General features: G+C 46.2%; 50 protein-coding genes and 1 pseudogene. 26 read left to right on the plus strand and 25 right to left on the minus strand.

All coding sequences use genetic code 11. From position 1 onward, the window contains the following. Positions 1 to 174 precede the first annotated feature (174 nt). Positions 175 to 1,173, minus strand: coding sequence for a beta-ketoacyl-ACP synthase III (locus RIE73_RS13880; RefSeq protein WP_446401732.1), 999 nt, complete (start codon positions 1,171 to 1,173; stop codon positions 175 to 177). Between the two features lie 56 nt (positions 1,174 to 1,229). Beyond that, on the minus strand, positions 1,230 to 2,330 hold the full coding sequence (gene plsX, locus RIE73_RS13885) for a phosphate acyltransferase PlsX (protein WP_446401733.1): 1,101 nt from the start codon (positions 2,328 to 2,330) through the stop codon (positions 1,230 to 1,232). Positions 2,331 to 2,646: 316 nt separating this feature from the next. Here plsX and RIE73_RS13890 point away from each other — a divergent pair, with 316 nt between their 5' ends. The 5 genes from RIE73_RS13890 to RIE73_RS13910 all read left to right on the plus strand — a co-directional run bounded on the left by RIE73_RS13890 (position 2,647) and on the right by RIE73_RS13910 (position 6,974). Continuing rightward, positions 2,647 to 3,966, plus strand: a complete 1,320-nt coding sequence (locus tag RIE73_RS13890) for a D-alanyl-D-alanine carboxypeptidase (RefSeq protein WP_446401734.1) — start codon at positions 2,647 to 2,649, stop codon at positions 3,964 to 3,966. Positions 3,967 to 4,215: 249 nt separating this feature from the next. Beyond that, entirely contained in the window at positions 4,216 to 4,509 is a 294-nt protein-coding gene (locus RIE73_RS13895; RefSeq protein ID WP_446401735.1) for a DUF433 domain-containing protein, read from the plus strand. Then, on the plus strand, positions 4,506 to 4,850 hold the full coding sequence (locus RIE73_RS13900) for a DUF5615 family PIN-like protein (protein ID WP_446401736.1): 345 nt from the start codon (positions 4,506 to 4,508) through the stop codon (positions 4,848 to 4,850). Before RIE73_RS13895 ends, RIE73_RS13900 begins: the two co-directional genes overlap by 4 nt. A 314-nt stretch (positions 4,851 to 5,164) precedes the next feature. After that, positions 5,165 to 5,953: an HAD family hydrolase gene (locus tag RIE73_RS13905; protein WP_446401737.1), complete on the plus strand. Its 789-nt coding sequence runs from the start codon at positions 5,165 to 5,167 to the stop codon at positions 5,951 to 5,953. A 139-nt stretch (positions 5,954 to 6,092) separates the two neighbouring features. Next, positions 6,093 to 6,974 carry a methyltransferase domain-containing protein gene (locus RIE73_RS13910; protein WP_446401738.1) on the plus strand — a complete coding sequence of 294 codons (882 nt, stop codon included), beginning with the start codon at positions 6,093 to 6,095 and terminating at the stop codon, positions 6,972 to 6,974. A gap of 351 nt (positions 6,975 to 7,325) precedes the next feature. Here RIE73_RS13910 and RIE73_RS13915 read toward each other — a convergent pair whose 3' ends face one another. Further along, positions 7,326 to 8,399, minus strand: coding sequence for a radical SAM/SPASM domain-containing protein (locus RIE73_RS13915; RefSeq protein WP_446401739.1), 1,074 nt, complete (start codon positions 8,397 to 8,399; stop codon positions 7,326 to 7,328). Positions 8,400 to 8,834: 435 nt separating this feature from the next. On the opposite strand from RIE73_RS13915, the gene RIE73_RS13920 reads away from it, so the two are divergent. From RIE73_RS13920 to RIE73_RS13930, 3 genes are all read left to right on the plus strand, one after another. Then, complete coding sequence (locus RIE73_RS13920; RefSeq protein WP_446401740.1) at positions 8,835 to 10,028, plus strand: DNA double-strand break repair nuclease NurA; 1,194 nt, start codon at positions 8,835 to 8,837, stop codon at positions 10,026 to 10,028. Between the two features lie 249 nt (positions 10,029 to 10,277). Next, positions 10,278 to 10,889 (plus strand): hypothetical protein, encoded by a 612-nt coding sequence (locus RIE73_RS13925; RefSeq protein WP_446401741.1) that lies wholly within the window; start codon positions 10,278 to 10,280, stop codon positions 10,887 to 10,889. A gap of 54 nt (positions 10,890 to 10,943) precedes the next feature. Then, positions 10,944 to 11,492: a Uma2 family endonuclease gene (locus tag RIE73_RS13930; protein ID WP_446401742.1), complete on the plus strand. Its 549-nt coding sequence runs from the start codon at positions 10,944 to 10,946 to the stop codon at positions 11,490 to 11,492. Positions 11,493 to 11,739: 247 nt separating this feature from the next. On the opposite strand, the gene RIE73_RS13935 is transcribed toward RIE73_RS13930, so the two are convergent. The 7 genes from RIE73_RS13935 to RIE73_RS13965 all read right to left on the minus strand — a co-directional run bounded on the left by RIE73_RS13935 (position 11,740) and on the right by RIE73_RS13965 (position 20,791). Further along, entirely contained in the window at positions 11,740 to 12,246 is a 507-nt protein-coding gene (locus tag RIE73_RS13935; RefSeq protein WP_446401743.1) for a hypothetical protein, read from the minus strand. A 137-nt stretch (positions 12,247 to 12,383) separates the two neighbouring features. Beyond that, positions 12,384 to 13,994 (minus strand): NAD(P)H-quinone oxidoreductase subunit 4, encoded by a 1,611-nt coding sequence (locus RIE73_RS13940; protein ID WP_446401744.1) that lies wholly within the window; start codon positions 13,992 to 13,994, stop codon positions 12,384 to 12,386. A gap of 380 nt (positions 13,995 to 14,374) precedes the next feature. Continuing rightward, complete coding sequence (locus RIE73_RS13945; protein ID WP_446401745.1) at positions 14,375 to 15,157, minus strand: PEP-CTERM sorting domain-containing protein; 783 nt, start codon at positions 15,155 to 15,157, stop codon at positions 14,375 to 14,377. A 250-nt stretch (positions 15,158 to 15,407) separates the two neighbouring features. Further along, positions 15,408 to 16,670 carry an alpha/beta hydrolase fold domain-containing protein gene (locus RIE73_RS13950; protein WP_446401746.1) on the minus strand — a complete coding sequence of 421 codons (1,263 nt, stop codon included), beginning with the start codon at positions 16,668 to 16,670 and terminating at the stop codon, positions 15,408 to 15,410. Positions 16,671 to 16,765: 95 nt separating this feature from the next. After that, complete coding sequence (locus RIE73_RS13955) at positions 16,766 to 19,432, minus strand: EAL domain-containing protein (protein ID WP_446401747.1); 2,667 nt, start codon at positions 19,430 to 19,432, stop codon at positions 16,766 to 16,768. A 649-nt stretch (positions 19,433 to 20,081) separates the two neighbouring features. Continuing rightward, positions 20,082 to 20,459, minus strand: a complete 378-nt coding sequence (locus tag RIE73_RS13960) for a hypothetical protein (protein ID WP_446401748.1) — start codon at positions 20,457 to 20,459, stop codon at positions 20,082 to 20,084. Between the two features lie 80 nt (positions 20,460 to 20,539). Continuing rightward, the gene (locus RIE73_RS13965; protein ID WP_446401749.1) at positions 20,540 to 20,791 is read right to left on the minus strand and encodes a hypothetical protein; all 252 of its coding nucleotides are present in this window, start codon (positions 20,789 to 20,791) and stop codon (positions 20,540 to 20,542) included. A 118-nt stretch (positions 20,792 to 20,909) separates the two neighbouring features. Between RIE73_RS13965 and RIE73_RS13970 the strand changes: the two genes are divergently transcribed. Further along, positions 20,910 to 21,149 (plus strand): helix-turn-helix domain-containing protein, encoded by a 240-nt coding sequence (locus tag RIE73_RS13970; protein ID WP_446401750.1) that lies wholly within the window; start codon positions 20,910 to 20,912, stop codon positions 21,147 to 21,149. A gap of 140 nt (positions 21,150 to 21,289) precedes the next feature. After that, positions 21,290 to 21,526, plus strand: coding sequence for a helix-turn-helix domain-containing protein (locus RIE73_RS13975; protein ID WP_446401751.1), 237 nt, complete (start codon positions 21,290 to 21,292; stop codon positions 21,524 to 21,526). A gap of 20 nt (positions 21,527 to 21,546) precedes the next feature. Here RIE73_RS13975 and RIE73_RS13980 read toward each other — a convergent pair whose 3' ends face one another. The 4 genes from RIE73_RS13980 to RIE73_RS13995 form a co-directional block, all read right to left on the minus strand. After that, on the minus strand, positions 21,547 to 21,774 hold the full coding sequence (locus RIE73_RS13980) for a hypothetical protein (protein WP_446401752.1): 228 nt from the start codon (positions 21,772 to 21,774) through the stop codon (positions 21,547 to 21,549). Then, entirely contained in the window at positions 21,768 to 22,061 is a 294-nt protein-coding gene (locus RIE73_RS13985; RefSeq protein WP_446401753.1) for an antitoxin family protein, read from the minus strand. Before RIE73_RS13985 ends, RIE73_RS13980 begins: the two co-directional genes overlap by 7 nt. A gap of 374 nt (positions 22,062 to 22,435) precedes the next feature. Continuing rightward, entirely contained in the window at positions 22,436 to 23,512 is a 1,077-nt protein-coding gene (locus RIE73_RS13990; RefSeq protein ID WP_446401754.1) for a DNA-methyltransferase, read from the minus strand. Between the two features lie 170 nt (positions 23,513 to 23,682). After that, positions 23,683 to 24,864, minus strand: coding sequence for an RtcB family protein (locus tag RIE73_RS13995; protein ID WP_446401755.1), 1,182 nt, complete (start codon positions 24,862 to 24,864; stop codon positions 23,683 to 23,685). 148 nt (positions 24,865 to 25,012) lie between these two features. Between RIE73_RS13995 and RIE73_RS14000 the strand changes: the two genes are divergently transcribed. Then, positions 25,013 to 27,049, plus strand: coding sequence for an FAD-dependent oxidoreductase (locus tag RIE73_RS14000; RefSeq protein WP_446401756.1), 2,037 nt, complete (start codon positions 25,013 to 25,015; stop codon positions 27,047 to 27,049). Between the two features lie 195 nt (positions 27,050 to 27,244). Here the strand turns inward: RIE73_RS14000 and acs are convergent, their stop codons facing one another. Then, positions 27,245 to 29,215 (minus strand): acetate--CoA ligase, encoded by a 1,971-nt coding sequence (gene acs / locus RIE73_RS14005; RefSeq protein ID WP_446401757.1) that lies wholly within the window; start codon positions 29,213 to 29,215, stop codon positions 27,245 to 27,247. Positions 29,216 to 29,755: 540 nt separating this feature from the next. On the opposite strand from acs, the gene RIE73_RS14010 reads away from it, so the two are divergent. Further along, positions 29,756 to 30,202, plus strand: a complete 447-nt coding sequence (locus RIE73_RS14010) for a hypothetical protein (RefSeq protein WP_446401758.1) — start codon at positions 29,756 to 29,758, stop codon at positions 30,200 to 30,202. A 63-nt stretch (positions 30,203 to 30,265) separates the two neighbouring features. Here RIE73_RS14010 and RIE73_RS14015 read toward each other — a convergent pair whose 3' ends face one another. The 3 genes from RIE73_RS14015 to RIE73_RS14025 form a co-directional block, all read right to left on the minus strand. Continuing rightward, a complete protein-coding gene (locus RIE73_RS14015; protein ID WP_446401759.1) occupies positions 30,266 to 30,508 on the minus strand; it encodes a hypothetical protein in 243 nt (80 codons plus the stop codon). Positions 30,509 to 30,745: 237 nt separating this feature from the next. After that, positions 30,746 to 31,054: a DUF3181 family protein gene (locus RIE73_RS14020; RefSeq protein WP_446401760.1), complete on the minus strand. Its 309-nt coding sequence runs from the start codon at positions 31,052 to 31,054 to the stop codon at positions 30,746 to 30,748. 35 nt (positions 31,055 to 31,089) lie between these two features. Continuing rightward, positions 31,090 to 31,368, minus strand: coding sequence for a 2TM domain-containing protein (locus RIE73_RS14025; RefSeq protein WP_446340850.1), 279 nt, complete (start codon positions 31,366 to 31,368; stop codon positions 31,090 to 31,092). Positions 31,369 to 31,812: 444 nt separating this feature from the next. Here RIE73_RS14025 and RIE73_RS14030 point away from each other — a divergent pair, with 444 nt between their 5' ends. The 11 genes from RIE73_RS14030 (at position 31,813) to RIE73_RS14080 (ending at position 48,050) form a co-directional block, all read left to right on the plus strand. Then, the gene (locus RIE73_RS14030; protein WP_446401761.1) at positions 31,813 to 32,883 is read left to right on the plus strand and encodes a hypothetical protein; all 1,071 of its coding nucleotides are present in this window, start codon (positions 31,813 to 31,815) and stop codon (positions 32,881 to 32,883) included. A gap of 144 nt (positions 32,884 to 33,027) precedes the next feature. After that, the gene (locus tag RIE73_RS14035) at positions 33,028 to 38,694 is read left to right on the plus strand and encodes a tetratricopeptide repeat protein (protein ID WP_446401762.1); all 5,667 of its coding nucleotides are present in this window, start codon (positions 33,028 to 33,030) and stop codon (positions 38,692 to 38,694) included. A 19-nt stretch (positions 38,695 to 38,713) separates the two neighbouring features. Next, positions 38,714 to 38,854 (plus strand): hypothetical protein, encoded by a 141-nt coding sequence (locus tag RIE73_RS14040; protein WP_446401763.1) that lies wholly within the window; start codon positions 38,714 to 38,716, stop codon positions 38,852 to 38,854. Further along, entirely contained in the window at positions 38,826 to 39,005 is a 180-nt protein-coding gene (locus RIE73_RS14045; protein ID WP_446401764.1) for a hypothetical protein, read from the plus strand. Before RIE73_RS14040 ends, RIE73_RS14045 begins: the two co-directional genes overlap by 29 nt. 303 nt (positions 39,006 to 39,308) lie before the next feature. Further along, positions 39,309 to 40,373, plus strand: coding sequence for a class 1 fructose-bisphosphatase (gene fbp / locus RIE73_RS14050; protein ID WP_446401765.1), 1,065 nt, complete (start codon positions 39,309 to 39,311; stop codon positions 40,371 to 40,373). A gap of 102 nt (positions 40,374 to 40,475) precedes the next feature. Next, entirely contained in the window at positions 40,476 to 41,633 is a 1,158-nt protein-coding gene (tal, locus tag RIE73_RS14055) for a transaldolase (protein WP_446401766.1), read from the plus strand. A 306-nt stretch (positions 41,634 to 41,939) separates the two neighbouring features. Continuing rightward, positions 41,940 to 43,469 carry a glucose-6-phosphate dehydrogenase gene (gene zwf / locus RIE73_RS14060; protein WP_446401767.1) on the plus strand — a complete coding sequence of 510 codons (1,530 nt, stop codon included), beginning with the start codon at positions 41,940 to 41,942 and terminating at the stop codon, positions 43,467 to 43,469. Between the two features lie 239 nt (positions 43,470 to 43,708). Next, a complete protein-coding gene (gene opcA, locus RIE73_RS14065; RefSeq protein ID WP_446401779.1) occupies positions 43,709 to 45,079 on the plus strand; it encodes a glucose-6-phosphate dehydrogenase assembly protein OpcA in 1,371 nt (456 codons plus the stop codon). Positions 45,080 to 45,093: 14 nt separating this feature from the next. After that, the gene (locus tag RIE73_RS14070) at positions 45,094 to 45,348 is read left to right on the plus strand and encodes a hypothetical protein (RefSeq protein ID WP_446401768.1); all 255 of its coding nucleotides are present in this window, start codon (positions 45,094 to 45,096) and stop codon (positions 45,346 to 45,348) included. Between the two features lie 276 nt (positions 45,349 to 45,624). Next, entirely contained in the window at positions 45,625 to 46,995 is a 1,371-nt protein-coding gene (locus tag RIE73_RS14075) for a cobyrinate a,c-diamide synthase (RefSeq protein ID WP_446401769.1), read from the plus strand. A 422-nt stretch (positions 46,996 to 47,417) separates the two neighbouring features. Further along, entirely contained in the window at positions 47,418 to 48,050 is a 633-nt protein-coding gene (locus tag RIE73_RS14080) for a hypothetical protein (protein WP_446401770.1), read from the plus strand. 24 nt (positions 48,051 to 48,074) lie between these two features. Here RIE73_RS14080 and RIE73_RS14085 read toward each other — a convergent pair whose 3' ends face one another. Together RIE73_RS14085 and RIE73_RS14090 are read right to left on the minus strand one after the other, a co-directional pair. After that, the gene (locus RIE73_RS14085; protein ID WP_446401771.1) at positions 48,075 to 49,595 is read right to left on the minus strand and encodes a phytoene desaturase family protein; all 1,521 of its coding nucleotides are present in this window, start codon (positions 49,593 to 49,595) and stop codon (positions 48,075 to 48,077) included. Between the two features lie 12 nt (positions 49,596 to 49,607). Next, the gene (locus tag RIE73_RS14090) at positions 49,608 to 49,802 is read right to left on the minus strand and encodes a hypothetical protein (RefSeq protein WP_446401772.1); all 195 of its coding nucleotides are present in this window, start codon (positions 49,800 to 49,802) and stop codon (positions 49,608 to 49,610) included. 57 nt (positions 49,803 to 49,859) lie between these two features. On the opposite strand from RIE73_RS14090, the gene RIE73_RS14095 reads away from it, so the two are divergent. After that, on the plus strand, positions 49,860 to 50,372 hold the full coding sequence (locus RIE73_RS14095; RefSeq protein ID WP_446401773.1) for a DUF1993 domain-containing protein: 513 nt from the start codon (positions 49,860 to 49,862) through the stop codon (positions 50,370 to 50,372). 600 nt (positions 50,373 to 50,972) lie between these two features. Here RIE73_RS14095 and RIE73_RS14100 read toward each other — a convergent pair. The 3 genes from RIE73_RS14100 to RIE73_RS14110 all read right to left on the minus strand — a co-directional run bounded on the left by RIE73_RS14100 (position 50,973) and on the right by RIE73_RS14110 (position 54,076). After that, positions 50,973 to 52,196: a nucleoside hydrolase gene (locus tag RIE73_RS14100; protein WP_446401774.1), complete on the minus strand. Its 1,224-nt coding sequence runs from the start codon at positions 52,194 to 52,196 to the stop codon at positions 50,973 to 50,975. A 108-nt stretch (positions 52,197 to 52,304) separates the two neighbouring features. Continuing rightward, on the minus strand, positions 52,305 to 52,955 hold the full coding sequence (gene hisIE, locus RIE73_RS14105; RefSeq protein WP_446401775.1) for a bifunctional phosphoribosyl-AMP cyclohydrolase/phosphoribosyl-ATP diphosphatase HisIE: 651 nt from the start codon (positions 52,953 to 52,955) through the stop codon (positions 52,305 to 52,307). A gap of 227 nt (positions 52,956 to 53,182) precedes the next feature. Continuing rightward, positions 53,183 to 54,076, minus strand: coding sequence for a Uma2 family endonuclease (locus RIE73_RS14110; RefSeq protein WP_446401776.1), 894 nt, complete (start codon positions 54,074 to 54,076; stop codon positions 53,183 to 53,185). 214 nt (positions 54,077 to 54,290) lie between these two features. Between RIE73_RS14110 and RIE73_RS14115 the strand changes: the two genes are divergently transcribed. Together RIE73_RS14115 and RIE73_RS14120 are read left to right on the plus strand one after the other, a co-directional pair. After that, positions 54,291 to 54,530, plus strand: a complete 240-nt coding sequence (locus RIE73_RS14115) for a hypothetical protein (protein WP_446370238.1) — start codon at positions 54,291 to 54,293, stop codon at positions 54,528 to 54,530. Continuing rightward, positions 54,527 to 54,772 (plus strand): annotated as a pseudogene (locus RIE73_RS14120) (HNH endonuclease); the annotation flags it as partial. The gene RIE73_RS14115 and the pseudogene RIE73_RS14120, both read left to right, overlap by 4 nt. Before the next feature lie 80 nt (positions 54,773 to 54,852). Here RIE73_RS14120 and RIE73_RS14125 read toward each other — a convergent pair. Together RIE73_RS14125 and cobQ are read right to left on the minus strand one after the other, a co-directional pair. Further along, complete coding sequence (locus tag RIE73_RS14125) at positions 54,853 to 55,092, minus strand: 2Fe-2S iron-sulfur cluster-binding protein (protein WP_446401777.1); 240 nt, start codon at positions 55,090 to 55,092, stop codon at positions 54,853 to 54,855. A 19-nt stretch (positions 55,093 to 55,111) separates the two neighbouring features. Continuing rightward, positions 55,112 to 56,608, minus strand: a complete 1,497-nt coding sequence (gene cobQ, locus RIE73_RS14130; protein ID WP_446401778.1) for a cobyric acid synthase CobQ — start codon at positions 56,606 to 56,608, stop codon at positions 55,112 to 55,114. Positions 56,609 to 56,792: the final 184 nt, after the last annotated feature.

A 56,792-nucleotide genomic window follows, 5' to 3' on the forward strand; every position in this document is an offset into this window, starting at 1 on the left:
ACGGAAAATCGGGCGTTTCGGCTTTTAGAAGCGAGTTTGACCGAACCTAATTTTGTACGGTTTTTCCCCCTTGTCTTCTTTCCATCCTTGTCCTCCTTGTCTTGTCCCAACCATAAAATAAAAAACCTACACCTGTAAGCTACCCCACCCCAAGACTTATTCAGCAACCCCTACTTATCGTCCCCATTCAAAAATAGCCGCCCCCCAGGTTAATCCTGCACCAAAACCGGAACTGGCAATAATATCACCGGGTTGAATTTTTCCCGATCGCACGGCTTCATCGAGAATTAAGGGAATCGAAGCCGCAGACGTATTCCCATACTGACTCAAATTACTCAACACCTTATGGCTGGGAATCTTCAACCGTTGAGCCACGGCATCCAGAATCCGTTGATTGGCTTGGTGAAGTAGCAGCCAGTCTACATCCTCGGCGGTCAGATTTGCCTGGAATAGCGCCTTCTCAATCACTTCTGGCACCTTTTGCACGGCAAATCGATAGACTTCTTTACCGTTCATGGTAATGGCGGCAAAATTCCCTTGACCGACTTCGATGTCCTTGACAAGTTGCTGGGTTTGTGGTTTATAAGCCAACTGTAAACATTTATTCTGACTGCCATCACTGCGAATCTGGAATCCCAACAAGCGATCGCGTGAATCTGCCTGTAACATCACAGCCCCCGCACCATCCCCAAATAACACACAGGTGCCGCGATCGGACCAATCCAGCCAGCGCGACAACATATCCGCGCCAATTAATAAAATATTCTGATAAACGCCAGTCCGAATAAACTGGGCAGCCGTTACTAAACCAAACACAAAACCCGAACACGCCGCCGTGATGTCAAACGCTACAGCATTCGATGCGCCGAGTAACGCCTGAATTTGACTCGCTGTACCAAACAGATCATCCGGTGTAGACGTAGCCAGGATAATGAGCTGTACCTGATCCGGCGCAACTCCCGCCATCTCCATCGCCCGTTTTGCCGCCTCAGCCGCTAACCCACTCAAACTGGCTTGAGCATCCGCTAGACACCGTTGACGAATGCCTGTGCGGGTAGTAATCCACTCATCCGATGTCTCAACCATCTGGCTGAGTTGATGGTTATCCAAAACACCATCGGGTGTCGCCGAACCACTCCCGGTAATCGCAATCCCTGTGCCTAGTTGAGTCAAAATGATTCTCCATCAAAGAAACCGCCAATTCACTCTCCGCCCCAGATCGCACCACGCTAACCTTTTGTATCCTCTGAAGGCTGCACCTCAGATGGCTGATTAGTTCCATCTAACGGTTCACTCCCCCCACTCCGGGTTGCCGATTGTTTCGCCGCTTTGATCTCAGTAGACTGAATACGCTCCAGTACCTGATTATCAATCGCTTCTTTTGCCAAGCGAATCGCATTAAAAATAGACGGTGCTTGGGAACTACCATGACTAATAATACAGACTCCAGCCACCCCCAAGAGCAACCCACCGCCATGTTCAGCATGATCGATACGCTGCTTAATCCGCTTCAGATTCGGCTTGAGAATCGCCGTTCCCAGTTGACCATGTAAGCCTTGGGGCAATTCCTCCCGCAGAATTTGTAAGACGATTTCTCCCACCGCTTCGGCAAACTTGAGTAAGATGTTGCCGACAAAGCCATCACAGACAATTACATCAAACTGACCGGAGAGTACATCTCTGCCTTCAGCATTACCCAGAAAGGCTACTCTGGGATTCTGCTGTAGCAGTTGATGAGTCCGAATCGCTAAATCATTCCCCTTACAGTCTTCTTCCCCGATATTGAGCAATCCGACTTTGGGTTCTGGTATTCCCAGCACATACTGGCTATATACCGTCCCCATCACCGCAAATTGCTCCAGATATTTGGGGCGACAATCGACATTTGCCCCCACATCTAGAATAATCACTGGCTTTCCAGCAATCAGGGTGGGGAACATAGCGCCAATCGCTGGGCGATCAATGCCCTTGAGCCGTCCCAAACGCAGTAATGCTGCTGCCATAGCTGCGCCAGAATGACCCGCCGACACCACAGCTTGTGCCTGCTTGGTTTTCACTAAATCCATCGCCACGTTGATTGACGCCTTGGGTTTGCGTTTAATCGCCACCAAGGGTTCCTCTTCCATGGAAACTACGTCTTCCGCCGGGACTATTTCTAGCTGGCGCGGACTGCTGTGTTCTTTCAGGGACGCTTCAATAGCTTGAGGATCGCCAACCAATATAACCTCTACGCCCAACTCTTCTTGGGCTCGGATAGCTCCAGCCACAATTTCTGAGGGAGCGTGATCCCCTCCCATCGCGTCGATTGCGATCCGTTCGCGAGATGCCATTGCTCAAAGAGATAGAAACCTTAAAGATTTTAACAGAAGCCGTTGCTTGAGTAATCCTGTTTTAGCGTATTTGGCGATATAGCACTACGAGGTACGGAAAGGACATAAGTTAATCCTCACAGGGAACGGGGAACAGGGAACAGGGAACAGGGAACACTCAAGAATCTCCTCTCCTTACCAAGGTAGCTGCTATAAGCCCCACACTCCACACCCCACGCCCTCTCAAGAGTGCTGATTTCCCAGAAAAACCCTTGAAGAAACCTTTTCATCGGTGTCATCCGCTTCGTACAATAAAGCACCGTGGAGGAGAAACGGAATGTTACAACGAATTGGTTCTGGATTAATTGCTTCATCGATCGCGGCGTTATTGGTCAAGATTGTGGGAATGCAGGCGGCTACCGTGGATTTAGATCAGGTTGAGACTATCCAACCCTTGCCATGGCAAGAAACATCCTTATTTACTCTACCCAAGCCTGATCCGAGCGCCGAAGCCACGATTAATCAATATCTTCAAGACCTAAGAAATCAGGGTTCACTCGCCGACAATCAAGGCATCTGGATACAATCCGGGCTGAATGTGCTGGCTGAACATCAGGGTAAAATACCCCGCCCTGCGGCTTCATTGACTAAAATTGCTACCACATTAGTGACGTTAAGTCAATGGAAACCTGATTATAAGTTTGAAACCCAAGTGGGTGCTACAGGGGATATCCGCGATGGTGTATTAGAGGGAGATTTAGTGATTAAGGGCGGTGGTGATCCCCTGTTTGTCTGGGAAGAAGCGATCGCCCTAGGGAACAGTCTCAACCAACTTGGCATTCGCCGCGTCAATGGCAATTTAGTCATTGCGGGCAAGTTCAATATGAACTACGAAGAAAACCCGACGCGATCGGGTGAATTGCTCAAGACAGGATTAAATGGCAAAACCTGGTCTCGTTCCGTGATCCGTCACCATGGCAGAATGTCTCCGGGAACCCCCAAACCTGAACTGGTGATTAGCGGTCAAGTCAAAACGGTAAAAATTCCGCCTGATGATACCAGGATACTATTACGTCACCAATCCCTACCCTTGGCGGAAATCCTTAGAGAAATGAATATTTACAGTAACAATGGCATGGCTGAGATTTTAGCCGATGCCGTTGGTGGGGCTGAAATTGTTGCCAAAGAAGCCGCCAAGTTAGCCAATGTACCTCAAGCGGAAATTAAACTGATTAATGGATCAGGATTAGGAACAGAAAACCAAATCTCTCCCCGTGCGGCTACCGCGATGCTAATCGCCCTGGAAAAATTATTAACCCCTCATAACTTAGGTGTAATTGATGTATTCCCCTTAGCTGGGCGCGATAGACACGGGACAATCTATGCTCGCAATCTGCCAGAGGGAACCGCGATGAAAACCGGAACCCTACGCCAGGTGAGTGCTTTAGCTGGGGTCATGCCAACCAGTGAGCGCGATCGGGTTTGGTTTGCGATTATTAATGGGGGCAATAACGTCTGGGAATTTCGCCAACAGCAAGACCAACTATTGGACAAGCTTACCCAAAACTGGGGCAATCAACCCAGTCTCAACCCTAAAACCGCTCTCTCCCGTTCCCAACTGGGTGATCCCAAGCGCAATAAAGTTGTTGCCAATTAAGATCAATGGCACTGAAAATTTGCCCTGTTGGAGCGCAAACACCCTTGATCAGTAGTTGGACACAATAAAAACTAACGGTGGAGTTCGTCATTTATTTATGTCCGTTGTCCCTGAAGGGGTGACAGACTATATCTTCGCTTCAGTAATTCTGGATGGATTAGTGCGATTCGAGCAAGATTTGAGGTAGAGTCTGGGTAGAACAATATTGCTCTACAATGAAAACGAGTTATCCCTTATGGGCTTTTATTGATGACCACTACAGCCGTTTCCAGATATGTCACTCGCAATCCAGAGATCTTAAGCGGTGAACCCATTATCACTGGGACTCGCATATCGGTACGAGTCATCGTCGGCTTATGGCGATTGGGGACTCCTCCTGAAGAAATTCCGACACAGTATCCTCAGCTTACCCTGGCTCAAGTTTTTGATGCCCTGAGTTTTTATTTGGATAACCAGGCTGAAATCAATGAGTATATTGAGCAAAACCACGTCCCTGATGACTTGATTCATCCCGCAGTGCGCCAAGCGTTGAAAGCGGAATGAAAATCTTTGCGTCACTCTACACTGATGAGGATATTGCTAATTTAGTTGCCACTCTTCTACGAGCTAGAGGTCTGGATGTCCTCACAACGATTGAGGCTGAGATGACAGGTTACTCTGATCAGGAACAATTAGCTTATGCTGCTTCAGAGGAGCGATGTCTATTGACCCATAATCGAGTGGATTATGAAAGATTGCACCTGAGCTACATCAAAACAGGACAACAGCATTCGGGTATCATTGTAACACCTCAAAATAATGCTTATGAGATTGCTCAACGAGTTGGTATCATTCTCAATACTCTGACAGCCGATGAGGTTTTTAACCAGATTTTGTATGTGTAGTTTCTTTCTTTTATTCAGCTTTTAAGTAACTTTGTCTGCCTTTATATTGAAGTGATTGATAAAATCAGTTAGTTCATTTATAATGTTAATTCCGTGTCTTTTACTAGGGATGTTATTATTACTAAGTAGGTTGGTGGAAATAAACTCAAGTATATTAAGTTATGTAAACAGACCTCAAACCCTTACAAATGACATAAGACAAATGACAAATGACGATCTCAGCCGTTAACTTTTATTGTCCCTACCTACTTATTATATCTGTTCCGACCTATTGAGGACTGCTATAGATCATTATTCATCATTGAGATAACTTTATGTCAACTAATGCACCCACCATTCTCGCCCTAGACTTTGATGGCGTTATCTGTGATGGACTTCTGGAATATTTCCAAACCGCTTGGCGTACTTATTGCAAAATTTGGCAACCTAAAAACACAACACCTCCGCCAGACTTAGCCGAAAAATTTTACCGCTTGCGCCCTGTGATTGAATCCGGGTGGGAAATGCCTGTTTTACTACGAGCGTTACTTTTAGGTGTTTCAGAAACCCAGATTTTGCAAGATTGGTCAACCGTTTTGCACCAATGTATTGACTCTGAAAACTTGCAGCCAAGCGACTTGGGTCAACAAGTCGATAAAATTCGCGATGAATGGATTACTAATGATTTAGAAGGCTGGTTAGCACTGCACCGCTTTTATCCTGGGGTAATTGAGCGCCTACGGCAAATATTAGACACACCAACGCAGATCTTTATTGTTACCACGAAAGAAGGACGTTTTGCCAAGCAGTTATTACAACAACAAGGTATCGAATTATCGGAGGATAGAATTATTGGCAAAGAAATTAAACGTCCCAAACACCAAACTCTACGAAAACTGATCAATGAATTTACAGGGAATTTTGGCAGTCTCTGGTTTGTAGAAGATCGGTTAAATACCCTACTATCAGTGGAACAGCAATCAGACTTAGCTCAGGTGAGACTTTATTTAGCAGATTGGGGCTATAATACAGCCGCGCACCGAGACGAGGTTCGTAATCATTTAAAAATTCAGTTATTGTCTCTGTCCGAGTTTAGTCAGGATTTCTCGGCTTGGTCTAACTAGAGTTCAGATCATGGGTTCCTGAAATTAATGTCTTGCAACCTCTTATTTAAAGCTAAACTTTAGCTTAAGAACGTCACGTCTAGTGCAAATTTATGTATCATGGACATAAAAGATTGAGCTAAGTAAGGAGCGATGAGGTATGCAATATGTTAGATGCAATCTCTGCGGTAGCGATGACTACACTATTTTATTTGAACCTGGTGTAGCTCAAATCAGTCAAATTGTTAAGTGTAACTGTTGTAATTTGATGTATGCTAACCCTAGGGCAAAAGATGCGGATCATGTAGGGATCGAGACGTGGAATCCAGATTGGGTTCTATCTAATCCAGATCGACAAAAGTTAGAAAAAGAATCACTTCAGGTTAAAGATTATGAATCAACCCAAAAATTCCTGAATGAATATTATCCCAAAAAAGGCAAACTACTTGAGATAGGCAGTAGTTTTGGTTACTTATTAAACTTTTTTAAAAAAGATGAATGGCAGGTAATGGGAGTTGAACCTAACTTAGGTCAATGTAAATATGCCGAATCTCATTTTGGCATAAAAGCTATTCCTAGCACCTTAGAAAAAGCAGAAATTAGCGATAATTCAATCGATGTAGTATTAATGATGCATGTTATAGAGCATGTACCTGATCCGTATATGACGTTTAAAGAAGTTTATCGCATCTTGAAGCCAGGTGGTATCTTTGTTGTAGAAACGCCCAGATACGACACGTTAGTGTTCAAATTGTTGGGCAAAAGAGAAAGAAGCCTAAGTTGCAATGGACATATTTACTTTTTTACTAGCCAGACTCTAGAAAAAATGGCAACTCAAGCTGGCTTTACAATGCTGAAGTTAGACTCTGTTGGTCGTTCACTAACCCTAGACAGGCTTTTTTATAATTTTGGTGTTATGAGTAAGAATAAACTAATCAAAGATAAACTCAATGATTTTTCCAAAAAATTTAATCTAAATCAAGTAAGAATCTCCATTAACGCTAGGGATATGCAACGGGCGTATTTGATGAAACCTGCGTAAAAGTTTTATGCAAACTTGTAATTCTAATAAGATGTGCTTAAGTAGTCGGGTAAGGATTTGACGCTTGTTGACATTTCTTAGTACAGCGGACAGATTCAGATTTTATGTCCAGGTGCTTACAGCGCTTTTCAACTAAGTGAGGTACACAAACAGATCCCGGACTTCTTCAAGAAGTCCGGGATCTTGCTTAGATGACTGTACCTCATTAACCTGAAATCTGCTGTATCATCCCAAGTACGGGACATCTCTGTCGAACCTTTTATGTGAAACCCAAATGAAATCCCTCAATCCCTCGACCGGAGAGCATAGTCCAGTTCTATTCTCTAGGCGAGGGATAATCGGAATTTTGGATCAATTCCGCAGTAGCTTCATTCCCATCAAAACTTTATCCTTAAGCGTCTTTTGCGATACACAGGTAATCAAACAAAGTTGACCGCAGTCCAACGTCTGCTGGCGAACCTCTTTAGCTTTGTCCCCATACCAGATTTCTTTAGCACTCTGGTGTTTAACATTACCAATCACCGGATAATCATTACAGAGTTTCACATTCCCATCCGTTTCAATCCAGAAATTGCGAAGTCCAACTCGACAGGGGCGAACGGATTCGGGAGCTTTGTCTTCACGGAAGTGAGGTAAGAAAAGCCGCAGAACATCATCACCTGTCATAATCGGCGCACCGTTTTGCTTCATTTCAATCAAGCGCTCAATTACCTGAACAAACTCGTCATAGTCTTCGGCTTTCAGCCACAGTTCATTATAGGTTTCGGGTGTCCAAAGATTAACGGGCTGGAAATTAACAGCAGTCGCGCCAATTTGTTGCGCCCATTCTACCAGTTCAGGCATTAAGCGGAAATTAAGGCGATTTAATGTCGGTTTGACAATAATCGGGAAGGTTATCCCTTGTTTGTCCTGTTCCTGACGTAAATACTTAATGCCGTTAGAAAGCTTAGCAAATAAACCCGGATAACCCCGCAGGTAATCATGAAGTTCTGCATTGGGCGCATCTACTGACATATTTACATTAAAGGGACGCGATGCTACAGTTTTGGCAGCATTTTCCTGGGTCATGCACGAACCATTTGTGGTCACACCGCAGTGAATTCCATTGCTATTGGCAAACGCCAGTAGGTCGAGAAATCCTTTTTTGATATAAGGTTCACCGCCACTAAAGTTGATGGAATACGCACCCACAAAGTCTTTTATACTGAGGAGGGTGCTTTTCCATTCTTCAATCGTCATTTCCTCTTTGTTTTCAGGGAGTCGCCAATACTCACACTGACGACATTTCGCATTACAATGTTCATTGATAATCCCATAAAACGTAACTGGCTTTGTCCAATCTAATCCAGTTTGAATCCGCAGGGATTCGGCTACGGCATTTTCAGCATGTTTGACACCGAGTTTTGAAAGGGTTACAACATCCATAACGCACCTCATCGGTACTATTTGTTAATAAGCTTTATGCCAAGGGCATCCAAGTTCCTTTTTCTTTAAATATCCTTAAGCCGCGAGAAAAGCCTTTTGAGTTTATTCTCAAGACAGCTTAGAGCAAAATTAAGTCCCAGTTATCCAGCTTTCCTCATCTGGGTTACACAATACTCTCATGAATGCTAATTGGATTGTTTTGACTCTAGAACGTCTATCGCCATAAATTCAAGTTTTTTTTATTTAACTTAATATTTGGCGATTTAAGCTTATGCTGCATGTCTGAAGGAAATTGCCAACTGTAAAAATGGTTACAATGACTCACCAAAAAATTGGAAGTTTGTTTCGTTTAAGCAATAGTTCTAATTATTATTACTAAAATCTTAAATAAAGATAAGATAATTATACATATCCGGCATCGGGTACTATAGTTAAATGCTCGATCTCACCAAACTCGCGAAACAAATCCCTGGAATTAGCCAGCATCTGAAAGGGGAGGCGCTAGCCAGTCGCCACCGCTGGGAACTGGCGCAAAAGCTGATGCTGGAGACCAAAACCCGACAGGATGAGTTAATTCAATCCCACCAGCAATGGCGCGATCGCATAACCTTTACGGCGGCGGTTCCTGTCGAACCCCTGGATACTCACCGTGATCTGGACTCCCCTCCCGAAAGCCACACGATTTTCGCCACTGATGGGTCTCAAATTTCCCCCTCCCATCACGAAATCGCCTATTGTTATCTAATTAACGTCGGTCGGGTGATGCTGCACTATGGACAAAGTTTACACCCACTCTTGGATAGCCTACCCGAAGTCTTTTACCGACCCGAAGATTTGTACATATCCCGCCAATGGGGGATTCGTACCGAAGAATGGATGGGGTATCGTCGCACTGTGTCTGAGGTGTCGATATTGGCAGACATGGCGTGTCGCTGGGTCAATCCACCGGGTTCTCACTTTGGTATTCCCAATCTAGCGATGGTAGATGGATCACTGATTTACTGGTTTCTGGAGTCCTTACCCACAGAAGCCCGCGATCGCATCCTACCCCCGATTCTCGCCGCTTGGGATCAGTTGCGATCAGTAAATGTACCCCTGATGGGCTATTTGAGTGCGTCTCGCAGCAGTGAAGCCCTACATTTTCTCCGCTTACAAGCCTGTGCGTATGACACCCCCAACTGTCTCAGCCATTGCGCCTCTGTTACCGATAAATTGCCTTGTCAGGTTGTTGAACCCTTACGTGATACGATGCTCTGGTCGAGTTTACTGCAACCCGGACAACGTAGTCCCTTATTTCGCAGTTCGGTACGAATTTTGGATCTCTATGATCATCACCGGATTTACTTCTGCTATGTTCACGTTGGTACAGAAATTGCCCGCGTCGAGGTTCCAGAATGGGTAGCACAGGATACAAGGTTATTCAATCAAGCCCTTAGTTTAATGTTGGCACAAGTTTACAAAGGCTATGGCTATCCCATTGCTATAGGAGAAGCCCATAATCAGGCTGTGGTTCGAGGTGGCGATCGCGCCCGTTTTTTTACCTTATTGGAACAGCAGATGATTCGCGCTGGGTTACAAAATGTGGGAATATCCTACAAAGAAGCCCGCAAGCGTGGCAGTATTTCTTAAAAAGGGAGGGAGAGAATAGTTTTGACCCTTCACGTTGCTCAAGGAAACCTGGCGCGTGTGTAGGGGCGGGTTTCACTATTATCTTTTGAAATGGTGCGTTACGCTACCCTACCCTTCGGGAACGCTGCGCGAACGGGAACGCTTCGCGAACGCTCTCCTCACCCTACACCCGCCCCGATCAAATGTTAAGAGCGAGAATAATTCTACAAATGACAAATGACCAATAACAATTAAAGGAACGATCAAACTATGGTTAGCTTAGTCCGCATGCTGTCTACCCAAGACACAATTCTTAAACAAGAACCCATTCAATCCAGTCTACTGCCAAGCTATAAACTACAGCCGATTCCGGCTAGCACATTATTAGTTCTACAATCCTACGCGCCCCCAGATATAACCCGACATATTCGGATCAGTTTCCAGGATATTGGCTTTCAGGGCAGAAGTTTAAACTGGTATGCGTTTATTGATCATGTTCAAATCACCAAAGAACCCCTGAGACCAACAGAAACGGTGGCACAGATGCTCTCGAAGCAAATCGAAAAAGATGTTGTAAAAATGATGGTTTACCGAAAAACGTTGCCACCTGAAGGGGGGTTACTCAAAATTGTCTTTAATGTGGATACCGTAATTAAACGTGCCCCGGTTCAATCGATGTATTTAAGTCCCAATGCCCTGCAACCGATTCCCGCCGGGACTGAACTGGTGCTATTAACCGATAAGCCTGATGCTTATAATATGGTATCATTACCAATCGAAGATTCTCACCTAAAATTTACTCTCAAGGATGTTGAATTTAAAGGCTTTAATCAAGATTGGTATGCCTTTGTTAAACATGTTGGGTTGCAATTAGTGGGTTAACCTCGGACTATCACCAAGTCCAATTTAAAGCAGGCAAAAGGAGAATCGACCCAAATGGCAACATCAACCATTGTTTCAAATGACTCAAAACTCCTATCATTAGATGATTGGATACAAAATCCCCCTGAACGTACCGAATGGGTAGACGGGAAATTTGTGGAGAAAACGGGGATGACAGCTAAGCATGGTCGTACTCAAGCCAGACTCGCTACTTATTGGACAAATTACAAAAATTCCAATAACCAAGGTGGGGAAGTTTACACAGAAACACCTTGTCGAACAGTGGGACGAGGACGTTCTCCTGATGTTTCCTACCTAACACCCGAACTACTCACTCAATTTCCCGATTTTACTGTACTCCCCCAGAGTTTTCCCCTGATTGCTGAGATTATCTCTCCCACAGATAATGCCGAAGACGTCTTTGGCAAGGTCAATGAATATCTCCAATCCGGCTGTCAGGAAGTCTGGTTAGTATTACCGGAGAGTCAGTGGATTGTTGTGATTACTCAGCAGCAACGACTTTTATTCACGAAAGGGGACGTCGTGAGGACTCATAAGATCTTAAAAGGGTTTAGCGTAGCTGTTGATGAATTATTGGCTTGAAATAGCACGAGTTCCAAATTTCTATCACACCTGTAGCCCTAAATAGGGTCTGCTGAATAAGTGTTTTGGTGGGGTAGGGAGCAGGGGAAGCAGGGGGAGCAGGGGGAGCTGGGGGAGCAATGATACATTTTCCCTGATAGCGGTGCAAGGGTATGAAAGGGTTTTACCTTATGTCCTTGAAAATGAGCCAATGTTTATGCTACTCAAAGCCTTGATATCTAAGGGTTTTGGAGTTGTGCCGCAAACCCTAAATAATTACTTTGCCAATCATTAAAACTCCCTGATCGGATCGTAGATAGGGAACAGAAGTGCCCTTAAATCCGGTAATAAACGGCTTGTGGTGCAACTGCCAATAGCTGGGACTCATATCATGGGCGATCGCTTTTAAGGCTCTGAGTTCTTCCACCAGTTCTGTGGCGAGTTCGTTAATCCGATTGGCACGATCATAAGCCTGTTGAGTAGCGATCTCCACCTCATCGGCTAAGGTTAAGGGTTGCTTGGGTTTGACTAGAGGCTGTAGCTGTTGCTGTTTTTGCTCCAACTGCGCCTGCAACGCCGCGATCGCATTATCAATTCCCTGGACTTCGGCATAAACCTCTGCGGCTACCCTAGCTTGATGGCGATAAGCCGCCGCGATCGCTTCGGGTGAATTATTCTCAGGTTGCACCTCCTGATTGGTTAGAGCCTCTCGTTCGTGGCGTAGTGCGTCGAGTTGGGAGCGAATTGCCTCAATTTCTGCTTGTATCTGATCCATAGATACTTTTTTCTTGGTGCGGGTTTACTACCTTTACATAACACAATCGTTACATAACACATAGGTAAGGGCACGGCGATGCCGTGCCCCTACTTGTTTCGTAAATGCGAGTTGACCTGATAATCTGGAGAGCCAACTTATTCAACTATACCCAGCAAAGGTTGGGCTTTGGCTTTGGGTAGGGATGGTGCGTTGAATTTACCAGAATACAGGTTTGTCCGTTCTTGTGCAATGACTGGCAGAGCTTCACGCACTTGAGCCGTTACCGCCACGGTTTTGACATCATAGGTTTGGGTCGCAAGCTTGGGATATAAACCAATGCCGACAATGGGGATTAACAAACACAAGGCGACAAAGATTTCCCGTGGGTTGGCATCCGCGAAATAGTTATCCATGGAGAACTCCATCTTAGCTGTGCCGTAGAACACCTGACGCAGCATAGAGAGTAGATAGATGGGAGTGAGGATTAATCCCACGGCGGCTAACAGCACCATAACCACTTTAAAGGATGAGCTGTAGGCATCGCTAGTAGACATGCCCAGGAAGATAGACAATTCTCCCACAAACCCACTCATCCCTGGTAATGCTAGAGACGCCATCGCACCAGCGGTAAATAGGGCAAATACCTTAGGCATTTGTTTTGCCATACCCCCCATATTTTCCATTGCCAGGGTATGGGTGCGATCATAGGTGACACCCGACAGGAAGAATAGTGCAGCGGCAATTAATCCATGAGAGAGCATTTGCAGCATTGCGCCATTCGTACCTAATGCGGTAAAGGAAGCAATTCCAACCAGGACAAATCCCATCTGGGAAATTGAAGAATACGCCAAGCGCCGTTTGAGGTTATCTTGAGCAAAGGCAGTCAACGCCCCATAGATAATATTGACGACACCTAAAACAGCCAGTACCGGGGCAAAGCGAATATGGGCATCAGGCAGCATTTCCATATTCATCCGGATCAATCCGTAGCCTCCCATCTTCAGCAACACACCCGCTAAAATCATCGAAACAGGGGCAGAGGCTTGAGAGTGAGCATCAGGTAACCAGGTATGTAAGGGGAAAATCGGTAATTTTACGCCGTAAGCAATTAACAAGCCTGCATAAACCGCCAATTCCATCGCCATGGGGTAATGCTTTTGGGCAAGCTGTTGCATATCAAAGGTAACGGTATCACCGTAGAATGCCATGGCTAATGCGGCGACGAGAATGAAGATAGAACCTGCGGCGGTATAAAGAATAAACTTAGTCGCAGCATAGAGGCGCTTTTCTCCACCCCAGATGGAAATCAGCAGATACACGGGAATCAGTTCGAGTTCCCACATTAAGAAGAATAATAGTAAGTCCTGTGCCGCGAAGACGCCAATCTGGGCGCTGTACATCACCAGCATCAAGGCATAAAACAAACGAGGCTTACGGTTGACTTTCCAAGATGCCAGGATAGCCAGGGTGGTGACTAAGCCTGATAGCACAATTAGGGGCATTGAGAGTCCATCTACCCCGACTGACCAATTCAAGCCCAATTGGGGAATCCAGGAATAGGTTTCTTGGAGTTGGAACTGAGAGTTTTGTAAATCGTAGTGACGCCAAAAGGCATGGATGGTGAGGAGGAAGTTTGCCATGCCAACCCCCAGAGCATACCAGCGGACGGTTTTACCTTCTTTGTCGGGGATTAGGGGAATCGCCAGAGATGCCAGTAGGGGCAATAAGATAATCGTCGTTATCCAGGGTATTTGACTGCCAATCATGACTAAGGATATATGCCTATCGTTAATGTTGGTTACATTGTATTAAGTTTCGTAAAGGTTTGAGAAGAGGAGAAACACAAGCATACCAAATCTTCATAATAAACAGAACTAATACAAAGTTTCTCTGGGATTCAGGTTGAGGAGCGGCTGAGTGAAATAAATACCACACAATTGTGAAATTGTCAATAGTTAAATCCTGGGCATCCCAGAAGGCGACTAGGGCGTCCGATTTTTTGATGTCTAAAACAGCCGCTTCTAATTGTTCGTCACAGACGCCAATCCCACTGGCTTTGACTATAGAGACGTTGCCAGCAACGTCTCTACTTCACATTATTTGCTGATAGGTTAATCTCTTCCTCAGGGTAGATGTTTTGAATGGTTTAACCTGATTTGCGTTGTTTTGAGTACTGTCGTTTAAACCACGCTCCAAAACCTAAGGCTGTAGCTGAACCAAGTAGGGTCAATGGTTCAGGTACAGGCGTGGATGAGGTAGAAAAACCTTCAATTTTCAAGCCGACTCGAGAACGAGCGTGTGCTTGGTTAGGGTTAGGTGCGCCATCCAACCAACTCATCCTAGCAATACCAGAAAGAGTGCTAATTTGGGTATCGCTGGAAAAATAGTTTTTGGTGATATTTTGATTTCCCTGTGTTTCAGGTGCAACAGCGGAACTCGACACTGGATCAATATCAATTCCGTTAATTGCATCGACTTGCAAAAACATTTCAGTACCCGGAGCCACTTTTCCCTTTTCGATTTCGGTTTGTGATCGAGTCCAGAGGTAGAATCCATCAAAGGATGTTGCTGGTGGAGTCGCCTGGTAATATGAAATAGTTTGATCTTGAATGGTAAAGGAAACCGTATTTCCATCCCAATCTAACGTCCAGGGAACCTCTTGCTGATTCTGCCAATCCCAGTGGAATTGGTCTTTTGGTATCGGAAAATTATCTTCTCCGATGCCCAACTCCCAGTCTCTTGGTCCTTTAGCACCAGCTCTGCCTTCTAATGTCCAGTTCAAGTTAGTCCAACCATCAGGGGGATTCCCTCCCTCCTGGACAAAGTTTACGTTGACCGCAGATGCTGGTTGGGATAGCACGCCAAAACCAATGACAGATACTCCTACAGCTAAACTTGTGGTAATCAGCTTGTTGCGTATTAAATTCATGGCAACCTCCAAGTAATGTGGAGATTATTTTTATAGCTACTGTCACGTAGTTTAATTCTTTGAGCAGAGTTAATCCTAAAATTTAACATTAAAACACATCATTATACGTTTCTTTGCAAACTGCACATTTTCTTAATGATTAGTCTATGTACTAAGTCAAAAAAGATTAATAAATGATAAGTTGTAAGCGTCATACTACTACTGGCGTGGCACAATTAATGGAAGTGATTGTATTGTCCAGCACGAGTACTCACGAAGACTTCAACGCCCAAGCCAGAAATAGCTCAGTGTAATACAATGCTAACTGATTACTCACACCATTGAAAACCGCATCAAAGGCATGTTCAGCCCAGGGAATTTCTAACCAAACAGCACGATTTCCAGAAGCTTGTAATTGCTCGTAGAGTTGGTGTCCAAACTTTGCCTTGATGATATGATCCCGACTCGCGTAGACCAATAACGTAGGAGGCAGATTGGATTTAATATAACGAATAGGAGAAGCTTGCCCATAGAGTTCTGGAACTTCATCCGGTGTTCCGGCTAAGAAGTCATGGAGAATCGAACGAACGTTGATCGGGTCAGGACAGGGCAAATCATAGTATCCCTGGTTGAGGTCAACGGGTCCGTAGTAATTCACCACAGCCCGAATCGGAATCGTATTTAGATGATAAGCCGCAAGTGCTGCCAGTTGCGCTCCTGCCGATCGCCCCATGAGAGCAATTCGTTCGGTATCAATTTCCAACTCATTAGCATGGCTTTGGATATAGGATAGAGCCGCCTGTACATCCTCAAGTTGAGTCGGAAAGTGATATTGGGGAGCATGGCGGTAATCAATCGCGATCACAGAGTAGCCCTGATTTGCCATGTAGCGGTTAAATGTCTCATTGTTATCGGGAGTCCCTATTTGCCACGCCCCCCCATAGATGGTAATAATCGTCGGATAGTTGCCAAGCGTCAACGGTCGGTAAACATTGAGTTTAAGGTTTACCCCATCCGGCTGAGAAAATATAATCCCTCGGTCAATGCGAACCTCCGCGATCGCAATCCCCCGAAACGCATCGGCTAAACTAAAAGGCTGGGGACGCATGGGTGTCGGTGCATCCTGGAGAATTGTTGCCAAATCCTCTACACCCAGATCCTTGAGCATTTGAGCCGCCATTCGTGCATTCACTCCTGGAAACTGAATTAACGGCAAAAGGCTGAGGATTAAACCCAGCAAGCTACCGATTACGGCAACATTGTACAGACCGCCTTGCTGTAAATTGAAGATAGCCAGCATTAGTGCGATCGCATTCACACCCAACAGCCAAGGACTGGCTTCTGGCGCAGCCACAGCTAGAGGTAACATCCAAAACGTAGGCGCTGGGACAATCACCCAGAGACTCAGACACAATCCGACTCCACTCAGGAACAAAGGCAAGAACAGCGACAGTAGGAACATGCCTAACAAAATCAGTGCTGTTTTCCCTTTGATGCTTTGCCCTGTGCTTTTGTCCCAGTTAACTTGGAGCATGGAGTGAAAAATCGATGATTACATTCTAATCCTACATCGGCTATATAAAACTAATACCATTCCGGACATAGAATGTCGGCTAATGTCAGAAAACGTCAATAAAATTTTTGGACTTGCTCATCCTCAACAGATACAGAGGTTTTGACTTCATTTTTAACGCTCACTGAACGACTAACCTGACGCTCTAACTGAACCGATTTTCCTCGAAGTAATTCTCTAGCGCCATCACTGTCTACTGGTTTTGAGAATAAAAATCCTTGACCATAGTGACATTGCAAAGCCACTAAAGGTGACACTTGTTCCAATAACTCAATTCCCTCAGCCACCACATCCATACTCATGGTGCGGGCGAGGGTGATAATCGCTTGAACAATTTCTGAGTTCTCTCCTAACGCACCAATCCGACTGATAAAGGAGCGATCAATTTTTAGCGTACTAATCGGAAAATTATGCAGGCGACTTAAGGAAGAATAGCCGGTGCCAAAGTCGTCAATGCACAGGTGAATTTGCCGTTTTTTCAATTCCAATAGTAAGTCTTTGACCAGTTCCGGATTATCGATGACCACACTTTCGGTAATCTCCAACTTTAAACTGCCAACCGCAATGTTGGTTTCCTTTAATATTTGGTCAATTTGCGCCAATAAATCCGGTTGCGTAAACTGTTTACAGGACAAATTCACATTCATCGTCAACGGTTGAGGACTAGAAAATTGCTGCTGCCAAATACTGAGTTGGCGACAAGCTTCCCGCAGTATCCACCAGCCGATCGGAATAATTAATCCAGTTTCTTCGGCGATGGGGATAAACTCGGCAGGAAAGACTAACCCGCGTTGCGGATGTTGCCAACGTACCAATGCTTCAAAGCCAGTAATTTGATGGGTAAGTAGGGAGACAATCGGTTGATAATGGACTTGAAATTCTTGCCGTTCGATCGCACGCCGCATATCGGTTTCTAGCTGTAATCGATCAACCGTGCGACTCAACATTTGGTTCTCAAAGATGGCATAGCCCGGTTTACCTTGGGAACGGGCGCGATGCATGGCGGTATTGGCGTTACGGAGTATGTTTTCAGCCGATAAAACCTGGCGATCGCGATTCGTATTTAGGGCAATGCCAATACTGGCTGTCATGAACACGTCCCGCCCTTCCAGGTTAAAGGGTAATGTCAATTGTTGCTCAATCCCATCTGCCACTTGAATGGCATCACCAACCCCCTGAATTCCTTCTAGCAGGATAGCGAACTCATCCCCACCCAAACGGGCGACAGTATCCGTGGGACGCAAGCACTCTTGTAGGCGTTGTCCAAACTCTTGCAGTAATTGATCGCCTAAATGATTTCCCAAACTTTCGTTAACCACTTTGAAGCGATTGAGATTGAGTAACACCACGGCAAATCGATAGGGCGGAGCATCCCGGTTCTCCCCCTGATCCGGTTGGGCGCGTCGTCCGGCTTGCTGCAAGCGATCCATGAATAAGGCGCGGTTCGCTAGTCCAGTGAGGCGATCATAAAAGGCATTAAACAATAATAGTTCTTCTGCTTGTTTGCGATCGGTAATGTCGAAAGCATAAATGCGAATACACTCGATTTCGGAAACGTAATGCAGGACTTGTTCGTAAACAACGTCCCCAATTTTCACCTCACGTCTAAATGACCCTTGCTGCTGCATCAACCGAATCATTGAGGGCATTTCTGCTAAAAATGGATGTTCAGCTTCACTCTCTAATAATTCAGGCAACAAGCGCATGGCTTCTGGGTTAAGATAACGCACCCGCCCTGCTAAATCAATTTCGACAATGGGATTGGGGGTCAATAGGGGAAACGAGGCTAAACGGGCTGTTTCTTGATGGGTGAGACAATGTTCATTTTGATCCCGTCCGATGGCAAAAAAGAAGTCAAGTTCACCAGTTTTCTTAAAAACCTGTTGGCTACGCCATTCCACCCAAAGTTCTCGACCCTCTTTGGTCAGGACTCCGGTTTCATGGACGGTGGGTGATTTTAATTCTGACTTTTCATCAGGAGTTTTGATTAATTTGGCAAAGGGTTTGCGGTCAACGTCTCGAAGAAACGTATTCACAAAATCCGTTCCCTTCACTTCATCCAAGGTATAACCCAAGGTTTCCAGTAATCTCGGATTCATCATCCGGGTTTTTCCCTGGGGATCAATGGCGACAAAAAAGCCACCATGGGTTTCGACTAAATTTTGATTAAATTCCTGTTGCTGGTGCAGTTGTTCGGTTAACTGTTGGCGTTCCATCACCAACCCTAACTGCATCGCGATCGCACTCACCCATTCCATCCATTGGCGATCGCTAGGATGAGAGTGGCGGGTAAAAAATGTTAAAACAGCGAGTACCCGATCATCGAGGAGAATGGGGATCGCGCCTCCAGCTTGAAACCCTTGCGGCTGATCCGTGGCGCTAAGCAGAGTGCTTTCGGCGTCAGGATCAATCCTATTTGCCTTGGTTTGGTCAATCCATTCTGATTGTTTTGATGTCCACACCCGTCCGGGTAAACCGATATTGGGGGAAAATGTTAATGTTTCTCTGGTGCGTCGCCATGGTTGTAGATCACAGGGATCACCAGACCAGGCTTGGCTACAGGTTAAACTGTGAGAATCAGAAGTCGGAAGCCATGCTTCACCATAATCCCAACGGGTGACTTCACAGACACGATGTAGCACTAGATCCAATGCTGAGTGAAGATCCGGAACCTTGGCGATCGCCGGAATCAGAGATTGCAACAGACGGAGTTGTTCGGACATGTACTAAAAAAACCCTTTTATCATAGATGCTTTCACAGGGCGCGATTGTCACCGATAGTGATATCGATGGGAATAATCGCACTTGTTTGATGCTCTACGATAGATGCAACCCTTACATCCAGCTTTAGCTGGAAGATGTTGAGCCATAAGTCGGTTGGGTCAGATGTTGAGTTCCTAAATGTCTGATCCTTAGAGTCCTGACTAGGAAATGTTCTGTCTAGCCCCTAGCTGTTACTGACCTGAAACATCGCCGTTGTTTGGTCGTTGGTTCGGCGATCGCTCCCCATTTTGACTTAGCCCACCATTTACTTATTTTCTATTGTTATGAATAATTCAGTATTTCTTTGTATGTTCAATCACTTGGTTAGTTGATTTAAATCACACTGAATCTGTGATTATTATACAGTAAACCGCCTAGCTTACCCTAACTTAACCCTCTCAGAAATTCTAAGTTTGATGAAGATAAACGGCGAGACTACTGCATTCAATGTTTAAGAAAAATTTATCCGATTACTTCAATTATACGGCTTAGGGGTGATGAAGTCTGGCGATTCAATCCCTAATTTCACGTTAAGGATCTCCCTATCCTATCCATATTGTTTACAGGTTCATCCTGGTAGGGCGACAGGACAAGGGTTTGAGGCTATTTTTACCATGACTTCAACGGTAGTGATATCACCATTGAACGTCTAGATAACTCGGTGTAGCGTTGCTGGCACATAGTTTGAAGCCGATCCCAGACCTGTTTTGTATACCGTTGGGCTTCTTGCTGAATCAATGACCAGAGCAGGTTTAGGGCTTCTATGTTGGGACAGAAGCGGATCAGGGTACGGCAAGCCGCAACCCATTGTTCGAGATGGCGATAACTGACAAAATAACCACCCCGTCCTTGGATATGTACCCAAAGAACATTGTGCCATTTTTCCCAGTTGAGGATGCGTTGGGGATCAATGTTCAAGTATTTAGCGATTTGGTTAAGAGTGATGACAAAGGTTTGGGGATTAATACGGTGTCGGATTCGCATCATGGCTATTTTTGGGTGTTCGATGGGGTTTGATTTTTCCCCCTTCCCGAATTGAGAAGGAGGTTAGAGGTGAGATCTATTCATTAATCGATCCGAAGGCGGCGGTAGAGAACACTCATCACTTCGCCAGGATTCTGGGTGGGTTGGGGCTTACTCCACTCGCTGACGTGGGCGTAGCCGAGGCGATAGAAGGTGTGAATGGTGCGGGTGACGCCTTGGGGTGAACTGATAACGATCACTTTTAGAGGGTGTCGGTTGTCTGGCGGGGGCGTAGATGATAGAGGGGTTGCGGGATTGGGAGTTGGGGAGGAATCACGGATAAAGTCTTCGGTCATTGGAGTTGTCCTAATTTTTGTGGTTTGTGTTCGTTTTTATGAACACAAGGTCAGTTTAGCACAAAGTTCATAGTTATGAACATTTACTGAGTCATAAGCCTCTGACACTATAGAAACCATGGGAAAAGCAGGTGAAGCGCTAAGGCAGGTATTGCAGACGTACAAAATCAGCCAAAATAAATTGGCGGTGACAATGGGTATTGGTCGATCAACGGTTCACTACTGGTATCAAAACACTCAAGATCCGTCCGCTGAGGCAGTCTTGGAAATCAGGAAGGCACTGCGGAAGATTGATCCGGCGGCGGCGCAAGAGTTTATTCGGCTGTATTTAGATGAGTCAGATGAGGATGAGGAGTAGTTTTGGGGATTAAGCGATCGCTCTCTTCTGTCATGGAATCATGCAATTGTGGTCCTTAATGGTCTACGTCTAGCTGCTCATAGCCTAATCTATTAAGGAGCCGTTGACTCAGTGGTTAGGGTTTGCCACAATTCAGAGTCATGGGACAAGCAGGCAAAGCCTTGAAAAAGGTGCTGGAAACGTATGAAATTAGTCAATATCGATTAGCGGCAGAATTAGGGATTGGACGCTCCAATGTATACCGTTGGGTCAATGAGGTGAGAGATCCAACGGCTGAAACTGTGAAAGATATTGTGCAAGTGCTGCGGAAGATCAACTCGGCGGCGGCGCAAGAATTTATCCGACTGTATCTGGATGAGTCAGATGAGGATGAGTAGGGGCGCATAGACGTGCGCCCTTATATTGAAGAATTGGGGAAATTAACGTTACTATATTTCTCGGCTGAGTTTGATGAGTGTATAAATGTTTTAGGGATAATTATAAGGAGTTCTACCCAAGTAATCCGGGTAATAAATAATAGGTTACCTGTTGCCGTATCCGCGATCGCTTGTATCCCGGCACTACCTGTTTCCGGTATATAACGTTTAACTAGGGCGCTGCTATCCAGGAAGTAAGCATTTACCATTCGCCCCGATCCTCTATAATGATTTCAGACAAGGGTTTACCTGGGATAGCTTTTAGTTTCTCTGTCAATTCTTGCCATGTAGCTTCACAGACAGGTTCAACATCGCTTCGATTAGGAGGAGGGGTAACCAGTCCAGCCGCCGCTAAGGATTGGCTGATACGTTCAAGTTGAGTTGCTGAATCTTCAGGCAAAATCTGAATCTGCACGGTTTGATGTTCTTGCAGGGGCAAGGGAGTTAAGGGGCGCAGCACTCCATTTTCGTAGATGGCGGTAATAGTTTCAGGCATTTCACCGCACTTAAAAATACGGGAGGTCAAGGGGCAGGAATCCGCGTCTATGAGTATGCTTCTTCCAATCTTTTTCAGGTTAAGGAATTAAGAGCAGGAGTATATAACCATCGACGTTATAGCACTACGCACACACGTTAGGACAAATGAAGAAAAATTTAAATCGCTCAATCCCTTATACGGTAAGCTTCTTTCTTCAAAGAAAGCCCATTGCCTATTGCAAGAAAGCCTAGCGCGTAGCGCTATATAACCTGGGATGGGGACATCACCACTGTAATGCAGCCGCAAGAGATTGGGGAGTTGAGCATACGCTAGAATGGATGGAAAAAGTCCTCCGAAACAATCAACGTATCATATAGTTCTACTTGCCTATATTATCCATCGTTCAATAGCTGAAATAAGGGTTCTTTCTGCCAATCAAAGGCTGATTGCTTAACTTCTGGTAATAACTCAGATGGCTCGGAACACCGTAGAGCGATTTTGTGACACCAACGCTCCTCAATTTCAACGAGAATGGCTTTACGCCCTAACATTTTAGCGGCTTGTCCCACAACCCCTGAGCCAGCAAAGCAATCCAGAACGACGTCACCCGGATAAGAACTGGCTTTGATGATATGTGTAATTAGATCGAGGGGCTTTTCCGCTGGATGTTTAACCGGATAAGGTTTGACTGTAGGGAAATCCCAAACATCCGTGTAGGGGATATTAGCTGTTACACAGAAAGGTCTGATTATTTTCTCGTAATCAGGCAGTTCGGGAACTTGGGGACTGAGTTTAGCAAATACTGATTTTAGTTTTTGATATTGCTCAGGACTTGGGATATTTCTGCCAGTTTCCCAATTTGATACCGCACCACCGTGATTTACACTACCATACTCACCAATAGCTTCTGTTAGTTGAATTGTAGATAGTCCTGCGGCCAAGCGAGTTTTTCTAAGTAAGCTGCCAAAGGCGGATAATGAAGTGGTAGCAGCAGAGCGAGATGAGCATCTTCGAGTAGTCTGTTTAGCCTCTTCTGGAGATGCTGACTCAGCAAAAATAATCCGCTCAGAATGTAAATACCAACTGCGTAGACTTTCCTTGTTTGTTTTCTGCTTCCATCCGTCATACCCTGGAGCATTCGGCTTTGTCCAGGTGATTGAAGCGAGTACATTAAATCGTTCAGCTAACATCACCTCAATTCTGGCTGCCATCTTGAGAGAGGCACAACAGTACAGGGAACCGTTGGGAGCTAACACCCGTTGCCATTGCTCTGCTATAGTGTCTAACCAGGTAAGGTAATCTTGGTCATGTTTAAAGTCTTTGTCACCCGTAATGTTGGCTTTTTTTGTGGAATGATAAGGTGGATCAGTAAGAATGAGATTAACTGAATCATCAGGTAGCAAGCGCAGTGTATCTAAACAATCTCCGTGATAGAGAGTGACTTGAGGAGATTTTAGGTAAATTTTCATTATCAAAGGAAACGTTTGTCCTGTCTACACTCATCCGATTTTAACTCAAATCTTGAGCATTGAGTCTGTGTTAACCACAACTTCTGTTTGTCTAGCATGAGGCAAGCTTATAAAAATATAAAAGTAAATTTAGTATCAACAAATAAGGTGGGCAATGCCCACCCTACAAATCAACCTTTCACGCAAACTACCTGCTTTAACGTCGCCACCACCTCCACTAAATCCGCTTGATTATTCATCACTTCATCAATGGGTTTATAGGCGCCGGGAATCTCATCCAAAACCCCGCCATCTTTACGACATTCAATTCCTTGCGTTTGTGTCACCAAATCATCCAGGGAAAACTGTTTCTTTGCCTTACGCCGAGACATCAAACGCCCAGCGCCATGAGAGCAACTGCAATAACTGTCATGATTTCCCTTTCCTTTGACAATGAACGACTTTGCCCCCATTGAACCGGGTATAATGCCGTAATCCTCTTCACGCGCTCGTACTGCACCCTTGCGCGTCACATACACATCTTCACCGAAATGGACTTCTTTCTCGGCATAATTATGATGGCAATTCACCTCTAACAATGGCTTCATTTGCTTACCGCCCGCCAAATATTTTTCCACAATTCGCTTAAAACGCGCCATCATTACATCGCGATTATAACGGGCATAATTTTGCGCCCATTGTAAATCTCGCCAGTAGGCGGCAAATTCTGGAGTTCCGGCAATAAAGTAGGCTAAATCCGGATCAGGTAAGCGATTCCCGGCTAGTTTCGCTAATTCCTTCGCGGTGCTAATATGGCACTGCGCCAAGCGATTGCCGATATTACGAGAACCAGAATGAAGCATTAACCACACGGAATCCTCTGTATCGAGGCACAATTCAATAAAGTGATTTCCGCCACCCAGAGAACCCAACTGCTTCATCGCTTTTCCTTGCACATCCTGCACACCGCGATGTAAGTCTTTGAAGTGTGTCCAGCCTTGCCAATTGCTGGCATCTTTTTCTACCTCTTTATTTTGGTTAAATCCCAGCGGAATGGCGGCTTCAATATCTAAGCGAATCTGCTTGAGTTTGCCTTCAAGTTGTTCCGCCTTAAATGGCGTTTTAATCGCTGCCATACCACAGCCAATATCGACGCCCACAGCGGCAGGAATTACGGCATCTTTGGTGGCAAGAACAGACCCAACTAATGCCCCTTTGCCTAAGTGAACATCTGGCATTAACGCCACATGTTTAAACACAAACGGTAAAGATGCTACATTTTTTGCCATCTGGGTTTCATCATGACCTAAATCATGATTCGCCCAGGAAAAAACGGGCTTATCGGTGGGCAGTTTCAGTTGTTCGTAAGGCATAAATATGCGCCTCTAGCGCTAAATAACATCAATATACTACAATTATAATACAGAAAGATTTCGTTGAGGAGATGAACTTATTGGGGGATGGCAACGTCAAGGCATCCACTGTAATGTAACATCTGATACGTTCTGCATTTTAACTCTTATGAAGCCTTCTCGACGTGTATCTGCCGGAAAATCTATCATTTCCTTGTCTTTTAGCCTGATTTCTCTACTATCCCTCGCCCCAATTGCCCGTAGCGTTTCCGATGGCACTCCCGATGAAACCGTCACCTGTGAAATCTTGGTGGTTGGCGGTGGATTAGCGGGTGCAGCGACGGCTTATGAAGGGTTACTCGCGGGACGAACGGTTTGCTTGACGGAGATTACCGACTGGGTAGGGGGACAGATTTCCTCCCAGGGAACCTCTGCACTTGATGAACGCCCCACTCAGCGATCGCGCCTTTTCTATTCTCGCGGTTATTTGGAATTGCGGGAACGGATTAGACGCAAATATGGGGAACTGAATCCGGGGGATTGTTGGGTGAGTGAATCCTGTTTTATTCCCAGTGACGCCCATGATATCCTCTTGGATATGTTGCAGGATGCACAAAAACGGGGGAAAGGGACATTGAAGTGGTTTCCCTCCACGGTGATAAAGGAACTCGACTACAATCCTACCGGGAACTTGATTAAAAGTGCGATCGCGATTCAGCATCAACCCGCCCCTGATGCACCCCCCCTGAACACATTTCCCTTATCACAAACCATTGAAGATTGGTATCAGTACCAGGATTCTCCCCAGTTTGGCAAAACCATTATCCGCTTCGTTCCGCAAAACCCAGAACCCGGAAACGCCCCAGACTGGTATGTTGTGGACGCCACAGAAACCGGGGAACTGATTGGGTTAACCAATGTTCCCTACCGCTTAGGAATTGACCCCCGTTCTTATCTCGAACCCTCCTCTTCCAGCGCTACGGGGAATCCTTATTGCACTCAGGGGTTTACCTACACCTTTGCCATGGAAGCCACTAAGGAACCGCAAAGCCATGAAATGCCGCCCTTTTACCCCCAATACGAACCCTATTATAGCTATGAATTATCCCGCTTAGCCGACTTTGACTTAGTGTTTACCTATCGGCGGATTTGGAGTCCGAAAACGGGTGAACCCGAGAAATTTGGCGGAATTCCCTTTACCGCGCCCACCGTGGGGGATATCTCCATGCAAAACTGGACATGGGGAAATGACTACCGTCCCGGTACAGAGGTTGATAACTTGGTTTATACTCCTGACCAATTACAGGCGACAGGACAGTTAGCCCCCGGAGGCTGGATGGGGGGTTTGCGAACCGAGAGTTTACGCAAGGCTGAGGAACTCTCCCTGGGGTATTTCTATTGGTTAGTAGCGGGAAATACGGACTCCCAACTCGGCTATGGCGTGAAAGAACCCCATCCCACTTATCGTTATTTGTCGGGATTAGACTCTCCCATGGGAACGGTGCATGGGTTATCCAAGTATCCTTATATGCGGGAAGGACGGCGGATTATTGGACGCCCTGCGTTTGGGTATCCGGAGGGGTTTACAATTTGGGAAATTGATGTGTCTCGCCGCAATTACCGGGAGGAGTATTACCGTCAAACCTTATCTCCCGAAATGTATCGCCAGTTATGGACGGCTTTGGCGGGACGAGAAGCGATTTCGGTGATTCAGGGTGAGGTATCGCCGGATCAGGTGAATCGACGCACTCGTTCGACTATTTATCCCGATTCGGTGGGAATTGGACATTACGCGATTGATTTTCACCCCTGTATGAGTTTCTCTCCCCCAGAAGCGCCGGGAAATACAGAACGGGAGGGGGAACGTCAGGGGGCGGGTCAAGCCTATCCATTTCAGATTCCCCTGCGGGCGATGATTCCGCAAACGATTGACAACATGTTAGTGGCGGGGAAAAGTATTGCTACGAGTCATATTGCAGCGGCGGCGTATCGGGTGCATTCCTTTGAATGGTCAGCGGGTGCAGGGGCGGGAACAACGGCGGCGTTTGCGTTGGAGAAGGGAATTGCGCCGTTTGAATTGGTGGATGGACGTCCGCCCCATGATCCGCAGTTGCAGGTGTTGCGGCGGCGGTTGGAGGAGAATAACAATCCGACAGCGTTTCCGGATACGTCGATATTTAATCAAGATTGGGACGATTGGCGTTAAAGGAAACGTGCGATCGCGCTGTTTGTAATAGCCTGTTTGTAGTAGCCACTTTAGTGGCTGTTCGCGCCTTAAACGGGGTAGAGAGATGGTGCGATCGCGTGAGTTAGCAATGGATTATCTGGCGACAGGATTAGGACAAGAGTAAGCGACGAAAATCTCGCTTACTCTCTGATTTTCTCTTAATCCAGCAATGTTTTAAGCACCGCCTCTTAATTTATCCAACACGCTGCGATCTTCCAACGTAGACGTATCCCCAGCCACATCCTGACCAGCGGCTAAATTCCGCAACAAACGCCGCATAATTTTACCCGATCGCGTCTTGGGCATTCCCTCTGTAAAGCGAATCTCACCGGGACGGGCAATGGCACCAATTTCGTTAACCACATGCGCCTTGAGTTCGTTTGCCAATTCCTGGGTGGGATTATAGTCATTCTCCAACATGACAAAGGCAAAAACATTTTCCCCTTTCACTTCATCCGGTTGTCCCACCACAGCCGCTTCCGCTACCGCCGGATGGGAGACTAACGCTGATTCAATTTCCATGGTGCCGAGGCGATGTCCAGAGGTATTAATCACATCATCCACGCGCCCCATCACCCAAAAATAGCCATCTTCATCCCGACGCGCCCCATCCCCAGCAAAGTACAAATACTGCCCATCTTTGGGCGCAATATGTTCCCAATAGGTGCGGCGGAAGCGATCCGGATCACCATACACCGTTCGCATCATTCCGGGCCACGGGTGTTTAATCACCAGATATCCTCCCTGATTTGCCGAAACGGAATTGCCTTCTAAATCGACAATATCTGCCAGAATCCCTGGAAAGGGTAATGTAGCTGAACCGGGTTTGGTGGGAATCGCACCAGGTAAGGGCGTAATCATAAATCCCCCGGTTTCGGTTTGCCACCAGGTATCCACAATCGGACACCGTTGTCCGCCAATAATCCGGTGATACCACATCCAGGCTTCGGGATTAATTGGTTCACCGACGGTTCCCAAAATTCGTAACGAGGACAAGTCGCGGGCTTTGGGATGGTGTTCACCCATTTTAATTAATGCCCGAATTGCCGTGGGTGCGGTATAGAAAATAGTGACGCCGTATTTTTCCACCATATCCCACAAACAGCCTGGATTCGAGGGACGAGGGGCGCCTTCATACATCACGGTGGTGGCACCATTGGACAGCGGACCATAAACAATGTAACTGTGACCCGTAATCCAACCCACGTCAGCGGTACACCAGTAGACATCGGTGTCTTTGAGATCAAAGGTCCATTTCAGGGTGGTATGGGTGTAAAGGTTATAGCCAGCGGTGGTGTGAACAACGCCTTTGGGTTTCCCGGTTGTGCCAGAGGTGTAGAGAATGAACAGCATATCCTCACTATCCATGGGTTCGGCGGGACAATTCCCCGACACCCCGGCTTGTAAATCATGCCACCAATGATCGCGCCCCGGTTCCATCTGGATTTTCTGTTGGGTACGTTGAACCACGAGAACGTTTTCTACCGTGGGGGCGCCGTTATTGGCGAGGGCTTTATCGACTTCGGGTTTTAGGGGAACAATTTTATCCTTGCGCCAGCCGCCATCGGCGGTGATCACTAATTTCGCTTGGGCGTCTACTAATCGATCTTTTAAGGCTTCGGAACTAAACCCACCAAATACCACGGTATGCGGCGCACCAATCCTGGCACAAGCTAGCATCGCGATCGCGGCTTCTGGAATCATGGGCATATAAATCCCCACGCGATCGCCTTTTTTCACGCCTAATTGCTTGAGGACATTGGCAAACTGGCAAACTTCCCGGTGCAGTTGGGCATAGGTGAGGGTGCGGGAATCCCCTGGTTCTCCTTCCCAAATCAAGGCGGCTTTATTCCGTCGCCAAGTGGTTAGGTGTCGGTCTAGGCAATTATAGGCAATATTCGTCTTGCCGCCAACAAACCATTTGGCAAAGGGAGGTTGCCAATCGAGGACGGTATCCCATTTCTGGAACCAGTGCAACTCTTGTTCAGCTAACTCCGCCCAAAATTTTAACGGGTCAGCTTTTGCCTTGTCATAGAGGCGCTGATACTCCTCCAGACTCTGAATGTGGGCAGTCTGGGAAAATTCAGCCGGAGGTTGGAATAGGCGTTTTTCTTGCAGAACTGATTCAATCGTTGATTCAGGCATCGTTTGCGGTTGTTATCTGCTACTGTACTCAACCCATTTTGAAGGCAGATTTGCCTGAATGAGCAATTTTGACGTTTTGTAAAGCTTACCGACTCCTCGATAGGGGCGGCATCATTCGTTTATGTAAGGGTTTGAGGTCTATTTACATAACTTAATATAGTTGAGTATGAATAAGGGCGGGTTTTGCTTAGCCGTTATCGGTGATTCAGCTAGGGTTAGTTCCTCAACCCGCCCCGACAAAATACCCACTGTTTTGACCCATGAATAAGGGCGGATTTTGTTTAACCGTTATCGGTGATTAAGCTAGGGTTAGTTCCTCAACCCGCCCCGACAAAATACCCACTGTTTTGACCCGTGAATAAGGGCGGGTTTTGTTTAGCCGTTATCGGTGATTCAGCTAGTGTTAGTTCCTCAACCCGCCCCTACGATTGATGCTTTGGCTAGGTTTAGGGCAGGCTTTTTCTTCCCTGTTCCCTGTTCCCTGTTCCCTGTTCCCTGTCTGTACCCTCATGAGTTACCCATCTCAACTAAAAACGTGACATGAAAATCGTTCAACAAACGGTGACATTACTGACGCTGAAAGAACGCCCAATTGGGGTTTGGATGTTGAGTGGGTTAACCGCCGCGATCGGATTGCTGATTTTTCTGTCTTCTAATTCATCAATTGATTGGTTCGGATTGGTTTGTATTGGGTTAGCGAATGGGATGATGTTCGGCAGTCCAGTGAAGACGTGCCAATTTGACAAACAGAGCAATTGGGTCATATTTAAGCAACAAGGTTGGTTAGGAACCAAGGTGATCCGCCGTCCAATTTACCACATTACTGACGTACAAGTCGAACCGTTAAACCTATTCGGGCTTAACTTGTATCGGCTCAGGTTGGTTCTTTTGTCTGGAGAACAATTCTATTTGACGCCAATTCCTTCTACAGATTGTAGACTGCAACAAAAATTAGCCAGAACGATTGAAAATTTTCTTAATCGCTAGGTAAACCTAAAAAATATATTTTATATCAATAGTCTATTATATCCCTACTCTAAGCAGAAGTAGTCAAGTTTTGGTTTTAGCTTTCGACGGACAACTGAGAGATTTACCAACGGTCTTGCCCACATAGTCTACAATTTGTTGATAAGCCTCTGAATTGGTTTTAGGATGGATAATCATCCGCACTTTACCATCCGGTAACCAAAATATCAACCGACCATTATCAGCAAAAACAAAGCTACTGATACGATGAAGATCAATCACATACGTATCGCGCTCATAACTTAATTTGATCCAATGCTGATCCATAGTTGACAGTGGCAACTCTTAGCTGAGTCAGTCGCGGTGGGGTGTTCTGAATCAACACACCAATAGGGAAAAGGGCGGAGTGTGAGAGTGAGATAGGCGATCGCTAACCGTTAAAAGGATACACCAGATGGTCATCGACTATCTTTTTCAGTTAATAAATTTCTATAAAAAAAAGGTCATTCGATCTCATCGCGGAACGAATGACCCCTAGGATTGAGCGATCAATTGCCTTGTGAATTACATTTTCCGTTGAAACTCTTCGAGTAAATCCAGCAGATTAACCTGACACTGCATCGGTAGTAAATCCACGAGGGGAACTTCCCGTTTGCCACCCCCCAGTTTAACCGGAATACTTTGCAAGATTTGCACCACTCGGTCTTCGGAGAGGTTATCCTCTGTCAGCAGGGGATAGAGGCGTTCAGCTAACGGGGTGTGTAAATGGGCATCCTGTAAGTAAAGATGCCATTTGGCAACATCGATGTATATATTCTCACCAATTTCAGCCGCCAAGGTTTCGATCGCTTCGCTGGTATTCGGGTTAGCCATAATAAATTGAGTAGGACGAACTGGACATTCTCAGTTTATCCTTGAGCAGAGTTAGCCGAATTATCTTGACCCGGTAAAGGAGTATAATCCGCGATCGCAAAGATATAGACCGCGTGTCCGACTAAGATTAATCCCCAGATACCCGTTACCCAATACGTCCAAGACCAGTTGGCATACTGGATAGTACGGACAAACCATAGACCCGAATTACACGCCGCAAACACAGCGACATGGACAGCAAAGTTCATTCGGTCATCTAGGCGTCGATACGCAGCATCGCGACGATCAGGTTTGCGGGGCCAACGAGGAGGCATAGCAGTTCGTAAGATAGACGTATGAGAATAGGTTATACTATCTAGTATTTTTTTGATAAGGCAATTTTCGAGTATTCCGGTTTCAAGGGTGGAATGCGGGATGCAAGCCTGACTGGAAACGTTGTCAACTAGCGCGATCGCACTAATTTTACGCTTACCGCCTCAAGCGTTGATGCCTTTGCTGTCTTTTGTTCGGGTGAGGAGTGATCAGAGTCGTCTTAGGGGCAATAAAAACAACCAATGAAATAGGAATTGGGGTTTATTAATTTGAATCTCATCGTGTTCCCTTCCTCCGATAAGATTAGTTGATGTGAATATTGCTCAGAAATTACCCGACGCGATCGCACATATAGCACTAAGTAAATGGACACAATTAAAGTTAACGGTGGAGATTAGGGAACAGGCAACAGTAAGGATTTGAGAGTGATTTACAAAAAATGACCAATGACACGACAACCCCATGACCAATTTGCCAAGCAGTATCTGGAAGAATTATTAGCACCTCTGGGTACAATAGAAACCAGCCGTGATGTACCCAGCGAAGTTCGCCAGATTGATGTTTGCTTTACACCTGCGCCCTCACCCTTTACAGAATCTTCTAATCTAGGATTACTGGGTAAAATGGCAGCAACCACTTGTTTATTTGAACCCTTTCGCAATGCACCTACCCCAGTAGAAGTGCGAACTTGTATGTCAAAATTGAATTCTGTGGAAGCTGAATTATTACGAAAGGCGCGACGAGAAAGGCGTTCTCTACCGGAAGCGGATTTACCCCGTTTATGGATACTGTCCCCCTCTTGTTCCCAACGGTTACTTGACGGGTTTTGCGCCAAGTTGAATCAGTCGGAGAATTGGGGAGAAGGCGTTTACTTCTTACCGGAGTTTCAAAGAACAGCGTTAGTCGCAATTAACCAATTACCCGTAAATCAAGATACACTTTGGTTAAGAGTCTTAGGAAAAAGGAGAACACAGCAACAAGCAATTGATGAGTTAGTCGAGTTACCCCAAGAGAACCCACGACGGCGCAATATCCTGGAAATACTAGCCAACTGGCGCATCAATGTAGGCAGTAGTGAAACGTTAAGTAATGCAGATCGGGAGTTGATCATGAACTTATCACCAGCGTATTTTAAATGGCGGGAAGAGGCTGTATCAGAAGGCAGGCGGCAAATGGTGGAAAACTTTCTGAGAGTGCGGTTTGGTGAAATTGATGCCGAATTAGAAGACGCGATCGCACCGATGTTACAGTTACCGCCAGAGGTGTTGACTCGTCTACTGTTTAGCCTTTCTAAGCAGGAGTTATTACTGTGGTTTGGCGAGGGTTCTGGGCAAGATTTGAGATTAGGCGAAGGGAGGCGAGAAAAGGTGGAGAACCTGCTGAGAGTGCGGTTTGGTGAGGTTGATGCGGAATTAGCCGACAAAATCGCAGCCATGTTACAGTTACCCCATAAAGAGTTGACTCCTTTGCTATTAACTCGTTCTCGTGAGGAACTATTAGAACGGTTTGGCAGGTAGGGAGAAATCCTGGGCAAAGGGAAATGGCGTGTAGAGACGTAGCATGCTACGTCTCTACATTGCATAACCTCAACCTGTCCAGACATAGAGGGTGGTAAGGGGGCAAAATTCCCCAAATTTGACCTAAACACTGAGGGTAAACGGATGCATTACCAACCTCAACAGCCAATAGACAAACGTCAAATCTGTTTTTTTAACCAAACCTTAACCACTCAGCAATGGTTTGTTTATTCCTGCCATGCTGTAATCACTATATTCAGCAGCGTTTTTATAGTTGCTGTTGGACAAGAACAGGTATTATCCTTAACAAAACGCACTGGGGAGATAGCGCCGACAATGATTGGGCAAACTGACAAACGCGCTGAAGCAGAAAGACTGTCTAATCAGGGAATGCAACTGTTTCAACAAGGGACAGCCGAATCCCTGCAACAAGCGATCGAAAAATGGGAAACAGCGCTTCCTTTGTGGCGTGAGGTGGGGGATCAATCACAAGAGGCTTTGATGAATCTGGTACTGGGTAGAACTCATGATTTATTAGGATTCAAACAAAAAGCCCTCTTTTACTTTAATCAAGCATTACCACTTTATCGAAAATTAGAATATCGCGCCGAAGAAGCAGCAACCCTGCTGAATATTGGTCATGTTTATGACACCTTAGGAGAAAAAGAAAAGGCATTAGAGTACTTGCAACAGGCTTTATCCTTAGCACGGATTGTGGGCGATCGCGCATTGGAAGTAGCAACCCTGAATAATATTGGTCGTGCCTATGACACATTGGGAGAAAAGGAAAAGGCATTAGAGTACTTGCAACAGGCTTTATCCTTAAGGCAGGTGGTAGGTGATCGCGCATTGGAAGCAGCAACCCTGAATAATATTGGTCATATCTATGACACCTTAGGAGAAAAACAACAGGCATTAGAGTACTACCAACAGGCTTTACCTTTAGTCCAGTCTGTGGGCAATCGCACTGAGGAAGCAGGAATACTGAATAATATTGGTAGTGTCTATAATGCCTTAGGAGAAAAACAACAGGCATTGGAGTACTATCAACAGGCTTTACCCTTATCCCAGGCTGTGGGCGATCGTGTCGGAGAAGCAACAATCCTGCATAATATTGGTCTGGTCTATTCCGCCTTAGGAGAACAACAACAGGCATTGGAATACTATCAACAGGCTTTACCCTTACTTCAGGCTGTGGGTGATCGCGCCGGGGAAGCAACAACCCTGCATAATATTGGTGGTGTCTATGGTGACTTAGGAGAAAAACAACGGGCATTGGAGTACTTCCAACAGGCTTTACCTTTATCCCAAGCTGTGGGCGATCGCGCCGGGGAAGCAACAATCCTGAGTAGTATTGGTCATATCTATGATGCTTTAGGAGAAAAACAACGGGCATTGGAGTACTATCAACAGGCTTTACCCTTATCCCAAGCTGTGAGCGATCGCACCCAAGAAGCAAGAATCCTGAGTAGTATTGGTGGTGTCTATTATGCCTTAGGAGCAAAACAACAGGCATTGGAGTACTATCAACAGGCTTTATCTTTACTTCAGGCTGTGGGCAATCGCGCCGGGGAAGCAGCAACCCTGAATAATATTGGTCATGTCTATGCTGATTTAGGAGAGAAACAACAGGCATTAGAATACTACCAACAGGCTTTATCTTTAGCCCAAGCTGTAGGGAATCGTGACCTTGAATCGACTATCCTTAAAAAGGTTAGTGCCGTAAGCGCTGGAATAGAGACAGAACAGACAACGATCGCCCAAACCGACAAACGTGCTGAAGCAGAAAGACTGTCTAATCAGGGAATGCAACTGTTTCAACAAGGGACAGCTGAATCCCTACAACAAGCGATCGAAAAATTGGAAACAGCACTTCCTTTGTGGCGTGAGGTAGGGGAGCAATCAAACGAGGCTTTGATGAATCTGGCACTGGGTAGAACTCATGAGTTATTAGGATTCAAACAAAAAGCGCTCTTTTACTATAATCAAACATTACCTCTGTATCGACAATTGGAAGATCGCGCCGGAGAAGCAATAACCCTGAATAATATTGGTAGTATCTATGCTGATTTAGGAGAGAAAAAAAAATCATTAGATTACTACCAACAGGCTTTACCCTTATCCCAGGCTGTGGGCGATCGCACCCAAGAAGCAAGAACATTGAATAATATTGGTAGTGTTTATTCTGATTTAGGAGAGAAACAAAAGTCATTAGATTACTACCAACAGGCTTTACTATTAGCCCAGACTGTAGGAGATCGCACCCAAGAAGCAGTAACCCTGAATAATATTGGTAGTGTCTATGATGACTTAGGAGAGAAACAACAAGCATTAGAGTACTACCAACAGGCTTTACCCTTAACCCGGTCTGTGGGTGATCGCACCCAAGAAGCAGGAATACTGAATAATATTGGTAGTGTCTATGATGCTTTAGGAGAAAAACAACAGGCATTAGAGTACTACCAACAGGCTTTACCCTTAAGACGGGCTGTGGGCGATCGCGCCGGAGAAGCAGCCACCCTGAATAATATTGGTGCTGTCTATGATGCCTTAGGCGAAAAACAACAGGCATTAGAGTACTACCAACAGGCTTTACCTTTAGTCCAGGCTGTGGGCGATCGGGCTACAATAGCAGGAATACTGAATAATATTGGTCGTGTCTATAATAATTTAGGAGAAAAACAACAGTCATTAGAGTACTACCAACAGGCTTTATCTTTATCCCAGGCTGTGGGCGATCGGGCTACAGCAGCAGGAATACTGAATAATATTGGTCATGTCTATGATGCCTTAGAAGAAAAACAACAGGCATTAGAGTACTACCAACAGGCTTTACCCTTAAGACGGACTGTAGGCGATCGCGCCGGAGAAGCAACAACCCTGAATAATATTGGTGCTGTCTATGATGCCTTAGGCGAAAAACAACAGGCATTAGAGTACTACCAACAGGCTTTATCTTTAGCCCAGGCTGTGGGCGATCGCACCACAGAAGCGATAACCCTCTCTAATATTGGTCATGTCTATAATGCCTTAGCAGAAAAACAACAGGCATTAGATTACTACCAACAGGCTTTACCCTTAACCCGGACTGTGGGCGATCGCGCCACAGAAGCAGCCACCCAAAATAATATTGGTCATGTCTATGATGCCTTAGGAGAAAAACAACAGGCATTGGAGTACTACCAACAGGCTTTACCCTTAACCCGGGCTGTGGGTGATCGCACTGGGGAAGCAAGAACCCTGAATAATATTGGTCTTGTCTATTCTGACTTAGGAGAAAAACAACAGGCATTAGATTACTACCAACAGGCTTTACCCTTATCCCAGGCTGTGGGCGATCACACCGGGGAAGCAGGAACCCTGAATAATATTGGTCTTGTCTATTCTGACTTAGGAGAGAAACAACAGGCATTAGAGTACTACCAACAGGCTTTACCCTTATCCCAGGCTGTGGGCGATCGCACCGGTGAGGCAGTCACCCTCTCTAATATTGGTCATGTCTATGATGCCTTAGGAGAAAAACAACAGGCATTAGATTACTACCAACAGGCTTTACCTTTATCCCAGGCTGTAGGCGATCGCGCCCAGGAAGCAGCAACCCTCTCTAATATTGGTGGTGTCTATTCGGATTTAGGAGAGAAACAACAGGCATTAGAGTACTACCAACAGGCTTTACCCCTATCCCAGGCTGTGGGTGATCGCGCCGGAGAAGCAACAACTCTGAATAATATTGGTGGTGTCTATTCGGATTTAGGAGAGAAACAACAGGCATTAGAGTATTACCAACAGGCTTTATCCTTAAGACGGGCTGTGGGCGATCGCACCGGGGAAGCAGGAACCCTGAATAATATTGGTCTTGTCTATTCTGACTTAGGAGAGAAACAACGGGCATTAGAGTACTATCAACAGGCTTTACCCTTATCCCAAGCTGTGGGCGATCGCACTGGGGAAGCACTAATCCTGAATAATATTGGTCTGGTCTATGATGCCTTAGGAGAAAAACAACAGGCATTAGAATACTTGCAACAGGCTTTACCCTTATCCCAGGCTGTGGGTAATCGCGCCGGAGAAGCAACCACCCTCTCTAATATCGCCTACGCAGAAAGCAACCAAGGCAATCTCCAACTAGCGTTAACTCAAATGCAAGCCTCGATTGACATTATCGAAGATTTGCGGACTAAAGTAGCTAGTCCTGAATTGCGTCAAACCTATTTTGCCACTGTACAAGGTTATTACCAATTCTACATCGACTTACTGATGCAACTGCATCAACAAAACCCGGATCAAGGCTACGATAAACAAGCCTTCCACATCAGTGAACGTTCTCGCGCCAGAACCCTATTAGAATTACTCACCGAAGCCAATGCCAATATTCGAGAAGGCGTAGATCCTGACTTACTCAAACAAGAACAAACCTTAAACGCCAAACTCGATGCGACGGAAAAACAACGGATTGAAATTTATAGTAATTTTGAATCAACTCCAGCCCAGAAAACCGCTATTGAACAACAACGACAACAACTTTTAGCCTCCTATCAAAAACTGCAAGACCAAATCCGGGCGACAAGTCCACAATATGCTGCCCTGAAATATCCGCAACCCCTAACCTTAGAACAAGTTCAACAACAGATTCTGGATGAGGATACTATTTTATTACAGTATGCCTTGGGAATAGATAATAGTTATCTCTGGGCTATAACCAAAGATGGCTTTACCAGTTATCGACTCCCTGCCAGAGATGAAATCGAAACCCTCGCCCGACGATTCTATGGACTCTTACAAATTCCCGGTTATGAATTTAACCCTAGCCAAAGGGGTGCTATGATTCCGGTTGTCCTCCGTGATAATTTAAATTCGCTTTCACAACTGAGTGAACTCCTGTTCGGACAAGTTGCTGAACAATTAACTAAAAAACGCATTTTGGTTGTCGCAGATGGGGCATTACAATACATTCCATTCGCCGCTTTAGCCACACCCGAAACTGCTGATACCGATACTCCCATCCCCCTAATCAATCAATACGAACTGGTCAACTTACCCTCCAGTTCCACCTTGGGGATTATTCGTGACCAAATCAATGGACGCCAGGAAGCATCCAAACAATTAGCGATTCTGGCTGACCCGGTTTTCACCAATAATGATAACCGCGTTAAAAATGCCCCCAGCCGAGGCACAGAAACGAATTTAAACCAAGCGTTACTCAACCGTTCTGTTCGCGTCTCCGAGATTAAGTTAAGTCGCCTCCCTGGAACTCGCACTGAAGCCGAAGCGATTCTCAATTTAGTGTCACCGGGAACCCAAACCAATGCGTTTGACTTTGATGCCAATCGTGACTTTATCGATAATCCCCAACTGAGAAATTATCAAATCATTCATTTAGCCACTCACGGCATTCTCAATAGTGAAGCGCCCGAATTATCCGGTGTGGTGTTATCGTTGGTGGATCAACAAGGAAATTCCCAAAATGGCTTTTTACGACTCCATGATATCTTTAACCTGAATCTGCCAGCAGAATTAGTGGTATTAAGTGCCTGTCAAACGGGATTAGGACAAGAAATTCGAGGCGAAGGATTAGTGGGGTTGACGCGAGGGTTTATGTATGCAGGTGCGCCGCGTTTAGTGGTGAGTTTGTGGAATGTGGATGATGCGGCAACGGCGGAGTTTATGACCCGATTTTACCGTTTACTGTTGAATGATGGATTGAAGCCTGCCCAAGCGTTGCGGGAAACTCAGTTACAAATGCAGCGAGAGACAAAATGGAAATCTCCCTATTATTGGGCAGCGTTTACATTACAAGGCGAGTGGAATTAAGTTTCAAAATTGTCATGGCATGATACCGGAAACCGTAGGGGCGCACCGACGTGCGCCCGATTCCGATGATATAGTAGTCACGCCAGTAGTGGTGTGGCACACCTTAATTGATGGATTAGAATTGGTTCGTAGTGAGGGAACTTCAGCCCTCTCCAGCTAAGCGTTATAGCACTCTTCGTGCTTACTACAAACAAAACCCTATTTTAGCTGTGCCACGCCGCCATCGTGCGTTAGCGCAGCTTAACGCACCGAAATATTGCCATGCCGAACCGCAACATGGTGCGTTACGGCGCACTTATGTGTTGAGATAATCAAAGTTAATCCTCCAATGCGCCTAACGCACCCTACGGGTACCACCAACGAACGGGTGTTACGGCGATCGCACGGCTTGAGCAACCTGAATTTAGCATCATTTCGATGCAATCTGAACAACTGAACCGCCCCATCCAGCCGGAAAAGATGTCAAAATTCCTCTAAAGTGAGACGCTTGTTGGTCAATGCCTCTCTAAGATAGGGAGTAAAGTGGAAAAGACTACCATGCCAGGATTGGTATCAGGGCTTCTTAACGATGTACCCTCGCTTACCAACAGCGTGACCGATAAGGAGGAAAGAATATGGCAGATGTCGAGCGGTCTTTAGTGGAAGAGCATTCTCTGGATCGGGATTGTACCACCCTATCCCGTCACGTTCTGCAACAACTGAAGAGTTTTAGTGCTGACGCCCAAGATCTCAGTGCCTTAATGAATCGTATAGCCTTAGCCGCCAAAATTATTTCCCGACGGTTGAGTCGCGCTGATTTGGTCGAAGGTGCGTTGGGATTTACCGGGAATGTGAATGTGCAGGGCGAATCCGTCAAAAAGATGGATGCTTATGCTAATGATGTATTTATCTCGGTGTTTAAACAAAGTGGACTCGTTTGCCGCTTGGCATCCGAGGAAATGGACAAACCCTACTACATTCCCGAAAACTGCCCGATTGGTCGCTATTCCCTGATCTATGATCCGATTGACGGCTCCTCGAATGTTGATATTAACTTGAATATCGGCTCAATTTTTGCAATTCGTCGGCAACAAGGCGAAGATATTGACGGCGAAGCCACGGATCTGTTGCAGGATGGACACCAGCAAATCGCGGCTGGATACGTGATCTATGGACCGAGTACAATGCTGGTTTACTCCATTGGCACTGGGGTTCATGCGTTTACCCTTGATCCCAGCTTGGGTGAGTTTATTCTGTCCCAGGAAAATATGCAAGTGCCAGAGCATGGACCGGTTTATAGTGTCAATGAAGGGAACTTCTGGCAATGGGATGAATCGATTCGCGACTATATTCGCTATGTACATCGCCATGAAGGGTATACGGCTCGCTATAGTGGAGCTTTAGTGGGAGACTTCCATCGCATCTTGTGTCAAGGGGGCGTATTCATTTATCCCGGTACCGTGAAAAAACCGGAAGGGAAGTTGCGTCTACTCTATGAAACCGCCCCCTTAGCCTTTTTAATTGAACAAGCGGGAGGGCGAGCCAGCACCGGTACCGAAAGCCTGATGGACGTGGTACCAGAAAAACTCCATACGCGCACACCGTTGGTTATCGGGAGTAAAGAGGATGTGGCGTTAGTGGAGTCCTTTATTCAAGAACGAGCGCGAGAATCCAAAGAAGCTATGGCGTCTCGTTCTTAGCTTAGTATCAATCGTAACGAATGATTCAGGGTTCCTTAAAGCACGGATATGACCTTGAATCCAGACCAATCGTAATCTATACCCTAACTTAGGAGTTTAAGCATGACAGCAGCAGCCAATAATCCGATCTTCCAAATCGAAAACAATTACGGTCAGAGTATCTGGATGGATAATCTTAGCCGTACTATTATCGAATCCGGTGAACTGAAGCAGTTAATTGAAAGTCGCGGGGTTCACGGGATTACCTCCAATCCAGCGATTTTTGAAAAAGCGATCGCGGGGAATGCGATTTACGACGCTGATATCGAAGCGGGGATTAAGGCAAACAAATCGGTGCAGGAGATTTATGAATCCCTCGTCTTTGAGGATATTCGTAACGCTTGTGATATTCTCAAGCCGATTTATGACCAAACTGATGGACTTGATGGTTACGTCAGTATCGAAGTTCCTCCTACCATCGCCAAAGATACCGAAAGCACGATTAATGAAGCCCGTCGGTATTACCAAGAGATTGGTCGGGAGAACGTGATGATTAAAATTCCCGGCACTCCTGAAGGTTTACCTGCGTTTGAGCAAGTGATTAGTGAAGGGATTAACGTCAATGTTACCTTACTCTTCTCCGTCCAAAGTTACATTGATACCGCTTGGGCGTATGTCCGAGGCTTAGAAAAACGGGCAGAAACAGGAGAAGATATTAGCAAGCTAGCCTCCGTTGCCAGTTTCTTCCTCAGCCGGATTGACAGTAAGATTGACGATCGCATTGACGAAAAACTCCATGCTGGGGTTGACCGGATCGAGAAAGACGCAAAGCTGGAAGATGTTAAAGGCAAAGTCGCGATCGCCAATGCCAAAATCGCTTATCAGAAGTTCAAAGAGATTATTCAAAGCGATCGCTGGAAAGCCTTATCCGCCAAAGGTGCTAACGTACAACGCTTACTCTGGGCAAGTACCAGTACCAAAAATCCCGACTACAGTGATGTCATGTACGTCGATGAGTTGATTGGTCCCAATACCGTCAACACCCTACCACCGAGTACCATCGAAGCCTGTGCCGATCACTGTTCTCCGGAAAATCGGATTGAAACCGATGTGGAAAAGGCGTACCAGTTAATGGAAAACCTCAAAGATCCCGATATCGCGATCGATCTGGATCAAGTCATGGATGAACTGCTTGAGGAAGGCATTGACAAATTTGTCAAGCCCTTTGAGTCCTTAATGTCCTCCCTGGATAGTAAAGTCAAACAATTAGCCACGGTTTAGGAGTTTCTTCGCGAACTGTAGGGGCGCAAGGCTTGCGCCCTTGCCGATATAGTGCATGAAACGAGAAATTAGCCAATCAGCCGTGTAAACCAATAACCTATGGTATAAACTTGGGGCGGGTTTAGCGGGTTTAGTTATAGCACTACGGCGATACGTTAGGACATTCCCCTGTTGCCTGTTGCCTGTTGCCTTTTCACCCAATTGTATTGTCCTAAACTCAATGGGTAGTGCTATACATCTAGGTGAGGTCAAAAACGATAATCGTCAAACCCGCCCCGACAAAAAATTCAACACTCAAAACTCGAAATGGTGACATTTACAGAAAATCCCCTGCGCGTTGGTTTACAACAGGAACGGAGTCCAGAACCGCTAATTTTAGTGATTTTTGGCGCATCTGGAGACCTGACCCAACGCAAGCTAGTTCCCTCCCTGTATCAACTTAAACGCCAACGACGACTTCCTTCAGAAATAACAATTGTTGGGGTAGCCCGTCGTGAATGGAGTCATGACTATTTTCGCGAACAGATGCGGGAAGGGATTGAGGAGTTTTCTGATGGAATTCACTCTGAAGAACTGTGGAATGATTTTGCTGAAGGGCTATTCTATTGTCCCGGCAATATCGATAAACCAGAAAGCTATCAGAAATTGAAAGCATTTTTGGCAGAACTGGATGGGAAACGGGGAACCCGAGGAAATCGGGTATTTTACCTCGCCGTGGCACCCAAATTTTTCCCGGAAGCCATCCGCCAACTGGGGACAGCCGGAATGCTGGATGATCCCATGAAGCATCGCCTGGTGATTGAAAAACCCTTTGGTCGAGATTTGAGTTCAGCCCAAATTCTCAACCGCGTCGTGCAGCAAGTGTGTCGTGAGGAACAGGTTTATCGCATTGATCACTACTTGGGTAAGGAAACCGTTCAGAACCTGTTAGTCTTCCGCTTTGCTAACGCGATCTTTGAACCCCTGTGGAATCGCCAGTTTGTCGATCACGTTCAGATTACCGTAGCCGAAACCGTGGGCGTTGAAGATAGAGCGGGTTACTATGAAACATCGGGTGCGCTGCGAGATATGGTGCAGAACCATTTGATGCAACTCTTTTGCTTAACGGCAATGGAACCACCCAATTCCCTAGATGCAGATAGTATCCGAACTGAAAAAGTAAAAGTAGTTCAGGCAACACATTTAGCCGATATTAATAACTTAGAATGTTCAGCGGTTCGGGGTCAGTACAAGGCAGGCTGGATGAAAGGAGAGGCAGTACCCGGATATCGAGAAGAAGAAGGCATTGATCCCAAGTCGATCACACCCACTTATGTGGCGATGAAACTCATGATCGATAACTGGCGTTGGCAAGGAGTTCCCTTCTACCTGCGAACCGGGAAGCGATTACCGAAGAAAGTCAGTGAGATTTCGATTCAGTTTCGCGATGTTCCCTTACTGATTTTCCAATCCGCCGCCCAACAAACCAGTCCCAATGTGCTGACGATGCGGATTCAACCCAATGAAGGCATTTCCCTGCGATTTGAGGCGAAAATGCCGGGTCCCCAGCTTCGTACCCGCACCGTGGATATGGATTTTAGCTATGGCTCATCCTTTGGCATGGCGACATCCGATGCCTACAATCGATTATTACTCGATTGTATGTTAGGAGATCAAACGCTATTTACCCGCGCCGATGAAGTGGAAGAAGCCTGGCGGGTGATCACCCCAGCCCTATCCGCTTGGGAAGCCCCCACTGATCCCGAAACCATTCCCCAATACGAAGCCGGAACCTGGGAACCTACGGAGGCGGAACACCTGATTAATCGGGATGGGCGACGCTGGCGTAGACCTTAGTTTTGGAGATGGGGACGTTTTGTAGAGACGTTCCGGTGGAACGTCTGGGAGATGGGGAAGATGGGGGAGATGGGGGACACCTCGACTTACTTCGGCTTCGCTCAGTAACACGCTCGGTGTGTCAGATGGGGAAGATGAGAGAACTTTCCTTGTCTGTGTAATCAGTGTCAATAAGCTCTCACCTCCCTACCCCTATCTCTCCAATAAATCCGTTGACCAACAAATAACGAAGGATAATAATTATGGTACAATCACCTCCAATCCTATCTCTACAATCGCCTAAAGACGTTTCCTTAAGTGAAATTGAGGAAGAACTGCGTCATATCTGGCAAAGCTACAGTACAGCAGATGACAACACGGATGTTCCTAATGCTGTACGGGCAACTACCTTTACGTTGGTGGTTTACGAACCCGAAGAAACTCAACTGCTTTTAAGCGCATTGGGATATTATTCGGGTCCGATTGATGGAATTATTGGACCGCGCATGTTTGCGGCGATCAAAGCTGCCCAGAAAGCTTATGGATTGCCGAGAACAGGTAAGGCAGATGACAAAACGAAGGAAAAACTGCGCGAAGAGTATAATGAACGGCATCAGCAAGAGGTGAATGGAAATGGGGAAACCAGACGGCAACCCTATTCGGCTGATGTAGAAGGTTCGGGAATTGCTGATGCGATCGCGGCGGCGAATCCTTGTCGAATTATCGCCCTGTGTCCGATTGTCGGTGAAGATGAAGGGGTAACGGCTCAAGTTTCTGCCTCTTGTCCGATGCAAAAACATAGTCAAAGTACCCTGGTTTGCTGTGAATACATTACCTTGAGTGGCACACCAGCAGCTTTAGAGCGCATCGGAGGTCTGATCTGTGAACTGATGATTAGTGATTTACCCCAATTTATCTGGTGGAAAGGAACCCCTGATCCAGATTATGGGTTGTTCAAACGACTAGCTGGAATTAGCAATAACGTAATTGTGGATTCCAGTGCCTTCCAAAAACCAGAAGAGGGGTTGGCGCGACTAGAGGAATTCATCACCCAGGACATCCCCATGGCTGACCTGAATTGGCAACGGTTAGCCTCATGGCAAGAATTGGCGGCTGAAGCATTTGATCCGCCAGAACGCCGCTCTGCGCTCAAAGAGGTTGACCAAGTTACTATCGATTATGAGCAAGGTAATCCAGCTCAAGCGCTAATGTTTCTGGGATGGTTAGCCTCTCGACTGCAATGGCGTCCGGTTTCCTATTCCAAAGAGGGCGGGGAATATGATATCCGACGGGTTAAATTTACGACTCCCGAACATCGCCCAGTCGAAGCTGAATTAGCCGGGATTCCCACGGCTGATGTGGGAGAAGTGGCGGGAGATTTGATTAGCCTGCGTTTGGGTTCAACAAATATGGATGCCGACTGCTGCACCGTGTTGTGTTCCCAAACCACGGGTTGTATGCGGATGGAGGCACATGGGGGGGCGCAAGCGTGCCGGATTCAGCAGGTTACGCCAATGTTTGACCAAAAAACGGAGCAGTTGTTAAGTCAGCAATTGCAACGTTGGAGTCGGGATGTTCTGTATGAAGAAAGTCTGGCGGTGACTGGGCAGATCATGAACGCTGGGAGTTAGGAATTCGGTGATGGGTGTGGGGTGTGGGGTGTGGGGTGTGGGGTGTGGGGTGTGGGGTGTCGGGTGTCGGGTGTCGGGTGTCGGGTGTCGGGTGTGGGGTGTCGGGTGTGGGGTGTCGGGTGTGGGGTGTCGGGTGTCGGGTGTCGGGTGTGGGGTGTCGGGTGTCGGGTGTCGGGTGTCGGGTGTCGGGTGTGGGGTGTGGGGTGTGGGGTGTGGGGTGTGGGGTGTCGGGTGTCGGGGTTGTAGAGATGTTCCGGTGGAACGTCTAGGATTAGGGAGGGGGAGAGGAGGGCGGGTTTCGTACAAACGTGATCCTCAACAACCAAGCATAAAGTCCCTAAACCCGCCCCTACCCATTCACGCGCCATGTCCGACTAGCGAAGCGAAGGAGCAAAACTTCCCCAATTTCCCCTAAGTACCTGGACATAAATTCTGTACACTGCACTAAGAAATTAAGAAGCCTCAAACCCTTACTGTTGCCTGTTGCCTGTTGCCTGTTGCCTGATCTCAACCGTTAACTTTAATGAAAGTCCACCTACTGACTTATGGCTTTAATTATTGCTGGTGAACGGAGTGGGGTAGGCAAAACAACGGTGACGCTTGCCCTACTTTCGTGTTTATCGCGACGGTATCGTCGAGTGCAATCGTTTAAAGTGGGTCCAGATTACATTGACCCGATGTTTCATCAACGGGTAACGGGACGTCCCTGTCGCAATTTAGATCCGGTGCTAACATCAGAAGCTTATGTTCAAACCTGTTTTAACCGTCATCTGGATGGGGTAGACTATGCTCTGATTGAAGGGGTGATGGGGTTGTTTGATGGTGCATCAGGACGCGATGATGTTGCCAGTACGGCGCATATTGCCCGACTGTTAAATGTTCCGGTACTGTTGGTTTTAGATTGTAGTCGCTTATCCCGTTCCGTCGCCGCGATCGCACAGGGGTATCGTTGCTTTGATCCTCGCGTTCAAGTGGCTGGGGTTGTATTGAATCGAGTGGGGAGCGATCGCCATTTGGAATTGCTCCAAGATGCCCTAGAATCCCTACAATTACCCATACTCGGTGTACTCCGGCGTCAAGATAGTCTAACCATTCCCGATCGCCATTTGGGATTAGTTCCCACCGATGAACTGACGTTTCTGGATCAGTTCATTGATCAACTGGCTGATATTGGCGAAACTTGCTTTAACTGGGAGCATTTATTGCCTTTGTTAAGGGCAGAGATTCACGATTCAACCGTCACCAATCAACCGTTAAATGTCTCTGGAACTCAACCGATTACCCGAATTGCCATCGCTCGCGATCGCGCCTTTAGTTTCTACTATCAAGATAATCTGGATTTATTGCAACAATTGGGAGCGGAATTAATTTCCTGGAGTCCCCTAGCCGATACCCGATTACCCGAAGGCGTGCAGGGACTCTATTTTGGCGGCGGCTTCCCTGAAGTATTTGCCCAGGAATTAGCGGATAATATCGAGGCGCGTCAGGCGGTATGGAACGCCATTATTCAAGGAATACCCACCTATGCCGAATGCGGCGGGTTAATGTATTTATGCCAACAGGTAACAGATTTTGAGGAAAAATCTTGGTCAATGGTCGGGATATTACCCACAAAAGCCATCATGGGTAAACGTTTAACCCTAGGATATCGTCAAGCCACCGCCTTACAAAACACTCCCTTAGTCTTAATCGGAGAAAAAGTATGGGGACATGAATTTCATCGTTCCCAGTTAACCGCAACTCCTGAGCATCCTTTGTTTAAGATACGAGGATATGAGCCGAAGGGGAAAACCAATGTTGAAGGGTGGCAGATGCATCAGCTACATGCTTCCTATATTCATCTGCTTTGGGGTGAACGAATAGAGATACCTCTTCGATTTCTGAAATGCTGTCAGCAATTCAATTCAATGATTTGAAATACATTACAAATTGTTTATTATATATTCAACAAAAAAAATCTAGAGGGTTTTCTTCAAAGAAATCGGGTAGCATCCTTTCACTGTATGGCATCACCTTGCTCAGGGAAAATGTACCCTTGCTTCCCCAGCTTCCCCAGCTTCCCCAGCTTCCCCAGCTCCCCCTCACCACAACACTTATTCAGCAGCCCATATTTATCTCATTGTAGAGATTCAGTTTTACTTGCATGAAAAGTTTTCCCGCTAGAATTCATGTCCTTTTAGCTAGAAATGCGCCTGTAGGAATTGTGTTCAGGCGTGGTCCCTCTAAACAAGTTTGCACATTGCTTTGGGACAGGCGTAAAGACGAATTTACTTTGGCTCAGTGGTTGAAAGGACGTATCTACGAACGTCGCAGTGACCTGTCCCCTGATGGAAGATACATGATTTACTTTGCTATGAATGGGCGGTGGCAATCCGAAACTGGGGGTTCGTGGACTGCTATTTCTCGCGCCCCGTGGCTCAAGGCTATTGCCTTATTCGGAAAGGGCGACTGTTGGGATGGGGGTGGCTTATTTACAAGTAACCGCACCTATTGGTTAAATGATGGCTATGGTCATCATCTGATACAAGATTCTAGTGAGATAAGTCGAGATACAACCTATCAGATCGCTGGATATTACGGTCGCGAATGCCTAAATGTTTACTATAGGCGCTTACAACGAGATGGTTGGATTTATATAGGGAGAGAAAGTCTTGAGCGGTGGAAGACGTTAGACCTGTTTGAAAAACCCTTAGCGCAAGGATGGATATTACGGAAGATTGCACATGCTGAAATAGGTTCGCCACCTGGTAAAGGCTGTTATTGGGACGAGCATGAGCTTGAAAATACCACGGCTGGAGTTACCTTAAAACACCCAGATTGGGAATGGGCAGATTGGGATAGACACCGCTTGGTTTGGTCAAGATTAGGCTGTCTTTATATAGGCTATTTAAGCGGACATAAACTTAGAGATGTGAGATTAATTAATGACTTTAATCACTTAAGCTTTGAACCTCGATGTGCCCCCTATTAATTTAATCTGAGGACGATCGCGCGATTACCCCTGATTATCCAGACATGCCAATACCTCAGCAGTTTGCGAGGGTGTCACCAAGGTATTGGCGCAAAGAATACCCGAACCCGCCACTGCTGGAACACCGATTCCTGGCATTGTACTATCCCCCACCCGATACAATCCCGGAATCGGCGTGTGACAACTGGGAAACATGGCTTTATCGGCAGCGATCGCCGGACCATAAGTACCTTGATAGCGACGTAAATAATAGGAATGAGTTAACGGCGTACCAATTAGTTCTAAGGTAATCCGTTCTCGAATATCCGGAATCACCCGTTCTAACGCCCGGAATAAGGATTGCGATCGCGCTTTTTTCTTCTCCTTATAGTTATCATCGCGCTGCCAACCCTGGTAGGGTTCTAAGGTATAGGCATGAATAACATGATGATCCGTTGGGGCGAGATTAGCATCCCATACCGAGGGAATAGAAATCATGCAAGTATTACCCGGTTCAGTAATATCCCGATTAGCATCGTGAACCACAACATGATGTCCCGTCAACCCCTCTAATCCCTCCGCCCGAATCCCTAAATGTAGGTGCATGAAACTCTCGACGGCTGGGGTGTCTAGGGACTGTTTCCGGTACGCTTTGGGTAAATCTTCTGGGCGCAATAATTGACTGTAGGTATCCCAAATTGTGGCATTAGAAATCACCACCGGGGCGTTTACCACCTCTCCCCGTTGCAATCGTACCCCAACGGCTTTCCCCCCTTGGACTAAAATTTGGTCAACATGGGCATTTAGGCGTAACTCACCCCCCCAGCGTTCTAACCCGCGCACCAACGCCTGCACAATCGCCCCACTTCCCCCGACGGGGTACTCCACACCCGCACGAGAACGTTCCCCTAACATAAAGGCTACCTCAGGCGCGATCGTTCCCTGTGCTTTTAATCCCGATAACAGAAAACATTCCACATCAATCAGCCGCCGCACCCAGGGATCACGCACGGTTTCATCCATAACTTTGCCCACGGAATTCTGGACAAGTCCTAGATGGGGCAGTAATTTTAAGAGGGAGGGTAAATAACGTCCAACTAAAACTGGAATTATTTGCCAATCTGAACGTAATGCAATTGTGGGAATCTCTCGCAACCCTGCATAGAGAGACAGCAGGCGTTTTTCAAACTCTGCCAATTCTTTCGCCCCTTGAGGTGTAATCTCCGCCACGGCTTCTCGATACCGTTGGGCGTCACTGTACACAGGTAACGTCGCTTCGGGAAAATGGTAATGTCCGAGGGGGTCATAAGGAACGGTTTGTAACGACTCGCCCAGCACATCCAAAACTTGCCGTAATGGGTTAAGACTGGGGCGTTGCTGACTCAATCCACAATAAAACGAAGGACCCGAATCAAACTCAAACCCCCGTCGGCGGAAACTATGCGCCGCACCGCCGGGAATAGCATGGCTTTCACAAACTAGCACCCGTTTGCCATAACGGGCGAGTAAAGCACCCGCCGTCAATCCACCAATTCCGCTACCAATAACAATTACATCTAGATTCATCAGTTTAGGCGATTACACAACCGTGAGGGCGTTCTCTAACACAGGATACAGGCGCTGCTGTAGTTTAGCCTCATTTCCAGGATAGGCTGGAAGCGCCTCAATTTCTCCTCTGGAATATGACTTGTAGGAACCCGGGTAAAGAATCGCCGCATATTGCACAACTTTATTCCCCGTTCTATCGTGGATGGTGTCATGATAGGTATGCATTTTGGGGTCTTCCGTATACACTTAGACTACATGAAATAAGTCTTAAGAGATCGCAAAATGCCAAGTCAAAATATAGATTCAATTAAAACTATCTTCCAAAGCCGTCTCACGACTCTCGAACACCTGCTAAAGTCAGCTCAGACTCATTTCAGTGATAGTGAGTCGTTTCTTCACAAGCGTATTGCGACTGATATGCTTCCCTTCGGTACACAGGTTGCTTTCACCTGCAATCAACCACGCAATTTTGCTTTATGGTGTAACGGCAAACCGATGGATAATCTAGATCCAGACGTCACATTTCTTGCACAAGCATACGAACATATAGCGAATACCAAGGGACTTCTTTCAGGCATTAACGTCGAAGATGAAAAGCTAAGTGAGTTGATACGCATCGATCTCGGTCAGGATCTTTACATCGAGATGTTTGGTCACGCCTATGTGAACGACTTTCTAATTCCAAACTTCTACTTCCATCTAGTTACGGCTTACGACATTCTTCGCATGGCTGGTGTATCCATTGGCAAACGGGATTACATGATGCACTTGGTTCCATTTCTCAAGAAGGCGTGAAGCCTAACTATTCAAATGCAGGGGGCTGTCGCACTATTTAATTAATCACCCTAAACTCATAAACCTATGCATAGAAAAACAGCGGCTATCCAATCCAATCAATGAGGGGAATAGTTGCCGCTTTTTGTGATAGCCTCGTTTCTAGTGCAATTCGTCAGAAATAACTGAACAGCTAATATCTCCCCCCGCTTCCCCTGCTCCCTCTGCTCCCCCTGCTTCATCGTATCTACGAAGCTGCTCAAGTATTTTTACGCCCGCTGCACTAGCTCTGCCTTCCGTGAATAGAGACGCAATCAAATTAACTCAGGACTTAAGCAGCTACACCATACATGGCGGGAAAGGTGCGTTACGCTGCGCTCTCCCCACCCTACTGGCGTGACACAGCTAAAATTGTGGAATAGATTTGACGTTTAAACCGGGCGCACGCCATGCGCCCCTACAATTCTAATCCACCAAATAAGGTGTGCCACGCCACTACACATAAAGGCTTTGCGTAAGTCCTATAACTGAAAAGGCAAAAGGGGAATGTCCTAACGTATCCCCCTAGCGCCATGCTTGGTTACTTGTAATTTTAGACGGCTGAGAAACGCTCAAGTCTAATTACTTCTTCTTGAGTGCAGAAGTCGCACCTAACGCACCAACAGCTAGCAAACCTAAAACAGAGGTGGGTTCCGGTACAGATTTTGTCTCTAGAGAAGAGAAAACTTCACTAGAATTGAATGCAATATTGTCGAAACTTGGATTTAGAGACACCAAAACATTTGGCGGTAAATCAGGAATAACGTTCGTTTGTCCCTGAGTGGCTGCGGGATCTGACATCGTATCGACTTCAATATGTAAAGGCGTTTCTGTAGAGAAATCTGGCTCACTCAGATTAATCGCCGCAACTAAATCCCAAACTGGGTTAGGATCATTTTCGCTTTGAATCACGGTGAGCGCAAAGTCTAAAAATTCTGCGGCAATTATACTTTCAGGTGTACCTGTCGCCAACCACGCCTGATAATCATCGCGATCAAACTCAATTTTATTCGTTGCATCTAGGGGCGTCAACTGAATATTCAAGCCTTGTTCTCCAGCTTCAAACACCTCCTGCGCGGCGACTGGATCAACCCAAATATTAAATTCGGCTGTCGTGTTGGTGGAAAAGGGAGGAAACGGCAAAATCGACAAATTTCCTGGTACAAATACAGCACCGCCCATGATTTCTATGACCGAGATATTATCAATGATTGTCGGGTCAAGTCGTAGCGCTTCGGCAATATTGGTGAGTGGACCCGTTGCTAAGATGGCGACAGGTTCCGGTGATTGTTGGATTGTCTCGACAATGAGTTCTGCTGCGGGTCTTTTTTCAACAGATGGCGCGGTTTCTGGTAGAGTAACAAAGGGTGACCAAAATGTATCCGATTCATCCCGAATAAATTCTGGAAAGGCATTGTTCCCGGCTAGGGGATCAGGTCTACCTACTCCAATCGGGATACCTGTTACGTCTAACCGTCCCAGCATCCGTTCTAGATTATCCACAAATATCTCAGGATGAGCAATGCCTTGGGCGATGGTAATTGCCTGAATATCAAATTTAGGATTTGCCAGCATATAGGCTAAGGCTGTCATCCCATCTTGGCTCCCATCATCATCAACAATTAGAGGAGTTGGTGTCATGGAGGCGTCGGCTTGGGGAGTATCCACGACTACGCCAATTAATAAACCAGTAGTCGTGGCTAAAACAATGGCAATTTTGGTGAAGCTGCTGTTTACTATCAGATGTTTAATACTGATTAACCGAAGTAATTTATTGATGATTGTACTGGTTGTCTCCGATACCATGCAAATTTTCGGGGATAGCTATTTTAAATGAGTCGTGAAACCCAAGAGATGTTAGTCCATTTTAATGGACTTGAGTTCTTAGCCCGGAGTTTGAACTCCGGGCGGATGCTATCGCCGTCTGTCTTGTAACTTGCGATAAACATCCCGCACATCAACCTGGTGATGTGCCAACGCGACTAAGGTGTGATAAAACAAATCAGCCGCTTCTGACGCGATCGCATCCTTATCATCATCCTTACACGCCATGACTACCTCGGCGGCTTCTTCACCAATCTTTTTAAGAATCTTATTATCCCCACCATTAAACAGCTTACAGGTATAGGATTCAGGGGTAGGATTATCCCGGCGATCGCAAATTACCTCAAACACCTGAGACAATGTATCCGCAGGCGGTGCAGCCTTTATCCCATCCACCTGATGAAAACAACTGCGTTCCCCGGTATGACAGGCAATATCCCCCACCTGTTCCACACCAATCAGCAGCGTATCACTATCACAGTCATAACGCAGCGATCGCACATGCTGCAAATGACCCGATGTTGCGCCTTTGTGCCATAATTCCTGACGCGATCGACTCCAGAACCAGGTTTCCCCGGTTTCCAAGGTTTTCTGCAATGAGTCCCGATTCATCCACGCCATCATCAATACCGTACCATCCAGATAATCCTGGACAATGGCGGGGACAAGCCCCTGATCGTTATAACAGATTTTCTCAACCGGAATCGCTTGGCTAGGAGTAGAGGATACAGTCGATGACATAGTGCAGTAACGAAAGCGAACGATAATAACTAACTTACCAGTGTTCGCCCAGAACCTGGATTGTCATGAAGCCTTTAAGCAGCAATGACACCATTGATATCCCGTAGGGTGGGCATTGCCCACCAGAATACGAGGAGCGTAACATTCATCAATGGCAAAATCATTGTAGTGCGAGCCTATTGCTCGCTACTCATACCCAATTTAAATGCACGACAGCTTATCTTGCCCTATACATTATCTGGATCAATCCCTAATTCTCGCAACCGTTGCGCCAATTGTTGGGCGCGTTCTTCAGCTAATTGTGCGCGTTGGGCTTCCTGCTGGGCGCGTTCTTGGGCTAATCGAGCAAGTTCAGCTTCCTGTTGGGCGCGTTCTTGGGCTAATCGAGCGAATTCAGCTTCCTGTTGGGCGCGTTCTTCGGCGGCGAGTGCCCGTTGTTCAGCAAATACAGCCTGTTCATTATCCGTGGGAATCAACTCGCCTGAAGGCGTCATCCATCGCAACCAGCGTCCGTTAATCTCACGAAACCGTCCTGACCATAATCCCAAGCTTAACCCTAATTCGGGTATGACTAACCGATTATCGGTTAAATTCACCCGTTGATACTTCCCCTCAACTAAATGAAAGATTTGCAGTTCATAAGTATAGCGGCTAAAAATCACATAGTACGGTACCCGCAAAATCTGTTCATAAACCTGCCATTTTGTCGGTGGACTTCCGGCTTGGGGTATCGTCCTTCCAAAATCTTCATTTTCCGTCCCTGGAGATAATAACTCCACCACCACAAAGGGACTAATTTGCTCTTGCCAAATCACATAACTTAAGCGCAAATCTCGCTGTTCATACAAGCGAGGAATCCCGACAACGCCAAACCAATCGGGACGCTTGTACCAGTGAGTATGATTCACATCATAATAAAGATTCAAATCGCAGGCAGAAAACACCTGTTCCCAATGCCAATTGGTTGGTTGAAAGGTTAAAAGGAGTAGCAGAGGTTGAAAAAAGTGAAACTCATCGGGCAATCCAGGGTCCTCCGGATTATCACTGGGTAAATCATACATAGTCGGCAAGTTTTGCCGGGGAGAATCGGGGGGATTGGCTTGGGTGGGTAGACGAATCATGATCAGAGGTATTGATTACTGTGAAATCTATTCCATCATTTTAGCGGCGTTACAGCGTTTTCTTTCCTCGATGTGATACACCGTTTTAGAAGATGCTGTATCCGAGCCGTATTGGGACTTACGCTGGCTCTACTGTTAAACCTCCATCTGTAGGGGGAAAGTTTAGGTTAAGCTAGTATCATAGTCAACAGAAAACAGAGATTCACTGATCATAATGATTGCTCAAACAATGGTGCAACCCTCATCCTGGGTTGAAACTGGCATTAAGATTCAGCGAGTACGCAATTTATATCTGTTCAAATTCACAGATGCCCTTCAAGTTCGTTTGGATGAGCTTTCTGAACGCCAAAAAGAGGTAAGTCTTAATCAAGATGAACAAGCTGAACTCAGTGGGCTTTTGGAATTAGATCGTATCTTTACCCTGTTGAATGCCCGTATTATCGCTGAATCATGACGTTGAATGATAATGTTAGGCGACAGGTACGGGAAAGGGCAAACTATTTGTGTGAATATTGCCACTCATCAGAAGAAGCCAGTGCTGCTAATTTTGCGATTGACCATATTATGCCTCGTTCATTGGGAGGGACTGATGATTTAGAAAATCTAGCGTTAGCTTGTCAGCGTTGTAATGGATATCGCTACAATTTCGTCACAGGGATTGATCCAATTACTCAAGAAGAAATTCAAATGACCAATGACCAATGACCAATGACCAATGACCAATGACTAATGACCAATGACCAATAACCAATGACCAATGACAAATGACCAATAACTTACCACAATGGATCACTATAGAGATTAATCGTAAGCTGTTCCTGACCCGGTGGTACAGCCGAGATGCAGGCACAAATCGTTTCTGTGTCGTTAATCTCCACCTCGCAAGCATGACAGGAACCCATCAGACATCCTGTAGGAATGAAGACGCCAGCACGTTGAGCCACTTGCAGTAGCGGTTCTCCCACTTCTGCATTAATCGTGACATCATCAGGTAAGAATCGAATGGTAACACTCATGAACAGGTTTGCTATTAACTTACGTCAAGTTCGGTATAATAGTGCTTAAATCCAAATAAGTTTCTACGCTATCTGCTAAAGAATTCAACACCACTTCTCGCTGCTCTCGATAGTCGGGAATACCCGTTGGCAAAGACGCAAGTCCGCGTTGATGTCGCAGTTGATTCAACCACGCCCGTCGCCAGGGACCATTATCAAATAAACCATGGAGATAGGTTCCCCAAATCGATTGGGTGATATCGACTAACCCTAAACCGGGGTCATCAAACAGGGGTTGATAGGCAGATTTATTATCCGTGGTTTCTGAGTCAATTAGCCGAGAACGCCCTTGATGGATTTCGTAACCCGAAACAGGTAAACCGACTTGAGGATAGTTAGAGGTGACGAGGCGCTGACGTGCCACTTTTCGGGCGGTAATTATGGTTTTAATCGGTAATAATCCTAATCCTTGATATTGCCCCGGTTCATCCTCAATGCCATCGGGATCAAGCAGGGTTTGACCCAGCATTTGAAACCCACCACAAATCCCTAACACTGTACCCCCAGCAGCGGCATAGTTTTTAATCTCTTCGAGCATGCCTGTTTTGTGCAACACGAGTAAGTCGCTAATCGTGGTTTTTGTCCCCGGCAAAATCAGGGCATCGGGATAGCCGAGGGATTGATTCGGTGTTAAATATTTGACACTGACCGTCGATTCAGCTTCGAGGGCGTCAAAGTCGGTAAAGTTAGAGATGCGAGGGAAACGAATTACCGCGACTGTCAATTCACTATCCCGTTTTCTCTTATTGTAGCGATCTAGTAATGCCAAGGAATCTTCGGCGGGAAAGATCTCATTAATCCAGGGAATCACCCCAACGACAGGAATTCCGGTGCGTTCTTCGAGCCAAGTAATCCCTGATTCCAAAAGCGATCGCTGTCCTCTAAATTTATTAATCACGATACCTTTAATCAAGACTCGCTCATCCGGTTCCAAGAGTTCCAGAGTCCCCACAACATGGGCAAATGCGCCACCGCGATCGATATCTACCACGAGTAACGTCGGCGCATTTAAATGTTTCGCGATTCGCATATTGGTTAAGTCACGGTGCTTTAAATTAATTTCCGCTGGACTCCCTGCCCCCTCGCACACGACAAAATCAAACTCATGACTCAAACGCTTGAGGGACTCTTGAATCGCTTGCCAACCGCGATCAAAATACTGTTCATAATAATCCGCCGCGCCGACTTTACCCGCCACTTGACCCATGAGAATGACTTGAGAGGTCATATCCCCTTGGGGTTTGAGTAAAATCGGGTTCATTTCGACACAGGGCGTCACATCAGCTGCCCAAGCTTGAACAGCTTGAGCATGTCCAATTTCGCCTCCATTGGGGGTGACATAAGCGTTGAGCGCCATATTTTGTCCCTTAAATGGAGCCACACGCCAACCGCGCCGGGAAAGAATACGGCACAAGGCGGTAGTAATAAAGGATTTTCCTGCGTGGGAGGTTGTTCCCACCACCATCAGCGATTTCATAAAGCGGGTTAAGAGTTATCGGGTAATCAGAACGAATAGAAGCAACCGATATAATTTTGCTAACTTATGCTAACAATGCACTCTAAAAGACAAGCTCTTAGAGAGGGGATATCTCCCAAAGCCCGTAGGAAAATCCCACGGGCGCCGTTAATGTCCCTGTCCATCCGAAATCCATCACCACCAA

It is taken from the genome of Coleofasciculus sp. C1-SOL-03, from assembly GCF_040220555.1.
GTDB lineage: Bacteria > Cyanobacteriota > Cyanobacteriia > Cyanobacteriales > Coleofasciculaceae > Coleofasciculus.

Excerpts from the sequence above, each read along its gene's own strand:
- RIE73_RS13980 (WP_446401752.1), bottom strand. The coding sequence starts at position 21,774 with ATGGTAAATGCTTACTTCCTGGATAGCAGCGCCCTAGTTAAACGTTAT.
- RIE73_RS13945 (WP_446401745.1), bottom strand. The coding sequence starts at position 15,157 with ATGAATTTAATACGCAACAAGCTGATTACCACAAGTTTAGCTGTAGGA.
- RIE73_RS13970 (WP_446401750.1), top strand. The coding sequence starts at position 20,910 with ATGGGAAAAGCAGGTGAAGCGCTAAGGCAGGTATTGCAGACGTACAAA.
- fbp (WP_446401765.1), top strand. The coding sequence starts at position 39,309 with ATGGCAGATGTCGAGCGGTCTTTAGTGGAAGAGCATTCTCTGGATCGG.
- RIE73_RS13935 (WP_446401743.1), bottom strand. The coding sequence starts at position 12,246 with ATGGATCAGATACAAGCAGAAATTGAGGCAATTCGCTCCCAACTCGAC.
- RIE73_RS13905 (WP_446401737.1), top strand. The coding sequence starts at position 5,165 with ATGTCAACTAATGCACCCACCATTCTCGCCCTAGACTTTGATGGCGTT.
- RIE73_RS14080 (WP_446401770.1), top strand. The coding sequence starts at position 47,418 with ATGATTTACTTTGCTATGAATGGGCGGTGGCAATCCGAAACTGGGGGT.
- RIE73_RS13985 (WP_446401753.1), bottom strand. The coding sequence starts at position 22,061 with ATGCCTGAAACTATTACCGCCATCTACGAAAATGGAGTGCTGCGCCCC.
- RIE73_RS14125 (WP_446401777.1), bottom strand. The coding sequence starts at position 55,092 with ATGAGTGTTACCATTCGATTCTTACCTGATGATGTCACGATTAATGCA.
- RIE73_RS13910 (WP_446401738.1), top strand. The coding sequence starts at position 6,093 with ATGCAATATGTTAGATGCAATCTCTGCGGTAGCGATGACTACACTATT.
- RIE73_RS14015 (WP_446401759.1), bottom strand. The coding sequence starts at position 30,508 with ATGGATCAGCATTGGATCAAATTAAGTTATGAGCGCGATACGTATGTG.
- RIE73_RS13920 (WP_446401740.1), top strand. The coding sequence starts at position 8,835 with ATGCTCGATCTCACCAAACTCGCGAAACAAATCCCTGGAATTAGCCAG.
- plsX (WP_446401733.1), bottom strand. The coding sequence starts at position 2,330 with ATGGCATCTCGCGAACGGATCGCAATCGACGCGATGGGAGGGGATCAC.
- RIE73_RS13995 (WP_446401755.1), bottom strand. The coding sequence starts at position 24,864 with ATGCCTTACGAACAACTGAAACTGCCCACCGATAAGCCCGTTTTTTCC.
- tal (WP_446401766.1), top strand. The coding sequence starts at position 40,476 with ATGACAGCAGCAGCCAATAATCCGATCTTCCAAATCGAAAACAATTAC.
- RIE73_RS13955 (WP_446401747.1), bottom strand. The coding sequence starts at position 19,432 with ATGTCCGAACAACTCCGTCTGTTGCAATCTCTGATTCCGGCGATCGCC.
- RIE73_RS14090 (WP_446401772.1), bottom strand. The coding sequence starts at position 49,802 with ATGCATACCTATCATGACACCATCCACGATAGAACGGGGAATAAAGTT.
- cobQ (WP_446401778.1), bottom strand. The coding sequence starts at position 56,608 with ATGAAATCGCTGATGGTGGTGGGAACAACCTCCCACGCAGGAAAATCC.
- RIE73_RS14115 (WP_446370238.1), top strand. The coding sequence starts at position 54,291 with ATGATTGCTCAAACAATGGTGCAACCCTCATCCTGGGTTGAAACTGGC.
- RIE73_RS13895 (WP_446401735.1), top strand. The coding sequence starts at position 4,216 with ATGACCACTACAGCCGTTTCCAGATATGTCACTCGCAATCCAGAGATC.
- RIE73_RS14010 (WP_446401758.1), top strand. The coding sequence starts at position 29,756 with ATGAAAATCGTTCAACAAACGGTGACATTACTGACGCTGAAAGAACGC.
- RIE73_RS13900 (WP_446401736.1), top strand. The coding sequence starts at position 4,506 with ATGAAAATCTTTGCGTCACTCTACACTGATGAGGATATTGCTAATTTA.
- zwf (WP_446401767.1), top strand. The coding sequence starts at position 41,940 with ATGGTGACATTTACAGAAAATCCCCTGCGCGTTGGTTTACAACAGGAA.
- RIE73_RS14085 (WP_446401771.1), bottom strand. The coding sequence starts at position 49,595 with ATGAATCTAGATGTAATTGTTATTGGTAGCGGAATTGGTGGATTGACG.
- RIE73_RS14075 (WP_446401769.1), top strand. The coding sequence starts at position 45,625 with ATGGCTTTAATTATTGCTGGTGAACGGAGTGGGGTAGGCAAAACAACG.
- RIE73_RS13940 (WP_446401744.1), bottom strand. The coding sequence starts at position 13,994 with ATGATTGGCAGTCAAATACCCTGGATAACGACGATTATCTTATTGCCC.
- RIE73_RS14020 (WP_446401760.1), bottom strand. The coding sequence starts at position 31,054 with ATGGCTAACCCGAATACCAGCGAAGCGATCGAAACCTTGGCGGCTGAA.
- RIE73_RS14025 (WP_446340850.1), bottom strand. The coding sequence starts at position 31,368 with ATGCCTCCTCGTTGGCCCCGCAAACCTGATCGTCGCGATGCTGCGTAT.
- RIE73_RS13990 (WP_446401754.1), bottom strand. The coding sequence starts at position 23,512 with ATGAAAATTTACCTAAAATCTCCTCAAGTCACTCTCTATCACGGAGAT.
- RIE73_RS13975 (WP_446401751.1), top strand. The coding sequence starts at position 21,290 with ATGGGACAAGCAGGCAAAGCCTTGAAAAAGGTGCTGGAAACGTATGAA.
- RIE73_RS14030 (WP_446401761.1), top strand. The coding sequence starts at position 31,813 with ATGACACGACAACCCCATGACCAATTTGCCAAGCAGTATCTGGAAGAA.
- RIE73_RS14040 (WP_446401763.1), top strand. The coding sequence starts at position 38,714 with ATGATACCGGAAACCGTAGGGGCGCACCGACGTGCGCCCGATTCCGAT.
- RIE73_RS13950 (WP_446401746.1), bottom strand. The coding sequence starts at position 16,670 with ATGCTCCAAGTTAACTGGGACAAAAGCACAGGGCAAAGCATCAAAGGG.
- RIE73_RS14000 (WP_446401756.1), top strand. The coding sequence starts at position 25,013 with ATGAAGCCTTCTCGACGTGTATCTGCCGGAAAATCTATCATTTCCTTG.
- RIE73_RS13915 (WP_446401739.1), bottom strand. The coding sequence starts at position 8,399 with ATGGATGTTGTAACCCTTTCAAAACTCGGTGTCAAACATGCTGAAAAT.
- RIE73_RS14110 (WP_446401776.1), bottom strand. The coding sequence starts at position 54,076 with ATGATTCGTCTACCCACCCAAGCCAATCCCCCCGATTCTCCCCGGCAA.
- RIE73_RS13925 (WP_446401741.1), top strand. The coding sequence starts at position 10,278 with ATGGTTAGCTTAGTCCGCATGCTGTCTACCCAAGACACAATTCTTAAA.
- hisIE (WP_446401775.1), bottom strand. The coding sequence starts at position 52,955 with ATGTCATCGACTGTATCCTCTACTCCTAGCCAAGCGATTCCGGTTGAG.
- RIE73_RS14035 (WP_446401762.1), top strand. The coding sequence starts at position 33,028 with ATGCATTACCAACCTCAACAGCCAATAGACAAACGTCAAATCTGTTTT.
- RIE73_RS14095 (WP_446401773.1), top strand. The coding sequence starts at position 49,860 with ATGCCAAGTCAAAATATAGATTCAATTAAAACTATCTTCCAAAGCCGT.
- acs (WP_446401757.1), bottom strand. The coding sequence starts at position 29,215 with ATGCCTGAATCAACGATTGAATCAGTTCTGCAAGAAAAACGCCTATTC.
- RIE73_RS14100 (WP_446401774.1), bottom strand. The coding sequence starts at position 52,196 with ATGGTATCGGAGACAACCAGTACAATCATCAATAAATTACTTCGGTTA.
- RIE73_RS13965 (WP_446401749.1), bottom strand. The coding sequence starts at position 20,791 with ATGACCGAAGACTTTATCCGTGATTCCTCCCCAACTCCCAATCCCGCA.
- RIE73_RS13930 (WP_446401742.1), top strand. The coding sequence starts at position 10,944 with ATGGCAACATCAACCATTGTTTCAAATGACTCAAAACTCCTATCATTA.
- RIE73_RS13890 (WP_446401734.1), top strand. The coding sequence starts at position 2,647 with ATGTTACAACGAATTGGTTCTGGATTAATTGCTTCATCGATCGCGGCG.
- RIE73_RS13960 (WP_446401748.1), bottom strand. The coding sequence starts at position 20,459 with ATGATGCGAATCCGACACCGTATTAATCCCCAAACCTTTGTCATCACT.